This window comes from Pseudarthrobacter quantipunctorum, assembly GCF_045291495.1.
Taxonomy (GTDB): domain Bacteria; phylum Actinomycetota; class Actinomycetes; order Actinomycetales; family Micrococcaceae; genus Arthrobacter; species Arthrobacter quantipunctorum.
In genome coordinates this window covers 1711732-1767181 of the sequence record NZ_CP148033.1, presented here as the reverse complement: position 1 = coordinate 1767181, position 55450 = coordinate 1711732, and the positions used below count along the sequence as shown (strand labels likewise).

At 65.9% G+C, this 55450-nt stretch carries 60 protein-coding genes (1 of these 60 cut by a window edge); 30 read left to right on the top strand and 30 right to left on the bottom strand.

Annotated features, from left to right (window positions below; all coding sequences use genetic code 11):
* Nucleotides 1-3: 3 nt before the first annotated feature.
* The gene (locus WHH00_RS08165) at nt 4-1989 is read right to left on the bottom strand and encodes a heavy metal translocating P-type ATPase (RefSeq protein WP_406637953.1); all 1986 of its coding nucleotides are present in this window, start codon (nt 1987-1989) and stop codon (nt 4-6) included.
* The gene (locus tag WHH00_RS08160) at nt 1961-2443 is read right to left on the bottom strand and encodes a pyridoxamine 5'-phosphate oxidase family protein (protein ID WP_406637951.1); all 483 of its coding nucleotides are present in this window, start codon (nt 2441-2443) and stop codon (nt 1961-1963) included. Before WHH00_RS08160 ends, WHH00_RS08165 begins: the two co-directional genes overlap by 29 nt.
* 143 nt (nt 2444-2586) lie before the next feature.
* Here WHH00_RS08160 and WHH00_RS08155 point away from each other — a divergent pair, with 143 nt between their 5' ends.
* The 8 genes from WHH00_RS08155 (at nt 2587) to WHH00_RS08120 (ending at nt 8332) form a co-directional block, all read left to right on the top strand.
* Nucleotides 2587-3057: a pyridoxamine 5'-phosphate oxidase family protein gene (locus tag WHH00_RS08155; RefSeq protein WP_406637949.1), complete on the top strand. Its 471-nt coding sequence runs from the start codon at nt 2587-2589 to the stop codon at nt 3055-3057.
* Between the two features lie 14 nt (nt 3058-3071).
* A complete protein-coding gene (locus tag WHH00_RS08150; protein ID WP_406637947.1) occupies nt 3072-3443 on the top strand; it encodes a DUF5655 domain-containing protein in 372 nt (123 codons plus the stop codon).
* Between the two features lie 90 nt (nt 3444-3533).
* Complete coding sequence (locus tag WHH00_RS08145) at nt 3534-4004, top strand: GyrI-like domain-containing protein (RefSeq protein ID WP_406637945.1); 471 nt, start codon at nt 3534-3536, stop codon at nt 4002-4004.
* Nucleotides 4001-4588, top strand: a complete 588-nt coding sequence (locus tag WHH00_RS08140) for a flavodoxin domain-containing protein (RefSeq protein ID WP_406637943.1) — start codon at nt 4001-4003, stop codon at nt 4586-4588. The genes WHH00_RS08145 and WHH00_RS08140 overlap by 4 nt, the downstream gene beginning before the upstream one ends.
* 156 nt (nt 4589-4744) lie before the next feature.
* Entirely contained in the window at nt 4745-5017 is a 273-nt protein-coding gene (locus tag WHH00_RS08135; protein ID WP_406637941.1) for a YegP family protein, read from the top strand.
* 15 nt (nt 5018-5032) lie between these two features.
* Nucleotides 5033-5995 (top strand): ABC transporter ATP-binding protein, encoded by a 963-nt coding sequence (locus WHH00_RS08130; RefSeq protein ID WP_406637939.1) that lies wholly within the window; start codon nt 5033-5035, stop codon nt 5993-5995.
* 19 nt (nt 5996-6014) lie between these two features.
* Nucleotides 6015-7169 (top strand): ABC transporter permease, encoded by a 1155-nt coding sequence (locus WHH00_RS08125; RefSeq protein WP_406637937.1) that lies wholly within the window; start codon nt 6015-6017, stop codon nt 7167-7169.
* A complete protein-coding gene (locus tag WHH00_RS08120) occupies nt 7166-8332 on the top strand; it encodes an ABC transporter permease (protein ID WP_406637935.1) in 1167 nt (388 codons plus the stop codon). Before WHH00_RS08125 ends, WHH00_RS08120 begins: the two co-directional genes overlap by 4 nt.
* Nucleotides 8333-8380: 48 nt before the next feature.
* Here WHH00_RS08120 and WHH00_RS08115 read toward each other — a convergent pair whose 3' ends face one another.
* Nucleotides 8381-9850 (bottom strand): DUF5129 domain-containing protein, encoded by a 1470-nt coding sequence (locus WHH00_RS08115; protein ID WP_406637933.1) that lies wholly within the window; start codon nt 9848-9850, stop codon nt 8381-8383.
* Between the two features lie 225 nt (nt 9851-10075).
* Between WHH00_RS08115 and WHH00_RS08110 the strand changes: the two genes are divergently transcribed.
* The 6 genes from WHH00_RS08110 (at nt 10076) to WHH00_RS08085 (ending at nt 14360) form a co-directional block, all read left to right on the top strand.
* Nucleotides 10076-10948, top strand: a complete 873-nt coding sequence (locus WHH00_RS08110) for a universal stress protein (RefSeq protein WP_406637931.1) — start codon at nt 10076-10078, stop codon at nt 10946-10948.
* A gap of 41 nt (nt 10949-10989) precedes the next feature.
* The gene (locus WHH00_RS08105; protein WP_406637929.1) at nt 10990-11427 is read left to right on the top strand and encodes a VOC family protein; all 438 of its coding nucleotides are present in this window, start codon (nt 10990-10992) and stop codon (nt 11425-11427) included.
* A 127-nt stretch (nt 11428-11554) separates the two neighbouring features.
* Nucleotides 11555-12610, top strand: a complete 1056-nt coding sequence (locus WHH00_RS08100) for a zinc-dependent alcohol dehydrogenase family protein (protein WP_406637927.1) — start codon at nt 11555-11557, stop codon at nt 12608-12610.
* Between the two features lie 84 nt (nt 12611-12694).
* The gene (locus WHH00_RS08095; protein WP_231454057.1) at nt 12695-13225 is read left to right on the top strand and encodes a hypothetical protein; all 531 of its coding nucleotides are present in this window, start codon (nt 12695-12697) and stop codon (nt 13223-13225) included.
* Nucleotides 13222-13416 (top strand): hypothetical protein, encoded by a 195-nt coding sequence (locus WHH00_RS08090; protein WP_188729425.1) that lies wholly within the window; start codon nt 13222-13224, stop codon nt 13414-13416. The genes WHH00_RS08095 and WHH00_RS08090 overlap by 4 nt, the downstream gene beginning before the upstream one ends.
* 56 nt (nt 13417-13472) lie before the next feature.
* Complete coding sequence (locus tag WHH00_RS08085) at nt 13473-14360, top strand: restriction endonuclease (protein WP_406637925.1); 888 nt, start codon at nt 13473-13475, stop codon at nt 14358-14360.
* On the opposite strand, the gene WHH00_RS08080 is transcribed toward WHH00_RS08085, so the two are convergent.
* Both WHH00_RS08080 and WHH00_RS08075 read right to left on the bottom strand, forming a co-directional pair.
* Nucleotides 14357-15079 (bottom strand): Pr6Pr family membrane protein, encoded by a 723-nt coding sequence (locus WHH00_RS08080; protein WP_406637923.1) that lies wholly within the window; start codon nt 15077-15079, stop codon nt 14357-14359. The genes WHH00_RS08085 and WHH00_RS08080 overlap by 4 nt on opposite strands.
* A gap of 54 nt (nt 15080-15133) precedes the next feature.
* Nucleotides 15134-15637 (bottom strand): hypothetical protein, encoded by a 504-nt coding sequence (locus tag WHH00_RS08075; RefSeq protein WP_406637921.1) that lies wholly within the window; start codon nt 15635-15637, stop codon nt 15134-15136.
* 238 nt (nt 15638-15875) lie between these two features.
* Here WHH00_RS08075 and WHH00_RS08070 point away from each other — a divergent pair, with 238 nt between their 5' ends.
* The 5 genes from WHH00_RS08070 to WHH00_RS08050 all read left to right on the top strand — a co-directional run bounded on the left by WHH00_RS08070 (nt 15876) and on the right by WHH00_RS08050 (nt 21820).
* The gene (locus WHH00_RS08070) at nt 15876-16898 is read left to right on the top strand and encodes a LacI family DNA-binding transcriptional regulator (protein WP_231454061.1); all 1023 of its coding nucleotides are present in this window, start codon (nt 15876-15878) and stop codon (nt 16896-16898) included.
* Between the two features lie 136 nt (nt 16899-17034).
* Nucleotides 17035-18327, top strand: a complete 1293-nt coding sequence (locus WHH00_RS08065) for an ABC transporter substrate-binding protein (protein WP_406637918.1) — start codon at nt 17035-17037, stop codon at nt 18325-18327.
* Between the two features lie 73 nt (nt 18328-18400).
* Nucleotides 18401-19378, top strand: a complete 978-nt coding sequence (locus tag WHH00_RS08060) for a carbohydrate ABC transporter permease (protein WP_231454063.1) — start codon at nt 18401-18403, stop codon at nt 19376-19378.
* A gap of 1 nt (nt 19379) precedes the next feature.
* Nucleotides 19380-20258 carry a carbohydrate ABC transporter permease gene (locus WHH00_RS08055; protein ID WP_066276517.1) on the top strand — a complete coding sequence of 293 codons (879 nt, stop codon included), beginning with the start codon at nt 19380-19382 and terminating at the stop codon, nt 20256-20258.
* A 2-nt stretch (nt 20259-20260) separates the two neighbouring features.
* Nucleotides 20261-21820, top strand: a complete 1560-nt coding sequence (locus tag WHH00_RS08050) for a glycoside hydrolase family 32 protein (protein ID WP_406637916.1) — start codon at nt 20261-20263, stop codon at nt 21818-21820.
* Nucleotides 21821-21858: 38 nt separating this feature from the next.
* On the opposite strand, the gene WHH00_RS08045 is transcribed toward WHH00_RS08050, so the two are convergent.
* The 5 genes from WHH00_RS08045 to WHH00_RS08025 all read right to left on the bottom strand — a co-directional run bounded on the left by WHH00_RS08045 (nt 21859) and on the right by WHH00_RS08025 (nt 25840).
* On the bottom strand, nt 21859-23022 hold the full coding sequence (locus tag WHH00_RS08045) for an alpha/beta hydrolase family protein (RefSeq protein ID WP_406637914.1): 1164 nt from the start codon (nt 23020-23022) through the stop codon (nt 21859-21861).
* A complete protein-coding gene (locus WHH00_RS08040) occupies nt 23022-23294 on the bottom strand; it encodes a hypothetical protein (RefSeq protein WP_066276524.1) in 273 nt (90 codons plus the stop codon). Before WHH00_RS08040 ends, WHH00_RS08045 begins: the two co-directional genes overlap by 1 nt.
* Before the next feature lie 69 nt (nt 23295-23363).
* Complete coding sequence (locus WHH00_RS08035) at nt 23364-23978, bottom strand: hypothetical protein (protein WP_406637912.1); 615 nt, start codon at nt 23976-23978, stop codon at nt 23364-23366.
* Between the two features lie 57 nt (nt 23979-24035).
* Entirely contained in the window at nt 24036-24857 is an 822-nt protein-coding gene (locus tag WHH00_RS08030) for a nuclease-related domain-containing protein (protein WP_406637910.1), read from the bottom strand.
* 179 nt (nt 24858-25036) lie between these two features.
* Nucleotides 25037-25840, bottom strand: coding sequence for a hypothetical protein (locus tag WHH00_RS08025; protein WP_406637908.1), 804 nt, complete (start codon nt 25838-25840; stop codon nt 25037-25039).
* 606 nt (nt 25841-26446) lie between these two features.
* Here WHH00_RS08025 and WHH00_RS08020 point away from each other — a divergent pair.
* Nucleotides 26447-27019: a hypothetical protein gene (locus WHH00_RS08020; protein WP_406637906.1), complete on the top strand. Its 573-nt coding sequence runs from the start codon at nt 26447-26449 to the stop codon at nt 27017-27019.
* Here the strand turns inward: WHH00_RS08020 and WHH00_RS08015 are convergent.
* Both WHH00_RS08015 and WHH00_RS08010 read right to left on the bottom strand, forming a co-directional pair.
* Nucleotides 27012-27878: a hypothetical protein gene (locus tag WHH00_RS08015; RefSeq protein WP_406637904.1), complete on the bottom strand. Its 867-nt coding sequence runs from the start codon at nt 27876-27878 to the stop codon at nt 27012-27014. The two genes, WHH00_RS08020 and WHH00_RS08015, sit on opposite strands and share 8 nt — an antisense overlap.
* Nucleotides 27862-29628: an FAD-dependent oxidoreductase gene (locus tag WHH00_RS08010; RefSeq protein WP_406637902.1), complete on the bottom strand. Its 1767-nt coding sequence runs from the start codon at nt 29626-29628 to the stop codon at nt 27862-27864. The genes WHH00_RS08015 and WHH00_RS08010 overlap by 17 nt, the downstream gene beginning before the upstream one ends.
* A gap of 226 nt (nt 29629-29854) precedes the next feature.
* Here WHH00_RS08010 and WHH00_RS08005 point away from each other — a divergent pair, with 226 nt between their 5' ends.
* The 3 genes from WHH00_RS08005 (at nt 29855) to WHH00_RS07995 (ending at nt 32156) form a co-directional block, all read left to right on the top strand.
* A complete protein-coding gene (locus tag WHH00_RS08005; protein ID WP_406637900.1) occupies nt 29855-30235 on the top strand; it encodes a UBP-type zinc finger domain-containing protein in 381 nt (126 codons plus the stop codon).
* Between the two features lie 142 nt (nt 30236-30377).
* A complete protein-coding gene (locus WHH00_RS08000) occupies nt 30378-31544 on the top strand; it encodes a cytochrome P450 (RefSeq protein WP_406637898.1) in 1167 nt (388 codons plus the stop codon).
* Between the two features lie 141 nt (nt 31545-31685).
* On the top strand, nt 31686-32156 hold the full coding sequence (locus WHH00_RS07995) for a hypothetical protein (protein ID WP_406637896.1): 471 nt from the start codon (nt 31686-31688) through the stop codon (nt 32154-32156).
* Between the two features lie 11 nt (nt 32157-32167).
* Here the strand turns inward: WHH00_RS07995 and WHH00_RS07990 are convergent, their stop codons facing one another.
* The gene (locus WHH00_RS07990) at nt 32168-32329 is read right to left on the bottom strand and encodes a hypothetical protein (RefSeq protein ID WP_350002470.1); all 162 of its coding nucleotides are present in this window, start codon (nt 32327-32329) and stop codon (nt 32168-32170) included.
* Nucleotides 32330-32615: 286 nt separating this feature from the next.
* Between WHH00_RS07990 and WHH00_RS07985 the strand changes: the two genes are divergently transcribed.
* The 4 genes from WHH00_RS07985 (at nt 32616) to WHH00_RS07970 (ending at nt 35251) form a co-directional block, all read left to right on the top strand.
* Nucleotides 32616-33140 (top strand): hypothetical protein, encoded by a 525-nt coding sequence (locus WHH00_RS07985; RefSeq protein ID WP_406637894.1) that lies wholly within the window; start codon nt 32616-32618, stop codon nt 33138-33140.
* Nucleotides 33141-33212: 72 nt separating this feature from the next.
* Nucleotides 33213-33905 (top strand): histidine phosphatase family protein, encoded by a 693-nt coding sequence (locus WHH00_RS07980; RefSeq protein WP_406637892.1) that lies wholly within the window; start codon nt 33213-33215, stop codon nt 33903-33905.
* Between the two features lie 24 nt (nt 33906-33929).
* Nucleotides 33930-34484: a DUF3090 domain-containing protein gene (locus WHH00_RS07975; protein ID WP_406637890.1), complete on the top strand. Its 555-nt coding sequence runs from the start codon at nt 33930-33932 to the stop codon at nt 34482-34484.
* Nucleotides 34484-35251, top strand: coding sequence for an SCO1664 family protein (locus WHH00_RS07970; RefSeq protein WP_406637888.1), 768 nt, complete (start codon nt 34484-34486; stop codon nt 35249-35251). Before WHH00_RS07975 ends, WHH00_RS07970 begins: the two co-directional genes overlap by 1 nt.
* A 108-nt stretch (nt 35252-35359) precedes the next feature.
* Here WHH00_RS07970 and nrdF read toward each other — a convergent pair whose 3' ends face one another.
* The 7 genes from nrdF to WHH00_RS07935 all read right to left on the bottom strand — a co-directional run bounded on the left by nrdF (nt 35360) and on the right by WHH00_RS07935 (nt 43242).
* Nucleotides 35360-36334, bottom strand: coding sequence for a class 1b ribonucleoside-diphosphate reductase subunit beta (nrdF, locus tag WHH00_RS07965; protein ID WP_066276547.1), 975 nt, complete (start codon nt 36332-36334; stop codon nt 35360-35362).
* Nucleotides 36335-36426: 92 nt separating this feature from the next.
* Nucleotides 36427-38547, bottom strand: coding sequence for a class 1b ribonucleoside-diphosphate reductase subunit alpha (nrdE, locus tag WHH00_RS07960; RefSeq protein WP_188808735.1), 2121 nt, complete (start codon nt 38545-38547; stop codon nt 36427-36429).
* Between the two features lie 20 nt (nt 38548-38567).
* The gene (gene nrdI, locus WHH00_RS07955) at nt 38568-39038 is read right to left on the bottom strand and encodes a class Ib ribonucleoside-diphosphate reductase assembly flavoprotein NrdI (protein ID WP_406638534.1); all 471 of its coding nucleotides are present in this window, start codon (nt 39036-39038) and stop codon (nt 38568-38570) included.
* A 76-nt stretch (nt 39039-39114) separates the two neighbouring features.
* Complete coding sequence (nrdH, locus tag WHH00_RS07950; RefSeq protein ID WP_066276552.1) at nt 39115-39360, bottom strand: glutaredoxin-like protein NrdH; 246 nt, start codon at nt 39358-39360, stop codon at nt 39115-39117.
* Nucleotides 39361-39731: 371 nt separating this feature from the next.
* A complete protein-coding gene (locus WHH00_RS07945; RefSeq protein ID WP_188808734.1) occupies nt 39732-41117 on the bottom strand; it encodes a class I SAM-dependent methyltransferase in 1386 nt (461 codons plus the stop codon).
* Nucleotides 41114-41845: a DUF1365 domain-containing protein gene (locus WHH00_RS07940; RefSeq protein ID WP_406637885.1), complete on the bottom strand. Its 732-nt coding sequence runs from the start codon at nt 41843-41845 to the stop codon at nt 41114-41116. Before WHH00_RS07940 ends, WHH00_RS07945 begins: the two co-directional genes overlap by 4 nt.
* Nucleotides 41842-43242, bottom strand: a complete 1401-nt coding sequence (locus WHH00_RS07935; RefSeq protein WP_406637883.1) for an NAD(P)/FAD-dependent oxidoreductase — start codon at nt 43240-43242, stop codon at nt 41842-41844. The genes WHH00_RS07940 and WHH00_RS07935 overlap by 4 nt, the downstream gene beginning before the upstream one ends.
* A 120-nt stretch (nt 43243-43362) precedes the next feature.
* Between WHH00_RS07935 and WHH00_RS07930 the strand changes: the two genes are divergently transcribed.
* Nucleotides 43363-44280, top strand: coding sequence for a LysR family transcriptional regulator (locus tag WHH00_RS07930; protein ID WP_231456798.1), 918 nt, complete (start codon nt 43363-43365; stop codon nt 44278-44280).
* Nucleotides 44281-44325: 45 nt separating this feature from the next.
* A complete protein-coding gene (locus WHH00_RS07925) occupies nt 44326-44832 on the top strand; it encodes a DUF2004 domain-containing protein (protein ID WP_406637881.1) in 507 nt (168 codons plus the stop codon).
* A gap of 131 nt (nt 44833-44963) precedes the next feature.
* Here WHH00_RS07925 and metE read toward each other — a convergent pair whose 3' ends face one another.
* From metE to WHH00_RS07885, 8 genes are all read right to left on the bottom strand, one after another.
* The gene (gene metE / locus WHH00_RS07920; protein WP_406637879.1) at nt 44964-47309 is read right to left on the bottom strand and encodes a 5-methyltetrahydropteroyltriglutamate--homocysteine S-methyltransferase; all 2346 of its coding nucleotides are present in this window, start codon (nt 47307-47309) and stop codon (nt 44964-44966) included.
* Nucleotides 47310-47385: 76 nt separating this feature from the next.
* Nucleotides 47386-48348, bottom strand: a complete 963-nt coding sequence (locus tag WHH00_RS07915) for a methylenetetrahydrofolate reductase (protein WP_231455922.1) — start codon at nt 48346-48348, stop codon at nt 47386-47388.
* 322 nt (nt 48349-48670) lie between these two features.
* Nucleotides 48671-49432, bottom strand: coding sequence for a hypothetical protein (locus WHH00_RS07910; protein ID WP_406637877.1), 762 nt, complete (start codon nt 49430-49432; stop codon nt 48671-48673).
* Complete coding sequence (locus WHH00_RS07905; RefSeq protein WP_406637875.1) at nt 49429-50592, bottom strand: VWA domain-containing protein; 1164 nt, start codon at nt 50590-50592, stop codon at nt 49429-49431. Before WHH00_RS07905 ends, WHH00_RS07910 begins: the two co-directional genes overlap by 4 nt.
* Nucleotides 50589-51674, bottom strand: coding sequence for a VWA domain-containing protein (locus WHH00_RS07900; RefSeq protein ID WP_350002484.1), 1086 nt, complete (start codon nt 51672-51674; stop codon nt 50589-50591). The genes WHH00_RS07905 and WHH00_RS07900 overlap by 4 nt, the downstream gene beginning before the upstream one ends.
* Nucleotides 51665-52135, bottom strand: coding sequence for a hypothetical protein (locus tag WHH00_RS07895; protein ID WP_406637873.1), 471 nt, complete (start codon nt 52133-52135; stop codon nt 51665-51667). Before WHH00_RS07895 ends, WHH00_RS07900 begins: the two co-directional genes overlap by 10 nt.
* Nucleotides 52125-53024: a DUF58 domain-containing protein gene (locus WHH00_RS07890; protein WP_406637871.1), complete on the bottom strand. Its 900-nt coding sequence runs from the start codon at nt 53022-53024 to the stop codon at nt 52125-52127. Before WHH00_RS07890 ends, WHH00_RS07895 begins: the two co-directional genes overlap by 11 nt.
* Before the next feature lie 7 nt (nt 53025-53031).
* On the bottom strand, nt 53032-54039 hold the full coding sequence (locus WHH00_RS07885; protein WP_406637869.1) for an AAA family ATPase: 1008 nt from the start codon (nt 54037-54039) through the stop codon (nt 53032-53034).
* Between the two features lie 139 nt (nt 54040-54178).
* Here WHH00_RS07885 and WHH00_RS07880 point away from each other — a divergent pair, with 139 nt between their 5' ends.
* Entirely contained in the window at nt 54179-54382 is a 204-nt protein-coding gene (locus WHH00_RS07880) for a hypothetical protein (protein ID WP_066276588.1), read from the top strand.
* Between the two features lie 36 nt (nt 54383-54418).
* On the opposite strand, the gene WHH00_RS07875 is transcribed toward WHH00_RS07880, so the two are convergent.
* The gene (locus WHH00_RS07875) at nt 54419-55273 is read right to left on the bottom strand and encodes a carbohydrate ABC transporter permease (RefSeq protein WP_406638532.1); all 855 of its coding nucleotides are present in this window, start codon (nt 55271-55273) and stop codon (nt 54419-54421) included.
* 17 nt (nt 55274-55290) lie between these two features.
* Nucleotides 55291-55450: the 3' portion of a carbohydrate ABC transporter permease gene (locus tag WHH00_RS07870; protein ID WP_406637866.1), read on the bottom strand. 722 nt of this gene lie beyond the right edge of the window; 160 of the gene's 882 nt are visible here — the last part of the coding sequence; its start codon lies off the right edge, out of view; it ends in the stop codon at nt 55291-55293.

Genomic DNA, 55450 nt, shown 5'->3' with positions numbered 1-55450 from the left:
GGCTCAGCCCCGGCCCGTGGGTTTCCCCCGCCGGACCGGGCGCAGCGCCCTCAGACCGTTAAGGATCGTGGCAAGGTCCACGAGTTCCTGCAGGAGGGCGCCAGTGACCGCTGGAATGTAACCTGTCATAGCCACGGCCATCAGGCCGATGCTCAGGCCTATTCCTGTCCAGATGCTCACCAGGGCCACCGCCACGGTGCGCTTGCCGATTTCGACCGCCACGGCCACCCTGGACAGATCGTCGAGCATGATCACAACATCCGCCGACTCGCTCGCGGCGGTGGCGCCTTTTGCCCCCATGGCGATGCCCACGTCCGCGGCGGCCAGGACGGGGGCGTCATTGACGCCGTCGCCCACCATGATGACAGGCCGTTCCTTCACGGCTGCCACGGCATTCACCTTGTCCTCCGGCAGGCAGTCTGCCCGGACATGCCGGATGCCCGCTTCCTCGGCGATGTGGGCCGCAGTCCCATGGGCATCGCCGGTCAGCAGCATAGTGTGCCGGACTCCCAGCCGGTGCAGCCGGGCCAGGGTGTCACCGGCATCGCCGCGCAGCGGGTCCTTCATGATCAGGGCTCCGGCGTATCTGCCGTTGACGGCCACGTAGATGGCCAGCTGGCCGCTGTGGAGGGCAGCTTCCAGGAAGCCCTCCGACGCGTTCCGGACCAGCCCGGCCTTGCCCACCACCACGGTGTCCCCGCCGCAGACGGCTTCCACGCCCTGGGTGGCATGTTCCGTGGCCCGGGTGACGGGCAGGAGCTCAAGGTTGCCCTGGGCAGCGGCTTCGATGACCGAGGCCGCCAGGACGTGCGAGGAGTACTGCTCGGCTGAGGCGGCGAGCTGCAGGATCCGCTCCGCGCGCATCGCGGCACCGGCGGCTGGTCCCTGGTCCTGTGCAACCTGGACCGTGTCCAGGACGGGCCGCCCTGAGGTCAGCGTTCCGGTCTTGTCAAAGACGGCTGTCCTGGCTTTGGCCAGCTGCTCCAGGGTCCCGGTGTTCTTGATGATGATGCCCCGGTGGGCTGCCTGGCTGGTGCCGGCGAGGAACGCCACCGGCGCCGCGATCAGGAGCGGGCAGGGGGTTGCCACCACCAGGACCTGGGCGATGCGCACAGGATCCCCTGAAAGGGCCCAGGCCGTTCCGGCCATGAGGATCGCCAGCGCGGTAAAGGGGACGGCGTACCGGTCCGCCAGGCGGACCACCGGGGCCCGGCTGGACGCCGCTTCCTCCACCAGGGCGATGATGCGGCTGTACTGTGAATCCCTGGCCGTGGCGGCCGCCCGCATCCTGATGGCCGTCTCGCCGTTGACGGAGCCGCTGAGCAGGAGTTCCCCCCGGGTCCGTTCAACGGGCAGGCTCTCCCCCGTCAACGAGGATTCATCCATGCTTGCGGCGTCGGACAGGAGCTCACCGTCAACCGGGACCAGCTCGGAGGGGCGCACCACCAGCACGTCGCCGGGAACCACCTCGCCCACGGGTGTTTCTTCCAGGACTGATCCGGCGGCTTCCCGGTGGGCGAAGCGGGGCGCCCTTGCCAGCAGGGACTCCAGTTCGCGTGCTGCCCGTCCCTGGGCGAAGGTTTCGAGCGCTTCCCCGCCGGAGAGCATGAGGATCACCACGAGGGCAGCGAGGTACTCGCCCACCCAGACGGTGCTGGCAATGGCCATCAGCGCCAGGACGTCGATGCCCCAGCGGCCCTCGCGGAGCGAGCGGAACATCGCTGCGGCACGGATGACGGCGACGACGGCGGCATAGGCGGACGCGCCGAGCCTGGCGGGCTGTTCCAGTCCGGACTGCAGCAGCATTCCGGTGACGGCGAGCACCAGGCACGTCAGCGCCACCAGGGGGTACTGACGGATCAGCGCCGAGGCCCGGCCCGGGAGCGACTGGCCGGGCTCCTCCTCGGGGCTGGCCGCCTGCGGCGGTACGGGGGTGCCGGGCGGGGCGGCCGGCTTTCCCTCAGGCAAGGCCCGCCCGCGCCGGATCATCCAGGTGGCTCCACCAGGTCAGGGGGGAGGTCACGGTGAACCGCCTGCCGCTTACCGTCGTCGGAACAATCCGCACAAAGTGGTCCTTGTGGCCTGCCTGCCAGGGAAAGAGGGTGAGGCCAACGCCAGTCATCAGCTCCGGTGAGGGCTCCAGGACCTCGGCATGGCCCTTCACGTGGACGCTCCATGCGGTCCGTTTGTCCTGGTCAGTGCCGTCGGCTTCGAGTGCGACGGCGGTGGGCCGGGCCGCGGCGTGAAACTTCGTCCCTTCTCCGGTGCGGAAGACCACCGACCCGTGATCCACCTTGTAGTTCACGGGGAAGATTTCCGGATGGCCGTCCACCAGAACGGCCAGGTGGCCGACCGACACCCCGCGCAGGAGGTCCCAGCAGGCATTCGCATCCAGGACTTCCACTGCGGATGAGGCTTCCCGGCCCGGTCTGTTGTTGCGCATACAGCTGAAAGTACTGCTGGCCGGCCGGAACCGCTAGGGCATTTAGGCCCGGGCCGGCCACTGGCGAAGGGGTGGGGTCAGGCCGGCAGGACAAAGGTCTTTGGGCCCTGTCAGGGATGTGGCCCGCGCCTTAGGATCTGGGCATGACCGACAAGAAAATCGCTCCTGAAGCAGAAATCCTCGACTCCGACGAGTGCTGGAGACTGCTGGAACAAACGAGTATTGGACGGCTTGGCGTCGTCGTCGACGGACAGCCCGACGTGTTCCCGGTGAGTTTCAAGCGTGACGGCGAGGGCCTGGTCTTCCGGACGGGCAGCGGAACAAAGCTGCAGGCTATTGAGGCGAACTCAATGGTCGCCCTGGAAGCGGACAGCGTGAGTGCCGAATTCGGCCTGGCCTGGAGTGTTGTGGTCAAGGGTACGGCTGTCGAGGATGACGCCGCCTCACCCGTCCTGAATGAGACACGGCGGGGGCTTTTTCCCTGGCAGGGCGTTGGGCAGGACCACCTCATCCGGATCATTCCGCAGTCGGTGACGGGCCGGAGGTTCGCGCTGACAGCCACCGGCACCTGGCAGACCCCGTTGAACGAAGCCACCCGCGCAGGCCTCGAGTAGCCACAGCCGTCCCGGTGGAAGGCGCCGAGCCCTGGACTGTTGACCGTTTTTTTGAAGGTTCCGGCGCTGCCCGTGCCATCTACGGGGCGGCGGAACGCATGGCGTCCGGCATGGGCCCCATGACCGTCCGCGTGTCAAAGAGCCAGGTTTCGTTCCGCCGCCGGCGGGGCTTTGCGTTCGTTTGGCGGCCGGGCATGTACATCAAGTCAGGTGTTCCTGTTGTGCTGTCGCTGGCGCTTCCCCACGCGATCCCCTCGCCCCGGTTCAAGGAAACAGCGCACCCTGCCCCGGGGATCTGGATGCATCACCTTGAGCTTTTGGACAGCAGCCAGCTGGACGGCGAGGTGGAGCAATGGATGCGCCAGGCCTATGAGGCTGCCGGCTGAATCCCGCCGTCCGAACCGGCCTGCGGGACGGCACGGTTTAGAGTCCTAAGGCCCTGTCAGGCCCGGTGCCGGCAGGCGCAGGCTGGAGCCATGAGTGACTCCGGCCCGCACCCCAGGAAAGTCCATCTCGCTAAGCAGCCGGTCGCCGTCGTCCGTGAACGGGTCCGGATGGACGCGCTGACGGAGTTCTTTGGTCGGGCCTTCGGGACCGTGATGGCAGAAGCGCAGAAGCAGGGCGCGGCCCCTGCCGGGCCTCCCTTTGCGCTGTACCGCGGCATCCCCGGTGAGACCGTTGACGTGGAAGCCGGCTTTCCCATGGCCGGCAGCTTCAGGGATGCTGATGGAGTGGCCGCCGGAACCCTGCCGGAAACTGATGCCCTCGAAGCCCTGCACATCGGCCCTTACGACACCCTGGAAAACACGTACAACGCGGTCCTCGGGCAGATGCAGGCGGAAGGCCTCACACCGGCGGACATCATGTGGGAGTACTACCTGAGCGACCCCGAAACGGAGCCCGACCCCGAAAAGTGGCAGACGCGGGTCATCTGGCCCTTCGTGTGAATGCCCTGACCCCAGGAGATCCTGTAAGAATCCTCGTTGCCTATGCAACCCGCCATGGTGCGACGGCCGGCATCGCCGAACGCATCGCCTCCCGCCTTGCCGCGGACGGTATCCCGGCCGAGGCCCACCCGGTAGCAGACGTGGACGACGTGGGCTTGTACGACGCCGTGGTGCTTGGCGGCGCCGCCTACATGGGGCATTGGTTGAAGGACGCCACATCATTCGCCAAGCGGCACCAGTGGGAGCTGCAGGCCCGGAAAGTCTGGCTCTTCAGCAGCGGCCCGCTCGGAAACGACGTTGTGGATCAAGACGGCGGGGATGTCCTGCACAGTGCGCGGCCCAAGGAATTCGCGGAACTGCAGGCGCTGCTCCAGCCCAGGGGTGAAGAAGTGTTTTTCGGGTCGTGGAACCCGGAGTCTCCTCCCATCGGCATCGGCGAGCGCCTGGTCCGGCTCGCTCCGGCGGCCAAGGACGCATTGCCGGCAGGTGACCTCCGTGATTGGGATGCCATCGACGCCTGGACGGACCGCATAGCAGCCGACGTAAAAACGGGCAGCGGACCAGGGCCTGCCCAGGCGGACTGAATGGGTACAACTAGCTCCCGCCGTTGTCCCCCTGGCCCGCCGGCACGGTAGGCCCGGGCAGACACCCATAACGGGACCTTGGCCCCTAATGGATTGGCCCGTCCTCTGGCACGGTGGACGGAGGCCGGATGCACAACCATCGAGGAGAGCACATTTATGGCGGGAACGTTCGAGCTGTTTGCCGATGAGGATTCGCGGATCAGGTTCAGGCTTGTTGCGCCGGATGGAACCGTGCTGGCGGTGTCCGGACAGTACCGGGACAAGGACCAGGCTGCCGCCGCCATCAAGGATGTCCGCGAGTGCGCCGGCACGGGCTTGATCCGTGACCTCGCTCCTGCGCCCGGCCCGGCGAAGGCCAGGGCTTCCAGGCGCCCGCACCAGGTCCGACCTTTCATGCCAAACAAGGAAAAGTCGCTCGGTGCCGCGTAGAAGTCCGTGGAGCCCGTGACGGCTGACGTCCAGACGCACCGTGCCCAGGTCCTGGGCGTCAAAGGCCTGGTCAAGCGCTATGGCGCCCACACCGTCGTCGACGACGTCTCCTTCCACATCGGGGCCGGTGAAACGTACGGGCTGCTGGGCCCCAACGGCGCGGGCAAGACCACCATCATTTCCATGGTGGCCGGGCTGATTCCGGCAGCCTCGGGTTCCATCGAGCTGGCAGGCTCGGCGATGACGCCGGGGAGTACGCGGGTCAAGGGGCACATTGGCCTGGTCCCGCAGGAACTTGCCATCTACCCGGACCTGACGGCGAAGGAAAACCTTCGGTTCTTCGGCCGGCTCCAGGGCCTTCACGGCCAGGAGCTGAAGCGCCGGACCGGGGAGGTCCTGGACCTCATCGGTCTTGCGGACCGGGCGGGCGAGCAGACCAAGAAGTTCTCCGGCGGGATGAAACGCCGGCTCAATATCGGCATCGGGCTGCTGCACCGGCCAACCCTGCTGATCCTGGATGAACCAACCGTGGGGGTGGACCCCCAGTCCCGGAACTCCATTCTGGAATCGGTTGAAGGGCTCGCAACGGAGGGGATGGCCGTCCTCTACACCACCCATTACATGGAAGAAGCGGAACGGCTGTGCGACCGGATCGCCATCATCGACGAAGGACGGATCCAGGCAGAGGGCACCAGGAGCGAACTGGTGGAGCTGACCGGCGGAGTTGACCGCATCGACCTGCACGGCAGCGGAAATACCGGTGCCGCTGCCACGGCACTGCGGCGGCTTGCAGGGGTGCAGCACGTCGACGGCGGTGCGGCGGGTTTGACGCTGACGGTGCACAACGGCCCCGGCCTTCTCGCCCCCATTGTCGCTGAGGCGGGCGGAGCCGGCATGGCGCTGACGTCCGTGGAGATCGTCCGGCCGGACCTTGAATCCGTCTTCCTGCACCTGACCGGCAAAGCACTGCGGGACTGACGTGCGCGGACTCTGGACAATGGTCGCCAACGACCTCCGGCAGCGTATCCGCGACAAGTCCGTCCTGATCTTCTCCCTCCTTGTTCCCTTGGCACTCATGGGAGTCCTGAATCTGTCATTCGGCGGCTTCGACAGCGGGAGCGCCACCCTGAAGCCCGCCGTCGTCATTGCAAACTCGGAAGACAGCGGGCCGCTTGGCAGCGCACTACTGGAAGCGGTGGACTCGCTGCCCACCATGGACGTGACCGTCCGACGGGCCGCGGCCGGAGACGTCAGGCAGGAAACAAAGGACACGGGGGCCGACCTGGGCATTATCCTGCCGGCGGACTTCACGACGGCCCTGTCCACCGGACGGGCGTTCTCGGTCCAGATCATCGAAGGGGATGCGGCGGGCCTGGAAACCGGTGTCCTGGTCTCCGTGGTGGACGGGCTCCTGCAGCAGTTCTCGGCGGGCACCGTGACAGCCACGGCCGGGGAAATCGCCGGACTCCCCCACGGGGTCCTCGGCGGGCTTGCACAGCAGGCCGCAGCAGGCACGCCCGCCCTGACTTTGTCAGAAGGCCAGGCGTCGGCTGAGCAGCTCTCACTCAAGGGAACGCTCGTGGCAGGCCAGACCGGGCTCTTCCTGCTCTTCACGGTCGGGTTCGGGGTACTGGGGCTGCTGGCCGAGCGGGAGGAGGGCACGCTCGCCAGGCTGCAGTCAACCCCGGTGGCCGCCGGGACAATCATCTCGGCCAAAGCCCTGGTGGGATTCATCCTCGGCGTGGCGGCAACAACCGTCCTGCTCACTGCGGGCAGTGTGCTGTTCGGCGTCTCGTTCGGCTCACCGGCGGTGGTGGCGCTCCTGGTCCTGGCTGTGGCCGCGGCCGGCACGAGCCTGACGTTCATCGTGGCCCGCCTTGTCCGCAGCGCCGAACAGGCCAACATTGCCCAGTCCATCGTTGCCATGCTCCTGGGAATCGCCGGCGGCGCGTTCTTCCCCGTCGAAGCCTCGGGCTTCCTGGCCACGCTCATGGACCTCAACCCCATCGCGGCCTTCATTCGCGGCCTGGGCATCACCGCGGGAGGAGGCGGAGTGCCGGACATCGCCACCCCCCTCGCCATCATGCTGGGCTTCGCCGCCGTGGCCACCCTGGCGTCCCGGCTGCTTCCGGACAGGGGTGTCCGGGCATGAGGAGCATCCTCGGAATAGCCGTGGTGGAGGTCCGGCTCTTCCTGCGGGACAGGTCCAACATTTTCTTTGTTTTTGTTTTCCCCCTCCTGCTGATCCTGCTGCTGGGCTCGCAGTTCGGCGCCAACAGCGCCCAGCCACGCGTGGCACTGTCCGGCGCGCCGGGGACGGAGCTTGCGGAAGCCCTGTCCGGGCAGCTGGAAGAGGACGGCCTTGAGGTGTCCCCAGCCGGAGCCGCATCAGCACGGGACCAGCTGAGCCGCGGAAGGACCGACGTCGGGATCTTCATCAGCGACGACGACGCCGCGGCCTTCGCAGCCGGCCGGCCGGCGGACATCGAAGTGGTGACAGCTTCGCAGTCAGCCGCGCAGGCTGTGCTCCAGGAGGTGCGCGCCTCCATCCAGGCCGTCAGCACGGAACGGCGGCAACAGTCCCTGCTCGAATCAGCAGGAGTGGGCTCGCCGGAGGCGGCTGCGGCGCTGAAGCAGGCGAAGGAATCGGTGCAACAGCCCCGGGTGGAGCTGGTGGACACCAACGACGTCACGCAGGTCTTCCAGGGACTGGGCCGGTTCGACCTTGGGGCCACCCAGCAGCTTCTCCTGTTCGTCTTCCTGAGTTCCCTCACCGGTGCCGCCACCCTGATCAAGGCCCGGCGGCTGGGGGTCATAGCCCGCGTCATGGCGGCGCCCGTTTCAAGCTGGCAGGCGCTCGCGGGCCAGGCGCTGGGCCGGTTCGGCATCGCGGCGGTCCAGGGCGGGTACATCATGGCTGGAACGGCGCTGCTGTTCGGCGTCGACTGGGGGGATCCCCTGCTGGCGGGGTTGGTTCTGGCATTCTTCTGCGCAGTCTCGGCCGCGGCAGCAATGGTGGTTGGCGCGCTGATGGATAACGACGCCGCCGCGGCCGGTGTGGGGGTGGGCCTGGGCTTGGTGCTGGCAGGGTTGGGCGGTTCCATGGTGCCGGCGGAATTCTTCTCCGAGGCGCTGCAGGCAGTGTCCCGGGCGACGCCGCACCGCTGGGCGTATGACGCTTTTGCGGAGATCCAGCGGCATGACGGCACCCTGGTGGACATCCTTCCGCAGCTAGGCGTCCTGGCCGCCATGGCACTGGCGCTGCTGGCGCTGGGGTCATTCCTGCTGCGCCGGAGCCTCAGCCGGGCGCTGTAGTTGCAGTTTGACCGGCCCTGCCCGCCACTCCTGCCGCCGGGCCGGGATTTAGAAACTGGATGAGCTGCCGGAACCGGAGAAGCTCCCGCCGCTGCTTCCATATCCGGTGGTGCTGCCGCCTCCGCCCCGGGCGGAACTGACGCTGCTGACTCCCGTGTTCAGCCCGGAATTGAAGGTGGCCACGGAAAAGAAATGGTAGGACGGGTATACGGTGCCCAGGATGCTGGGCTCGTAGCTGCGCCGGCGCTTGTGGTTGAGTCCGTCCTGGGCTGCCTCCATCTCCTTGCGCATCAGCTGCGCTTCGCGTTCGTTCTTCGCGAATCCCCCAATGACTGTCTGGGCATGGTTTTCCAGGAGCACGGCGAGCCTGGACCGGGCATCGTAGAGGCGGTCGAGCGCCTTTTCCGGACTGATTTTTTCCTCGGCGAGCTCCGCCGTCCACCGTTCGATTTCACGCAGGCTCTGGTCGCGGAAGGACCGCAGCGCCGCCGCCGTTGCCGAATCCCCCTGCCCGTGGCGCTTGGTGAGGAGTTGCTCCAGGCCCGCGAGGTCCTTGCGGAAGGGGGCGAGCTGACGGTCCCACGCGGTAGGCCACGTGCCGGCCTTGTTGAGGAGGGCGTTGGTGTCGGCGATGACATCGTCCAGCGCGTCGAGCTCGGATGCCGCATCCGCGTACTCCCGGGCGAGCTTCAGGTGCCTGCGGCGGCCCAGGTCCCGGCTGGACAGCGCATGCACCCTGTTTGAGAGCTGGCTGGCGGTGTTGTACCGGTTCAGGAAAGTGCGGTGCTTCTCCAGGACGTGGCCTCCGTACCGCGACGATTCCGGAATGGTGCCCGCGTTCAGTTCTGTCACCTCAAGGTCCATGCTGACGTTGGCGTAGCTTTGGTCACCGCGCTCGATCTCCTTCCGGCTGGAGGACCTGGTCACGGCCCGCACGATGAGCCAGGCGGCGGCGCCCAGTGCCGCTGTTCCTGCCGTCACCCAGGCCGTGACCAGGAAAGCGGCGGACCGGTACCACGGCTGGTTGATGAGCCCGGCGGCGCGGCGTACCCCGGCGATGGTTCCGTCCGTCCACTGCGCGTCACGGAGGAGATCCTTGGCCGCGTCCTGGATGTCGTTCCGCTGCTCCAGGGACACTTTGCGGTCCTCGCCCATGTACGTTCCAACGTGGCGGCCCACCGGATCAAGGGCGAAGATGAAGAGCCCGTCGGCCCACTTCTGCCCGTCGGCGCTGATCCATTCCGGGTGCTCGCTCCGGGCATACCTCAGGACCTCTTCATTGAGGTTATCCTCGGCGCTGCCGTTGTAGGTGTAGACGGCAACCCGCGTGGGCGCGTAGAAGTCAATGCCCTCCAGGGCCGGAACCAGCTTGTTCCGGTCCAGGACGCCGGCAGTGTCCTCCACCCATACAGAAACCGGCGGATCAGCGAAGGCAACGGCTGCTCCGCCCGGCAGCAGCGCTGCCAGGACCAGCAGCACGCCCACAAGCCTGTGCACTGCTGTGTTTATCTGCGCCACCCGGCTGCTCCCCTGCGCGCGGCCTGGCCCTCGAACCGGCCCGGCGTGATGTTTTCCTGCCACGCAGCCATGCGGTGCTCCTCAATCCTCAGCACGTGTTGCTTCCCGCTGCTGTGTGGTGCTCTGCTTGGATCAGCGGTTACACAGGAACCCCCGCCATCATCATGGAGCCTCAGGAGAAACCACCACAGGGCCGAAGGTCCCCCGACCAGGAGCGCAGGAGCTATGCAGGATTCGAAATCTATCGTTGCCGGCTATGACGGTTCGGCTGAAGCTGCAGCGGCCATCCAGTGGGCGGCGGAACAGGCGCGCCTGCGCAGCCGCCCCCTACTTGTGGTGCACTGCTCCATCTGGCCGCTGCTGACCAGGAACCTGGGCCCGGTTCCGGGAGTTGCGGACAGCGGGCTGGAGCGGGCAGCGCAGGAAATTCTTGAGGAGGGCATCAGCCGTGCCCAAGCGGCGGCACCCGGGCTGAAGGTTGAAGGCACCCTGCTGCACGGACTGCCGGCGTCGTACCTCGCCGAAATTTCTTCCGGCGAGGAGATGATCGTCGTCGGCAGCCGGGGTTTGGGCGGGTTCCTGGGCCTGCTGGTGGGATCCGTGAGCCTGGAACTGGCGGCCACCGCAGCATGTCCGGTAGCCGTGATCAGGCCTGATCTTCACCCTGGCGGGCCCGTCGTCGTCGCGGTGGACGGACTGGGGTCCCCCACCGCGCTGGAAGACGCCTGTGAACTCGCCTCGGCCTGGGAGACGGGCCTCACCCTCGTCCATGTCCGCCACACGCCGCCGGGATACGGGCACCGGGAAATGCCCGACGCCGACGCTGCCGCCGGGGAGGTCCTCAGTTCTGCCCTGGGCCGTGCCCGCACCCTGGCCCCAGCGGTTCCCGTCGAGGGAAAGGTGCTCACTGACACATCGGTGGCCCATGCCATCCTCAGGGCCTCGGAAGGTGCACGGATCCTGGTTGTGGGAACCAAGGGCCAGGGGTTCCTCCGGGAGACAATAGGTTCCACAGCCCACGCTGTGCTGCACCATGCCCGCGGTCCGGTCCTCATCTCCCGCCGCGGCACGGCCGCCCGTATCAGGGGAGAACAATAAGGCCACTGGAGCTAATGGTTCCGCCTTGGTAGCTTCAACGCATGGCCATCAAATTCGAGAACGTCGGTATCGCCGTTCGGGACCTCGAAGCAACCATCGCCTTCTTTACCGACCTCGGGCTCACGGTCGTCGGCCGCGATACGGTCAGCGGCGAATGGACGGATACTGCCGTTGGACTGGATGGCAACCACGCCAGGATTGCGATGCTCCAGACCCCGGACGGCCATGGTCAACTTGAGCTCTTCGAGTACATCCACCCGGAAGCGAACGAGACGGGCCCAACCCGCCCCAACGACATCGGCATGCACCGCGTGGCCTTCTCGGTGGACAACCTGGACACAGCCCTTGAGATAGCGGCGAAGCACGGATGCCATCCTCTACGCGGTGTGGCGACCTACGGCGACGCCTATAAGCTCACGTACCTCCGCGGTCCCAGCGGGATCCTTGTGATGCTCGCCGAGAAACTGCAGGAAGGCTGACACCCGCGGGCGGCACAATCCCGGCCCCGGGACCTAGGACCCTTACCGATCCTGGGCCCCTCCTCCATCCTTGAGGTTGACGCAGCATCCAGGAACAACCGGATCGGGCCACCAGCAAGGAGCAGCCATGAAAGCCATTGTCTACGGCGGGCCCGGGAAGAAATCCTGGACCGAGGTGCCGGACCCGTCGATCATCAATCCCAGCGATGCGATCGTCAAGGTGGACACCACCACCATCTGCGGAACGGACCTGCACATCCTCAAAGGCGATGTGCCGGCAGTGCAGGAGGGACGGATCCTGGGCCACGAGGGCGTGGGAACCATCACGGAAGTGGGGTCCTCCGTGACCACCCTGAAACCAGGCGACAGGGTCATCATTTCCTGCATCAAATCCTGCGGCCACTGCGCCAACTGCAAGACCGGGCTCTATTCCCATTGCCTGGGGGACGAAGGCGCATCGGGAATCGGCTGGGTCTTCGGCCACCTCATCGACGGCACCCAGGCCGAGTATGTCCGTGTCCCCTACGCGGAGAACTCCCTTCACCTCCTCCCGGAGGGAGTCACCGACGAACAGGCGGTCATGCTCTCGGACATCCTCCCCACCGGCTTCGAAATCGGCGTCCAGTACGGCCGCGTCAAGCCCGGGGACACGGTGGCGGTGGTGGGAGCCGGCCCGGTGGGACTGGCTGCGATTGCAACGGCGGGGCTCTACGGGGCGGCCACCATCATCGCCATAGACCTTGACCGGAACCGCCTGGAGCAATCCCGCGCGTTCGGGGCCACCCACGTTGTGCTGTCCGGTGATTCCGACTGGAAGGAGCAGGTGCTGTCCCGGACGGACGGGCAGGGCGTGGACGTTGCCATTGAGGCCGTGGGCATTCCGGCTACCTTTGGCATGTGCACCGAGATCGTCCGGCCCGGTGGCACGGTTGCCAACGTTGGCGTGCACGGCAAACCGGTGGAACTGCACCTGGAGAACCTCTGGATCCAGAACATCAACATCAGCATGGGACTGGTTAACGCCAACACCACGCCGATGCTCCTGAAACTCGTTGCGCAGAATAAGCTGCCCGCAGAAAAGTTCGCCACCCACCATTTCCGCTTTGAGCAGTTCATGGACGCGTACGACACCTTCGCCCGGGCCGCCGAGACCAACGCACTGAAGGTCGTCATCACCGCCTGACGGGCGCTTCCTGACGTGCGCTTCCTGATGGGCACGGCGCGGGCGTCCCCGGCTGGCAGCCAGACTGAGGCCTATGCTGGTCCAGTGACCGCTGCCCCCTCCCCAAGCCCGCTCGACGTCGTCGTCCATTCCGGACCGGCTGACTGGTGGGTCATCCTTGCCGGGCTCGGTCCCCTGGCCGTCCTCATCGCTGCCCTGCTGGCGTTCTACATCAACTGGCGAACGCTCAAGCAGCGCACTGCTGCCGATGCCACTGCGCTGGAGCAGAAGCGGGAAGCGGACGCCCATGCCCTGCTGCAAAAAACCGAGGCGGACAGCCGCGCGGAATGGTGGCGCCGGACGCAGTGGGCCCTGGACCGGGCACTGGACCAGGACGAAGGGACAAAGGCCCTGGGACTGGCAACCCTGGAGGTCCTGGCGCGCAGCGAACTGGCCCGCAACGAAGAGCTTGAGTTGTTCGACATAGCCTGGAAGAGCGTGTGGGGCGATGAGAACGCGGACGACGACGGGCAGGGCACCGGGGCGGACCAGGAGACGGCGTTCGTGGACGCCGGTGGCAACTTAGGCGAGAATGGAACCACGGGTGAAGACAATACCAAGGAGGTTGGACCATGAGCGCGGCATCGTCTGAACACCGGTTCGTCCATACTCCGCGGAGCGCCGCCGCCAAGCCGGCCCCGAAGAAAGCCACCCCCGCCGAGCATCGGGTCCAGGTGGCTGCTGCCAGGCTGCGCGTCACGCTCGACCAGCGGCTCGGCCGCGAAACCCCCGCCAGGACCAAGGCGCTGGCCAAGGAACCCATCTAGGTTCCGTTCTGCAGGCTGTTAAGGCCAACGCACGTCTGTGCTGGATTGGGTGAGTAGTGGCTGCAGTAATTCTTGGATGGAACCCCACCGGACCCGCACGCTGGGACTACCGTGCCGCCGTCGACCTCCTGGCGGAGTCCGGAAGGTATCTGCAGCGCTGGAGCGGTGACCAGCCACTCAACGTCACCGCAGGAACTGAAGCCTGGCTGTTCGTCCAGGGAAGCAGCGACGCCGGCACCGGGCTGATCGGCCATGGGGTGGCCATGTCCGAGCCGTACCAGACGCTGCCCGGAGACAGCCCCGCAGAGTGGCACGTCAGCATCCTGTTCGACGCGCTGCTCCCCCTCGGTGAGCAGGTTCGCCAGGATGCCCTCCGCGCAGCAGCCCCCGGGATTCCCTGGGGTGCGGCGATGAACCGCCCAGGCGTTGCCGTTCCTGGCCATGCGGAGCCGGGCCTTCGCCGTTTGTGGCGGGACCTCGGGCCTGCGGCGACCGGTTTTCCGCATGTTGTTTCGGGGACCTGCCCGCCGGAGACTGTCAGCACGCTCGACGTGAACCGCTATGAGCGGAACCCTGACGCCCGCCGGGTGTGCCTGGCGTTCCATGGCACCTCCTGCGCTGCCTGCGGGTTTTCCTTCGAGGCCTTTTATGGCGACGCCGGCTCCGGGTCGATTGATGTACACCACGTGGTGCCGCCGGAGCTGCTTGGGAGCGGGTACCAGCTGGATCCTGTTGCCGACCTCGTGCCGCTGTGCCCCAACTGCCACTCCCTGGCACACTGCAGTGCCGGCCCGCCGCGCACCGTGTCTGAGCTCCGGCACATCATTTCCGCCTCCGGCCACCTGAGGGGCCAGGTGGTCAGCGACCTTGCCCTCCAAGCCCAGGACGATGCGCGGAGGATTCTTGAAGGACCGCCGGTTCACCGGCAGGAGCCCCGGGGTTAGGTTGCCGGGCGTTCGCGCCGCAGGCGTCCACGGGCGAGAGCGGCGCGCGCGTTGCCGGCAAGATGAACCAGGGACGCGATCACCAGGAAGGCAACCAGGACCCGTGCTACGGACGCCAGGGCAGCACGCCAGCCGCCCTCAAGCGTGGGATCCAGGAAGTCGTAGACGTACCAGCCGTCCACGGAACCCCGCACCCAGGAAAAAATGAGGAAGGCCACCGGGTAGGCAAGCCACGCCAGGGGCCGCCACCAAGGACCGCGCACCGTCCTCGTGACCAGGAGCCAATCGAGGAGAACATACAGCGGAGCCAGGCGGTGGTGGGCCATCTGCGGCCAGTACAGGTCCCAGCTCCACCAGGGTTCACCCGGGGGCGCCACGAGGACAATGTAGATGAGTCCCGTCATCACCAGGTACAGGACAAACGCGCCGAAGAGGTGGTCCCACCAACGCGGAAGCCTGGCCGCCGGCCACGCCGCCGATGCGATCAGCAGGAGCCCGAGGCCGAGGTTCGCCTGGACGGTGAATTCCGAATACAGCTGAAAGATGTCGACGTCGTTGCCCGGCAGGGTTGCATCGTAGGTCTTCTGCACGAGGGCAGCGAGCACGAACCCGCCTACCAGCGGCCGGACCACCCTGACCCACGGGCTGTCCGGGTGCAGGGCCCTGCCCGGGTCACGGTGATACGCCTCCAGGGGAACCAACTTGCGTGGGCTGCTCATCCGCAAAGTGTTGCACGCCAGGTACGTCCCTGCGCAGGGCACAAAGACCGTCTGTCAGCGGCGTTCAACTGCTTTAGCCGTCATGTCCCGCATTCCGCTGTAGGCCGTGGCGGCCCCCGCCAGGAATATGAGGACGGCAAGGTAGACCGGGCCGAGGTGTCCCAGTGTTGCCAGGCCCCACGGGTAGTGCGCCGGGAGGGACACCGCGAGGCTGACGGCCGTGACGGTGACGGTTGCGGCGAAGGCCCACCGTTCCCCCCGCCGCACCCCGAACCAGGACAACGCTGCGATAGCCAGCCCGGTGGCAGCGATGAAGCCGCTGAGCGCAATGTGCAGGTGGCTGATGTAGTGGGACAGCTGGGGGCTGAACGCCTGGACCTCCGCCCTGCCCTTGTCCACCTGTTCGGGGCCGATGCCCAGCTCCAGGAAGGCGCCCGAGAAGTTGAGTGCCAGGAAGACTGCGGCGTACCCCACGAAGGCCAGCCCGGCGAGTGCCATCAGGGCGGCTCCGGCCCGGAGCCGTGACTGCTTTGCGGAAGTAGTTTGGATGGCCGGCACGGCCGCCACCCCCTCTCTGATCCACGTCCTTCTTTGATGAGAGTCCCCTGTTCCACGCCTGTCAAGGGGAGTTTTCCGGGAAGAGGCGGGCTGGCTTACCCCGGGGAAATAGGCCTTTAGTCCCCGTCTGCGCGAAGTAACCGGCAGCGGAATCCGCCCCAAAGCTTGACGGCTGCAAAACGTTTTGCATATAGTGATGCAAGCAACATACAAAACGTTTTGCAAAGGAACGAAGTCAATGGCGACAAAGGTAAACATCCGGGACGTGGCGAAAGCCGCAGGCGTCTCCGTGACCACTGTGTCGCACGCCCTGAGTGAAGCGCACAGCTCCCGGGTCAACGCCCGGACCGTGGAGCATATCAAGGCCGTGGCCGGCGATCTCGGCTACGCCCCGAACCGGCTGGCAAGCGGGCTGCGCAACCAGCGCTCCCAGATCCTTGGCCTTGTCAGCGACGAAATCACCACCACCCCTTTTGCCGGTGCCATGATCCAGGGGGCGCAGGACGCCGCCTCCGAACACGGGCACCTGCTGATGGTGGTCAACTCCGGCCTGGACAACGAACTCGAGCGCCAGGAGATCCGGGCACTGCAGCAGCACCAGGTGGACGGCATCATCTTCGCGCGCATGTTCAACCAGCAGGTATCCGTCCCGGAGGAGCTCCGGGCAGTGCCCACCATCGTGCTGGATGCCACCTCGGACAACCCCGGGCTGTCCTCCGTGGTGCCGGACGAGTTCGGCGCCGGCGACTCCGCCGCCGAGCTGCTGGTCGCGGCGGGGCACCGCAGGATCGCCATGATCAACAACGAGGACGATATTCCGGCCGCCCACGGGCGGCTCGCAGGCTTCCGGGCAGGCCTGGACCGCCACGGGCTCCGGCTGCCCGCGGAGTTCCTGGTTGCGGGCCATCCCAGCACAGCGGGCGGGCGGGAAGCGGCGCTGGACCTGCTGTCAAGGACGGAGCGTCCCACCGCGCTGTTCTGCTTCAACGACCAGATGGCCATGGGCGCGTACCAGGCCGCCGGCCACCTCGGCCTTCGCGTCCCGGACGATATTTCCGTGGTCGGCGTGGACAACCTTGAACTCATCGCCGATGGGCTCTGGCCGGGCCTGTCCACCATGGCACTCCCCCACTACGAGATGGGCCGGTGGGCTGTCCTGAAGCTCCTCAACGAACTCGAAAACCCCGAAGCGCCCCGGACCCACGAAAAAATCCCCTGCCCTCTGGTTGAGCGGCAGTCCGTCGCTCCGCCCAAGGGCTGACCGGCAGCCGGCCCAGCTACAGGCCTGGCCACACTCCACCTCCCCCACAAAAACGGGAACGCAGCCGTTGCAGCGGCCGCGTTCCCTGCAGGACCCAATCAATCCCTCCACCCTGTCCAAGCAGAAAGACCGACCCATGAACAAGAAGCTCACCAGGATCCTGGCGACCAGCATAGCCGCTGCCGCCCTCACCGCCACCCTCGCCGGCTGCGGCAAAGGCAGCGCCTCCTCTTCCACGGAAGGATCCGGCGAAATTGCCCTGTGGACCCACAACGCCGGGAATCCGGAGGAGCTGGCCGCGGTGCAGGGAATCGTCGATTCCTACAACAGCAGCCAGGACAAAGTGAAGATCAAGGTCCAGGCCTTCCCCCAGGACTCCTACAACGACTCCGTGGTCTCCGCGGCCGCCGCCGGCAACCTCCCCTGCATTGTGGACATCGACGGCCCGAACGTGCCCAACTGGGCGTGGGCCGGGTACCTGGAGCCCCTCGAACTGGGCACGGACCTGTCCAAGCACCTGCCCAGCACAGTGGCTGAATGGGATGGAAAGCCCTACGCCGTGGGCTACTACGACGTCGCCCTGGCCATGATGGCCCGCGCTTCAGACCTGGAGGCGGCGGGTGTCCGGGTTGCCACGGTTGAACAGCCCTGGACCAAGGAAGAGTTCCAGGACGCCCTCACCAAGCTCAAGGCCCTGGGCAAGTGGGAGCACCCGCTGGACCTCGGCACGGCCGGCACCGGTGAATGGCTCCCCTACGCCTACTCCCCCTTCCTGCAGTCTTTCGGCGGCGACCTGGTTAACCGCGACGGCTTCCAGAGTGCCGAGGGTGAACTGAACGGTGACGAAGCAGTGCAGTGGGCCAACTGGTTCCGCGGGCTTGCCGACGAAGGTTTCATGGCCAAGAAGAGCGGCAAGGATTCCACCCAGGACTTCCTGAACAACAAGAGCGGCATCGTGTACACCGGCTCATGGGCTGCGGACAAGGCCAAGGAGGCCCTCGGCGATGACCTGGTGGTCATGCCGCCGGTTGACCTCGGCCAGGGCCCGAAGATCGGCGGCGCATCCTGGCAGTGGGGCGTCACCAGCGGCTGCACCGATACCGGCGCTGCCATGGACTACCTGACGTACTCGCTGAAGCCGGAAAACATCGCCGCGGTGGCCAAAGCCACCGGCGCCATCCCGGCCAGCGAAGAGGCTGCCGCCTTGATTCCCAGCTTTGCCGAGGGCGGTGCCAACCGGATCTTCATGGACTTCTCCCGGGAATACGCCGTCATGCGTCCTGAAACACCCGCCTACCCCTTCATCGCCACCGAATTCGGCAAGGCCACCCAGGACATCCTGAACGGGGCCGACCCCAAGTCCACGCTGGACAGCGCCGTGAAGGCGATCGACGCCAACATCAAGTCCAACGGCGGCTACAAGAACTAGCCGGAGCACGCCGGATGGCTGCGGCGCCGCAACGCGCCGCAGCCATCCGGCAGCCCGACCTACGGAGACCCCCATGGCAACTGCTTCCCTTCCCACACGCCCAAGTCCAGCCACCCCTGAAACTGCCCTGCCGCCGTCGAACGCGAAAGGCAAGGCCCCCAAGGCCCACAGCCGCCCCGGCTTCCGCCGCGAGCAGCTGAGCGGGTGGGGCATGATCGCCCCGGCGGCAGTGCTGCTGCTGGCCTTCATCTTCATCCCGGCCATCCTCGGCTTCGGCCTGGCCTTCACCAACGCACGGCTCATCTCGCCCCGTCCGGTCGAGTTCGTGGGCGTGGACAACTTCGCCCGCCTCTTCTCGGACCCCACGTTCTACCGGGCCCTGCTCAACGTCGCCTACTTCACGGTGGTGATTGTGCCGGTGCAGTCCGGCCTGGCCCTGGTGATGGCGCTGTTGATCAACAAGAAGTTCCGTGGCGTCAATTTCTTCCGCACCGTGTACTTCCTGCCCGTGGTCACCTCCATGGTGGTGGTGTCGCTGCTGTGGCTGTTCATGTACCGCAAGGACGGCCTGATCAACGAGATCCTCTCCGCGGTCAGCTTCGGCCTGATCGACGGCCCGGACTGGCTCGGCGACCCGAACACGGCAATGCCGGCCATCATCATCCTGTCCATCTGGCAGGCGGCCGGCTTCCACATGATCATCTGGCTGGCCGGGCTCCAGGGCATCTCCGGCGAACTGTACGAGGCCTCGCAGCTGGACGGCACCAGCCGCTGGCAGCAGTTCCGCTACGTCACCTGGCCCGGACTGTTCCACACCCGCAGCCTGGTCCTGGTGACCATCACCATCCAGGCCCTGGGCCTCTTCGACCAGATCAGCGTGATGACCCAGGGCGGCCCGATGGACTCGACCACCACCATCATTTACGAGGCTGTCCAGTCCGGCTACCGGCAGCAGGAAACCTCCTACGCCTCCGCGATCTCGCTGGTGTTCTTCGTCCTTGTGCTGATCGTCTCCGCGGTGCAGCGCCACCTCACGCGGGAGAAAGACTGACATGAAAAACCAATTGTTCCTGAAAGACGCGGGCACCATGCTGGTGCGCATCCTCTTCGCCGTCGTCGCCGCGTTCCCCATCGTCTTTATGCTGGTGTCCTCGCTGAAGCCGGACCAGCAGATCTTCGGCGACATGTCCTCCCTGGCCGCGTTCCTGCCGGTGGGCAACATTTCCTTCGACAACTACGCAGCCGTGTTCGACCGCGTCCCGGCCGCACGCTTCCTGCTCAACTCCGTGGGCGTCTCCGCCGTCACGGTCATCCTGGGCATCTTCGTCAACAGCCTTTGCGCCTTCGCCCTGTCCCGTATGCAGGTCCGCGGCAAGAAGATTGTGTTCACAGCGATCCTGGCCACGCTGATTGTTCCCTTCCAGACCCTGGCCCTGCCGCTGGTGTGGTGGGTCAACCAGCTCCCCTACTTCGAGCTGAACGGCTTCAGCCTTGAATTCTCCAAGGGCTGGCTGGACACCTACCAGGTCCAGATCATCCCGTTCATCGCCAACGCCTTCTCGATCTACCTGTTCCACCAGTACTTCGAGTCCATTCCCAAGGAACTGGACGAGGCCGCGCGGATCGACGGCGCTGGCTGGTTCAAGATCTACCGCCAGGTGGTCATGCCGCTGTCCGGTCCGGCCACCGCCACCGTGGCGATCCTGACGTTCCTGCCGGCCTGGAACTCCTACCTCTGGCCGCTGATGGTGGTCCAGTCGGAAGAGCTGCGCCCGGTGATGATCGGCATCCAGTATTTCTTCCAGCTGAACGTCTCATGGGGCGAGGTCATGGCGTACGCGTCGCTCATCACGGTTCCGGTGGTGGTGCTCTTCATCGCCTTCCAGCGTTCCTTCGTCAACAGCATCGCCTCCAGCGGCGTGAAGGGCTGAGCATGAATGTATTGACGACGGCGGCGGGGGCGCCGTCCGCTTCCACCACAGGGAGCGCCGGTCCCGCCGGCCCCGCCGGTCCCGCGGCGGACCCGTTCCGGCCCGAGTGGCACTTCACCTCCGAACGGAACTGGCTGAACGATCCCAACGGGCTGGTGTACCTGAACGGCACCTACCACCTCTTCTACCAGCACAACCCGTTCGGCCCGGAGTGGGGCAACATGTCCTGGGGCCATGCCACCTCCCGGGACCTGCTCCGTTGGGAAGAGCAGCCGGTGGCCATCCCGTGCGACGAGCGTGAGGCAATCTTTTCCGGGTCGGCCGTGTTTGACGAGCACAACACCAGCGGGCTGGGCTCTGCCGGCACTCCTCCGCTGGTGGCCATTTACACCAGCGCCTACAGTGGCGCCTCGCCGCTGGCCGGCCGCCAGGCGCAGTCGCTGGCCTACAGCCTCGACGAGGGCACCACCTGGACCAAGTACTCCGGCAATCCCGTCCTGGACCGCGCGTCCGCTGACTTCCGGGACCCGAAGGTTTTTTGGTACGATGGCGGTGCCGGCAGTTACTGGGTCATGGTCGCCGTTGAGGCGGTGGAGCGCCAGGTGGTCCTGTACAAGTCGGCGGACCTTAAGAACTGGGAGCACCTCAGCACGTTCGGACCTGCCAACGCCACCGGCGGGGTCTGGGAGTGCCCGGACCTGTTCGAGCTGCCCGTGGACGGGAATCCGGCGGACAGCCGGTGGGTCCTTATTGTGAACATCAACCCTGGCGGCATCGCCGGCGGCTCGGCGGGGCAGTACTTCCTGGGAGCGTTCGACGGCGTGGAGTTCCGTTCCGAATCCACCGTCACCGAGGGCCTCCAACAGGACGGCAGTCTCATGCGGGAGTATGGCTGGCTGGACTGGGGCCGCGACTACTACGCTGCGGTCTCTTTCAGCGGGATCGCTGACGGCCGGCGGATCATGATCGGCTGGATGAACAACTGGGACTACGCCGGCTCCATTCCCACCGGCAGCTGGCGCAGTGCGATGTCGCTGCCGCGGGAGGTCTCGCTGGCACGGATTGACGGGAAAGTGGTGCTTCGGCAAACGGCCATTGACCCGTTTGCCGGACAGGACTCCCCGAGCTTCAGTCTGGGTCCGCAGGCCCTGGCACCTGGCGTCCAGGAGCTGCCGGTTGCGGCCGCTGTGGCCCGTATTGACGTCGAATTCGAGCCGGGCACAGCAAACAGTGTGGGGCTACTGGTCCGGGCCGGCGGAGCCGAACGCACCGTCATCAGCTACGACGTTGCGGACTGCATCCTTCGCCTGGACCGGCGGGAGTCGGGACAGGCAGATTTCCATGCGGCTTTCCCTTCCGTTGAAGCCGTCGCGGTGCCGCTGCAGGATGGCCGCCTCCGCCTGGGGATCCATCTGGACCGCTGCTCCGTGGAGGTCTTCGCCCAGGACGGGCTCGCCACCATCACGGACCTTGTGTTCCCTGTAGAGGCAAGCACGGCCCTGGCGGTCTTCGCGGAAGGTGGGGGCGCGCACCTCGTGGCGCTCGACGTCGTCGGACGCTGAAACGGGGAGGTGGTCCCGGCGCTCAGGACCACCTGTCCTCAGGCTGGGGACGTTTCGGTCGAGCTCGTGTCAACGGCCTGCAGCCAGGTGGTCAGAACCCCGCAGGCGAGCTCGAGGTTTCCCATCTGGCAGTGCTGGTCGGCGTGCTCGGCCCGGGTGAAGGTGCGCGTGGTGACGCTTCGGGCAGCCACCAGCGCCTTTGCCTGCGCCCGGGCCAGCGCCGGCGGCTGGAAGGCGTCATGTTCGCCGCACATCAGCAGCACGTCCTGGCTCACCCGGCCGCTGCCCAAGTGCTCCTTGTTCATTCCCAGGAACCACTCGGCGACGTCCGCCGGATCGTCGCTGTCCAGCATGTACAGCACCTGGTCCACCACTGCACGGAGGGTGGGAACCAGCCGGGCACGGGTGCGTACGCTCCACCGCATGAAGCCGCGGTGCCGCACCATGGCACGGATCGGGCCGCGCGCCACGCTCGGCACCCTGTAAAGCCAGTCATATACCGGCGGCCAGGCCACCACACGCTGGATCCGAGGCTCGCGTCCTGCGGCACGCAATGCCCAGTACCCGCCCATCGAGATGCCCACCAGGGCAGCCTGGCCGAGCCGGAAGTGGTCCAAAACCGCCCCCACCGGCTTTTCCCAGTCGTGGTCGAAGGTGAGCCCGTTCAGTACCCGGGCACCGCCTTGGCCCAGCCCTTCGAAGGCAATCACGTGGAATCCGGCGGCCGCAATCCGCTGGCAGATGGGGAAGAATTCCTCGATCAGGGAGTCGAACCCGCCGCGCAGCAGCACCGTGCCGCCGTTTGGTGGGCCGGACGCCGGAAGCGCATAGGCCGGCAGCGACGCCCCGCCGTAGGGGATGTTGTGGCGTGTCAGGCCGGCGCCGGCGAATGCGGTGTCGAGGAGCTGACGGTAGCGGCGGTAGCGGTCCGTTTTCTCCGCTGACCTTGGCGGGGTGAAGAACTCCGCGATCCTCGCGTAACCCGCCGCCTGCCGGTGCCGGTCCTCGGCTGCGGCCCGGTTGGACAAGTCCTCGAACACGGCGGCACAGTCATCCATCCCCCGTATGTGTGTGGCGGCACCGAACAGCTCATCCCGGTCGGCAAAGCCCAGGGCATGTGCGCGGTTGAGTTGGTAGTTGATGAAGTCCCGCCGGTGGAACCGTTCGAATCCCACCGGCAGGGCAACAAGCGCTCGGCTCATCACTGCCCAGCTTGTGTGGTTCCAAACATCAGGGTCCGCCGCCGCACATCGTAGTAGACGGTGTCTGACCGTTTCAGGAGGCCATGGAGAACCTCGGCATCTTCGGCGTCCAGAGTGAGCACTTCTTCCCAGGCCCCTTGGTCGAGGACCAGCTGAAGGGTCCACGTACCAGGCTTTCCTGCGTCTCCGGCCACCCAGCTGAACTGGTAATGGTTGACCTGCCGGACTTGGATGCTGTCATCTGTGATCGGTTGTTTTGGCGTGGGGCTCATGGTCCCCTCCTCGTTTCGCTGTGGCGGGCCCGCTGCATAAGCCAAGCACTAATCTAGACCTGGTGTACCTCATGATCCAGAGCCGATTGATTCAGCCCGGCTGCGCAGGTTCAGCAGCATTTTGCGCATCATCCAGAAGTCGCCGAACTCAAGCAAGAGGGAGAAAGCGATGCTGGGCGAGAGCCACCGGTACCGTGAACGCACCCGGCTGATCAACCGCGTTGAGCCGTCCGAAATGGGATCAAGCTGCCATGTCCAGGTGGTGTCACCGGGCGTACCCCAGACCATGGACCTTGGAGCTTCGATGACCTGGACTGGCATGCCGTGCTTGCCGTCGGGACTCATCGGCACGATGTCGCCCACGGCGAGCTTCTGAAGTTCGGGAATGATGCGGCGCGCGCTTGGACGGCCCAGGTTGTCGAGGAGGTCGTAGCTGTACCAACCGGCCCGGGTAAGTCCGGCCTGGACCAGCCACGGCCAGATCTGCTCCGGTGGCGCGCCGACCGTGATGGCCCGCGTGGCGTTGAACGTTGGCCTCAGCACGAGGTCATCTCCGGGCAAAGCTCGCGAGACTTCTTCCGGCGTCGCACCCCAGTGGAGCTGCCAGGGACGCACAAACCGGGCGTAAGCGGCGATCGCCGCAGCGGATATGAGCACAACGCTCCAACGCAGGTGGGCTTGCATCACCCCAGTCTGTGCGGCACTCCCCTGCCGCATCCAGAGGCCAACGTCCCGGCTGGTTCAGGGCCCGCCGAGGACCTGGAGGATTGCGGCGCCCCACTGTGCGCTGTTAGCCAGCATCACTAACCCGATGGCCGGAACGCTTAACGCCCAGGCTGCCTGCCGCCGTCGTGCCTGGTCCACAAGCAGCCGGAGGGCAGTGAAGCTGCGCTGAAGGGCCGGCAGATCGGTGGTGGCAGGAGGCTGCCGGCACCAGGTCCCCGGCCGGACGGCCGCCTCCGCGATCTGTGCCACCTGCTCCGTGCCCAGCACGGGCTGCAACTGGCGCAGCCAGGCAAGGAGCCGCGCCTCCCTCACCACAGCCACGCGCTCGGGCCGCGATTTGATGGTTAGCTTCTTCGGGTTGACGATGACGACGACGCCGGTCACCTCGACAGGGAAGCCAGCCGCCGTGCTCAGAAGCTTTGCTGCCCGGGCGGCTTCGTGCGCAGAGCAATGAAGGTGCCGGGTCCTCTTTCCCGCAACCAGGAGGGCCCGCCCGGCCACCCACACGGGCTGGCCGGAGTGGTTCTTGGTGTTCAAGGTGAACACTCCCGCCGGCCCTACCAGCACGTGGTCTATATCCGCGGAGCCTGTGCCCACCGGCACTGCATGCAGGACCAGCCACTCGGGACCGAGTCCCTCAAGGATCTGCCCGACGGCGATCTCGCCGAGCGCTCCTTTGTACCACGTGATGGTTTCCGGTCTGAGCGGGCTGGCACCAAAGACCCGCTGCAGCCAGTTGCGGGGCGGAACGCGGCTTTGGAGCGCCATCAGCTCTTCGAGCACTGCCTGCCCGGGAACGCGTTCGCCCAACAGCAGTGGTGTGGCATCAGCGCCCATGGCCGTCTCCCAAAGTTTCGGATGCTGGACAGCGTAGATCCGGAAGGGTTTGAAAAACAGCGGCTGACGGCCCGGTTCCTGAATGCTTCCGGAATATTGACAGGACGTTGAGCACTTCTTGCGGAAGCATGAAATGTGGTGCCCTATCCAACGCTTCGCAGCCTCCCGCCCCGTCCCTTCTAGGGCAGCCCGTCCGACGCGCCGAGCCCACGCCGGGCCACAACGTACCCCCACAGCAACAGCGCGTGTGGACGCGTTCCCCGCCAGCTCAAGGGGACAGAAAAGCCGTCCCGCTCCACAACAGTGGCCGACCAACGGCGGCGTACCAGCCCGGGACGGCGGAGCCGGAGATGGCTGAGGTAGGCGTACGGGATCCACCGCCCTGCGTGCTGCTTTGCAAGCCTGACGGCACGCGCCGGCGTCACGGTGGCGCGCTGGAAGCGGGGATTCTCGCCCCGGTCCAACGGACCGTGCGGGATGGTTCCAGCGGGCAGGATAAGGATGCCGTTCATGTTGACCCACACTTGAACCCGCCGGCCACCGCTGGCGGCATCCCCGCAAACCAGCCGGCACAGGTCATCATCCTCTTCAGGTTCCACCGGCTGCTCCGGATCGGACGTGGATGCTGAAACGTCCAGGGTGACGCCGCCTCCGGGCGGGACATCCGGCTGCTCCGCGGCAGAGGGATCATGCGCCCTGGCGTTGGCAGCTGCGACAGCCTGCATCACGGCTGCGCGCAGTCCATCGGCGCACAACCGGGGCGCGTCAACGGCGAACACCTCCCGATCGAGCTGGACAACCGAGCGGACGCCGGCCTGCCCGCCCAGGAGTTCGGCCAGATCGTCGTGGTCGGGGCGGACAAGCAGGCCAACTTCATCGCCCAGTCCCACCTGCCAGGTGTGACCGGCAATCTCGGGTTCGGCCTCGAGCTCCACATCGATCCAGTCCGCCAGCTCCGCCGCACCAACCGGTCTGAGATCCACCCCTGCAATGCACGGCACGAGGAGTCCAAGACGGTGCAGAACATCAGCGGTGTGGACAGTACAGTCATGCTTGTTCGGTCGGTGCTGCACCATCAGGCTCCCCCAGGATTAGTGCGGGCCAGGACCTGGACCGCCCCAACGGCTGGTGTCCCGGTTCGCTTCCTGGGTCCGCATCGAGATGTCATCGAATAAGCCGGTTTCGACGTGAGTTCGATAGTAAGTCATCTCACCTGGGACGATGCGGGTCCCGGACCAAAAGTTTTAATCCGGCACGTGGGGATGTTGCCGTGCTGCATCTGCACCGCTGGCAGCCGTGTCAGTTCCAAAGGGACCTTGGGCTCTGGGTGCCGAGCCGGCAGGGCCGTAGTGTCAGGACATCCAGGATTTCCGTGGCGGTGTGCACAGGTTCCGTAGGATGCCCGGACACTTACCTCAGGAGACAGGAAGATGCTTTCACTTCGAACCGCGGACCACCGCAGAACGGCCCGCCTTCCGGGACGTTGGGTGCCAGGAACCATCGGGACCGCAGTGGCTGTCGGTGTCCTTACTCACCTCGTGCTGCCCCGTCTTTTAGGTAGGTGGGGTGCTGCCGGGTCAGAAGTAGGTATGCCGCTTCCGGGCGATCACCTGATCCCTGAACCCGGCTCCGTGCAGACGATGGCCGTGACCATCGCCGCGCCGCCCGAGCAGGTCTGGCCGTGGCTGGTGCAGATGGGCGTTGACCGGGCCGGACTGTACTCGTACACGTGGGTTGAGAACGGGCTGCTGCATTTGGGCGTGACCAACGCAGATCGGATCCACCCGGAGTGGCAGGACCTCGCAGTAGGCGACATCATGGCCTTCACGCCCGCCCGTTACCCCGGAGGGCGTATGGGGCCCCGGGTGGTGGAGTTGGAGAGGGACCGGCACCTCGTTCTCGACGCAAGCCCGGGCGCCCCGGCAGGCACGGTAACCGGCACGTGGCAGTTTATTCTCCGCGATGCCGACGACGGCGGGACGCGGCTGCTCCTGCGCACACGCAGCGGTCCGGACCGGCCCGCAGTGCTGCACTTCCTGGATTTCCTGCTTCAGCCGGCCTACCTGGTCATGGACCGCGCGATGCTGTTGGGCATCAAGCAGCGCGCTGAGCGGGGGACGCAAAAGAAGGAGCAAGCCGGGGCGGGAAGCCTGCTCACCTAACTCCTGCCCGGACCCGCGGCGAACGGGACAGAGCGAGTGCCCATCCACCGGCCACCCCAATGGCAAGCAGTACCGCGACAAAGCCGATCGCCTGCGCGCTCGTCCATGCCAGGGCACCTCCATACCGCAGCAGGGCAAGCGCCTGCAGAATGACGAAGGCAACCGAGGTCAGTGCCACGGGGCGGACAGTGCGGAGGTCGCCGCTGAGCTGGCCCTGCGCGGCGGACCACCCAAGGCCGACCAGCCACGCTCCAACCGCCCTCGCTGTGAGCTCGGACAGTGTCCACGGCCACCACGCCGCAGCATAGGCGGGTACTGCCAGGAGCGCCACGCCATAGATCAGCAGAACCCCGGCAATTGCCACCATGAGCAGGCGGAGCGCAGGGGGCAGTACCGGCCGCCCCGCCCTCACGGACCCTGGGGCGCTACGCAGGGCCCGGATCTGAATCCAGCTGATCACCAGCATGGCCACGGGCACGATTGCATAGATTGCCAGCCACGCCCAGGTGGCTACCTGCGCAAGGGGACCACTATCCGGCGACAGGTGGAAGCGGTCAAGGTGCAGCAGGGTGACTCCGAGAGTAAGCGTGGTAAAGACGAACACGGGCCACACTGCCAGCCTCGCTGAGTCCCAACTCGCGGACCGGGCACCCGTCACCTCCAGGCCGGCGGCGGACCAGTACGCCGCCCCCAGGAAGACTGCGGTCATAGGCGGATTGACTGTCCAGGCGAACCATTCCGCCGTCCGCAGTGGAAACACGAACAGCACCAGTCCGGCAAGAAACACCAGGAATGCGGCGGCGTAGAGCAGCCGCCGCATTGCCGGAATCAACGGTGTGGCCTCAGTTGAAGCGGACATCACCGGGCAACTCCTCGCGTACGGCTTCCCCAGCAGGAGCAGCCGGCGAAACGGGAAGGGGGTGCTCGGCCAGATAGGTGTGGAGCATCGAGACCACGGTGGCGCCATCTCCCACGGCGGTGGCTACCCTTTTGATCGAACCGGCCCGCACGTCCCCGATCGCGAAGATGCCGGGCATGCTGGTTTCCAGCGCCAGCGGAGGCCTGTCCGGCCTGACGGACCCGGTGCCACTGGCATCCCGGTTGGTCCCCGTGCGCAGAAAACCGGCCGGGTCGCGCTCCACTGTGTCGGGCAGCCAGGAGGTCCGCGGCACCGATCCGATGAGAACGAACAAGCCGCCCGCTTCGATCTCCTCGCCCGGGATTGCCTCGGGGGCTCCCGCTGCCGCGACCTTGACGGCGGCAAGGAATCCGTCCCGGTCGCGGGCCCCCACGATCACGGCCCCATAGCGGATCGCCACGTTCCGGGTGGCCTCAAGTTGGGAGATGAGGTAATCCGACATACTGACCGACAGCGTGGGTCCGCGCACCAGCAGCGTCACCTTCTTCGCGAACTTGGCAAGGTGCAGCACCGCCTGTCCGGCCGAGTTGCCGCCACCTACAACGCAGACCTGTTTGCCGGCCATCGACGGCGCCTCCGACACCGTGGCCCCGTAGAAGACGCCCCTGCCCACCAGATCCTCGAGCTGGGGTATGCCGAGACGGCGGTAGTCCACGCCGGTGGCCACCACCACTGTGCGGCACCGCACCACGCTGCCGTCGGAAATGGACACGGCGTAGAGTGCTCCGTCCGCACGAAGCCCTTCCACCTTCCGCATGAACAGGAAGTCCGTTCCCAACGTCCAGGCCTGGTGGAACGAGCGGTAGGCCAGGTGGGCGCCGCTCACACCTCGGGAGAAGCCAGGGTAGTTGCGGATCAACGAGCTGGTGCCTGCCTGGCCTCCCACGGCTTCGCCCTCCACAACCATGGTGGCGAGGCCCTCCGAGGAGGCATACACGGCGGTGGCAAGACCGGAAGGGCCGGCCCCCACAACCACCACATCGAAGATCTTGTCCGCCGGTGGCGGTCGTGTCACGCCAATCGCTTCGGCGATCTCCACGTCGCTGGGGTTCTGGAGGACAATGGGGGACGCGGTGAACTGCAGCACCAGGACCGGCAGCACGGGGTCGCGCAGGCCCAGGCCCTCCAGTGTCCGTTCGGCAGTCTCGGACCCGGCAGGGTGGAAGCCCACGGGGATGTGGTTTCGGCTCAGCGAGTCGCGCAGCGCATGGGTCCTTTCGTCGCCTATCCCCCCGATCAGCCGGACCGCCTCGAACCCCACCCCCTGGGCCAGGTGCCAGTCGTCGAGGGCGTCGGTGATCGCACCGTGGAATTCTTCGTCGCGCGGGCGTTCAGGCCGGATGATCAGCAGTTCGGCATACCCCTGCCCGATTGCCCGGAATACGGTGGGGGCGCTGGCGAAGTCACCCCAGGTCACCACAACCGCGCGCTTGGCGGCCGGATGAAAGCCATAAGCACGACGCAGGAAATCGAGGCCGCCGCGGTCGGCGGGTCCGTAGCACCCGAGTATGAGGGCCACCGGCCGGTTCCAGCGCCGAAGCCCCTCGAGCACAGCCCGCCCGTGGGCGTGGCCGGCGCAGGCCACCACCTCGTAGTCGGCACCGTAGCGCCGGCGTAATTCATCTCCAAGAATGCGCCGGGAATCCGGGTCTGTGGTAGCAATCAGCATGATCGGAACCGAGTCATCCATGGCCGCCGTCTTTCCGGTTCAATGGTTCGGTGGCGCTCACGATACTCGCGGCAGGACACACGCGACAAGGGGTCCTGCACACCTCCGCAAAGGTCCTTCCTTACCGGGGCCGAGGCTGCATTAAGCCCGCCGGCGGCCGGGATTCTGTCATTCCAAAGATGCGGAGATTCTGCCAGAATGGCTCCCGACGACGGGCCGGCAGCATGACCTGGACAGGACCGGAGCGATGGAAGTGGAGGAGCCCATGGAGGACCGCCTTATCCCGGGAATCAGCCTTACCGCCACACCCAGCGGAACGGGGTGCCTGGAGTGCCTCAGCGGCGACGGCCCAGGATGGTGGCTGCATCTTCGCCGCTGCGCCCAATGTGGCCACATCGGATGCTGCGACTCCTCACCCTCACAGCACGCCAGTGCCCACGCGCGCACCGCCGGTCACCCCGTGATGAGGTCCTTTGAACCTGGGGAGGCCTGGTTCTACGAACACACCACAAAGAAGTTCTTCCGCGGACCAAGGCTTCCGGATCCCCAGTCCAGGCCACCGGAGCAGCCGGCACCCGCACCGGCAGACAAGGTACCGGCAGACTGGCGGGAGCGCCTGCACCAGTAGGCAGTGATTTGGAATCAACGGGGCCAACGCCGGCTAATGACCCGGGAGCTGGCAGTGGCTAAAATCAGGGTTCCACGCTCCAACCGGCTGAGGCACGGCGTCCGTGGAGCCGAAGAGTCCCAGGCGAGCAGAGAGGCCAGCCATGGATTTCAGCACGTCCCCTGAATATCAGCTCGACCCTTTCCCCTACTACGAACACATGCGGGAAACCGCCCCCGTCTATTACGACGAACAGTCGGGGAGTTGGCACGTCTTCCGGTACGACGACGTTCAGCGGACATTGTCCGAATATGCAACGTTCTCCTCGCACATGGGCGGTGACGATGCTTCGGGGACGGGCCAACTGTTCGCCTCCAGCCTGATCGCCACAGATCCCCCAAGGCACAGGCAGCTGCGTTCCCTGGTCACCCAGGCGTTCACTCCCAAAGCGGTGGACGCACTGGCGCCCCGCATTGCCGGGCTCACGGACGAGCTTCTGGGGGGAATCGCGGCCCGGGGCAGCGCCGACCTGATTAAAGAGTTGGCCTACCCGTTGCCTGTCATAGTGATTTCCGAACTCATGGGCATCCCCGCCCAGGACCGTGAGCGCTTCAAACAGTGGTCCGATGTGATTGTCAGCCAAACGCGGAGCGGGTCGGCCAGCGAGAACCACATTGCCGCAAACATGGAGATGACCCAGTACTTCCTGGCCCTGATCGACGAACGCAGGAGCCGGCCGGGACATGACCTGATCAGCACCCTGCTGGGAGCGGAGATTGACGGCCAGAAACTGACGGTGCCGGAACTGCTCGGTTTTTGCGCTTTGCTGCTTGTCGCAGGCAATGAGACCACCACCAACCTGATCGGCAACGCCGTTTTGTGCCTTACTGAGAACCCCGGCACCATGGACCGCCTGCTGAGGGAACCCGCCCTGCTGCCCCAGACCATCGAAGAGGTGCTGCGTTTTCGATCGCCGGTCCAGTCCATGTATCGGATGACTGTCGCGGAGACTGCCTTGGGAGACGAAGTCGTTCCCGCCGGCGCACCGGTCGTGGCTTGGATAGGCTCGGCCAACCGCGACGAGCGGCAGTTCCAGCGGCCTGCCGAGTTCGACATAGACCGCGGCCAGAACCGGCATCTGGCATTCGGCCACGGCGTTCACTTTTGCCTCGGCGCGCCCCTTGCCCGGCTCGAAGCCAGGATCGCGCTGGAGGCCCTGCTGTCCCGTTTGCCCGGGCTTTCCCTGGATCAGGGAGCGGGCCTCGAACGAATGGAGAGCACGATCGTCTACGGACTGAAGGCACTCCCGGTGAGTTGGCAGCCGGCCTGACCGGCAGGACTTGGTACGACCATGGAAGCGAGGGGCACGCGACATCTGGTTGCGCTTGCCGCGTGCTCGCTGATCACTCTGGCGGGGTGCTCTTATGACTACCCTGAGCCGGGGTATCCGCCACCAGGTGGCACTGATTCATTGAACAAGCCAACCACTGCCCCTGATGCGTCGGCTGCGTCCCCGCCGGTTTATGTCGACCCGCTGGTCCTGGAGCGGGAGGTCAAGAACTATGGTGAGCTGGACCGGCTGCTCAAGGCTGTGCCGGGACCCGCCATCCTTTTTGAGGAGGGGCCACTGGATGGGCCGGTCAGGGGCTTTGGAACAATGGAGAAGGTGCCGGCGGCCGGGAAGTACACCGTCACCGCTGCCTGTGTTGGTGCAACAGGCGCCAAGGTTTCCGTCGGCCAGGAGCACCCTGGAGCGCCCTTCCAGCCTCTGGAGCTCACGCTGGATTGTGCTGGGGCCACTTCGAAAGTCATTGAACTCGAGCAGGGCTACGTTTTCGCGCACCTGGTCCTTCCCGGGCCCGGTGATACTCCGTGGACGGGGGCAGTTGGCGGGGTGCGTGTGACAGGCCCCGTCCCGGCAGCAGATGAAGGCGGACGGTAACGTCCCACTGCTCACTCCGGCTGGTCCTCAAGGGAGGCGATGATACTGCCGCAGCCCTGGAAGAACATTCGCCGGCCAAGACCGCCATCAGCCCAAATCCAGACAATTGAGTAGTCGCCCGTCATGGCATCCACGACGCCCGTGCCGGAAAGGCCGGCGTCCAGAAAGCTCACCCTCTCCCCTATTGTGAACCGGGGATGCCGGATCCTCTTCCGGCGCAGCCTTGAGTGGGAGGTTCCGGCTACCACGGGAAGACGCCTGTTGGCCGGGAGGTGAACACGTTCATGAAAGTCCTTGGGTCGCGGGCGGTTCTGCCAGCTCATTACAACCCTGCCCGCTGCTCCCAGGTCACGCATACACGTGGTGAAATCACCATAACCGCATTGGTGGGACGCTGCACCGGGAACGCTTGTTTTTCGAATGTGACCGGCGAACACCTTCCAGACATAGACTGCATCCATGAAAACGGGTTGGGGGATCCTGGGCGTCGCCGCGCTGATCGCGGTCACGCTGCCGGCTGCGGGCTGCAGTACGGCGTGTCCCGCCATTGGCTACGTCAGCACCCTCGAAGTGACCGTTCAAGGCGGTGCGGAGGCTGTCGACGACGTCCAGCTATGCACGGACGAGGGGTGCTCGGCGCCGGAACCCACTGCGGCCCCAGCCCCTTCCATTGCGGTCACCGACCACTGGATAGAGCTGCCCGGGGGAGGATTCTCCCCCGCGCCCGGCCCAAGTGTCCCGCCGCCCGCCTACCCCGACACCCGTTACATCGGCAGCAGGCAGGGCGGGGACACCTGGCGGTTCACCTTCATCCTTGGTCCGGTACCAAGCCATATCACCCTGCGCGCCCTCGCTGAGGACGGCTCGGTGCTTGCCGAGCAGGTGAACGATCTGGAGTGGACCAGGGAAGACCCCTTCAGTCCTTGCCCCGGCCCGGTCACTACTCCCCCGGTGGTCTTCTTGGTGGGTGAACTATCACCGTGAGTGGCCTGTGACCGGCAGATTTTGATGGGTCCGGGTGGGCGCTGCCATCGAGCGGGTGGATAGGCTGGGTCAATGGCGACAGTAATCCTCGTGCGGCACGGCCGCACCACAGCCAATGCCACTGGACTGCTGGCCGGCCGGGCTGCCGGTGTCAGCCTTGACCAGACTGGCCGCGAGCAGGCGGCTCTTACCGGAGACCGGCTCGCGGCAGTGCCCTTGGCAGGGGTGGTATCGAGCCCCCTCGAGCGTTGTCAGCAAACCGCCCAGCTCATCCTCGACCGCCAGGCCGGCACTCCTTACGCACCGTTGGAACCCGATCTTACCGAGTGCGATTACGGCCAGTGGCAGGGCCGCACGCTCACTGATCTCGCAACCGAAGATCTGTGGGCTGCTGTGCAATCGCAGCCGTCCGCCGTCATCTTTCCCGGCGGTGAGTCCATGGCCGGGATGCAGGCTCGGGCGGTGGCAGCCATTCGACGCCACGATGCAGCCTTCGAAGCCGAGTACGGGCCAGCAGCCGTATGGGTCGCGGTCAGTCACGGTGACGTCATCAAATCAATCCTTGCCGACGCGCTGGGCATGCACCTCGACCTGTTCCAGCGCATCAACGTGAGCCCTGCCTCCGTATCGATCGTGCGCTACAGCGGCACCCGGCCAAGCGTTTACGCAACCAACACCGAGGCCGGGGACCTGTCGTGGCTGTCGAACAGCATCCTTTCTGCCGACGCGCCGGTGGGCGGCGGTGCAGGGCAACAGGCGCCATGAGGCGCCTGTGCCTAAAATGCTCTTATGCCTACACGTGTTCATGAGTTCGACTGGCCTGATCGGGTCGTCGTCGGCACCATTGGCCTTCCGGGGGCACGGACGTTCTACCTGCAGGTGCGGGCAGGGAACCAGATCGTCAGTATCGCCATGGAGAAGCAGCAGGCGGCCCTGCTCGCGGAGAAGATCGACGAAATCCTCGACCAGCTTCTCACCGTCGAGGGCAACCCTCACAGCGTTCCCACCAGCACTCCCATTGAACTGGTTGACAATGACGGGCTTGAGGCCGTTGAGGAGCAGTTTCGGACCGGCGCCATGGGCTTAGGGTGGGACCCGACGACGGCGCAGGTCGTGATCGAGGCCTACCCGATCACCGATGTCGACGCTGATAGTGACGACGAATCGCCAGATGAGGATGACGCCGAAGTGCCCGAAATGCTGCTGGTGCGGATGCCAGTTGGCACCGCCCGCGCATTTGCTAAGCGCACGCGGGAGGTTGTGGGCGCCGGGCGTCCCGCGTGCCCGCTCTGCGGTTACCCCGTGGACGCCGAGGGGCACGTCTGCACTTTGCCCGAGGCCTGATGCCGGCGCCGGACCTGGTGGCGGCCGAGCTGACGCTCACCGGGCGCATTACGACGGCGTCGAACGCCACCTTCGTGGGCAGCATTGGCGATACCACGGTTGTCTATAAGCCGATAGCCGGGGAAAAACCGCTGTGGGATTTTCCTGACGGCGTCCTTGCCCACCGGGAGGTTGCCTCCTACCTGGTCTCGGAGGTCCTCGGCTGGAACGTGGTGCCCCGCACCTGGCTGCGGGATGGTCCGTTGGGCGAAGGGATGGTGCAGCTCTGGCAGGAGAGAGACCCCGACCAGAACGCGGTGGACCTCGTCGCGTCGGACGACGTACCGGAGGCCGGTTGGAAACACGTCCTCGAGGGTCAGGATGAGACCGGACGGATGGTCGCCCTCATACACGAGGACTCTCCGGCGCTCCGACGTATGGCGGTGTTCGACGTCGTGGTGAACAACGCCGACCGCAAAGGCGACCACATCCTTGCCATGTCAGGAGGGCACCGGCACGGTGTGGACCACGGGCTTACCTTTCACCGCGACCATAAGCTGCGCACGGTGCTGTGGGGCTGGCTGGGAGACGCCCTGACGGTCGAGGAACTTGAGGGCATCGACCGTGTCAGGGCAGGACTGGACGGTGAGCTGGGCCGAAACCTGGCAGACCTGCTCACCGCCGAAGAGATTGCGTCGCTCGCTGCGCGCTGCGCCCGGTTGCGCCTTGCTGGCCGGTTCCCCGCTCCAAGCGGTCAGATGTCGGCGGTGCCCTGGCCGCTGTTCTGAGCAGGAACCGCAGCTTCTGCAAAACAAGGCACAAAAGAGGCCCGAACCCGCGAATCACGCGGGTCCGGGCCTTGACCAGCCCTTCGGGCGGGCCTCAGACGGAAACTCTTAGAAGTCCCAGTCCTCATCTTCGGTGTTGACAGCCTTGCCGATCACGTAGGAAGAACCTGACCCGCTAAAGAAGTCGTGGTTCTCGTCCGCGTTCGGGGACAGTGCCGAGAGGATGGCCGGGTTCACGTCGGTGACGGAAGCCGGGAACATGGCCTCGTAGCCCAGGTTCATCAGGGCCTTGTTGGCGTTGTAGTGCAGGAACTTCTTGACGTCTTCGGCCAGGCCAACGCCGTCGTAGAGATCGTGGGTGTACTGGACTTCGTTTTCGTACAGCTCGAACAGCAGCTCGAACGTGTAGTCCTTGATCTCCTGGCGGCGCTCCGGGGAAACGGCCTCGAGGCCACGCTGGAACTTGTAGCCGATGTAGTAGCCGTGCACTGCCTCGTCGCGGATGATCAGGCGGATCAGGTCAGCGGTGTTCGTGAGCTTGGCGCGTGAGGACCAGTACATGGGCAGGTAGAAGCCCGAGTAGAACAGGAAGCTCTCCAGCAGGGTGGAGGCCACCTTCCGCTTCAGGGGGTCGTCGCCCTGGTAGTAGTCCATGACGATCTGGGCCTTCTTCTGAAGGTTCTCATTCTCGGTGGACCAGCGGAATGCCTCGTCGATCTCCTTGGTGGAGGCCAGCGTGGAGAAGATGGAGGAGTAGCTCTTGGCGTGCACTGACTCCATGAACGCGATGTTCGTGTAGACGGCTTCCTCGTGCGGGGTGAGCGCATCCGGAATCAGGGAGACGGCGCCGACAGTTGCCTGCACAGTGTCCAGCAGGGTGAGGCCCGTGAACACGCGCATGGTGAGCTGCTGCTCCGCCGGCGTCAGCGTATTCCACGACTGGACGTCATTGGACAGCGGCACCTTCTCCGGCAGCCAGAAGTTGTTGACCAGTCGGTTCCAGACGTCCACGTCCTTGTCGTCCTGGATCCGGTTCCAGTTGATGGCCTCGACGTGGCTAAGCAGCTTGACCTTCTCGGTCATGTCATCCCCTAAGCGTTGGGTGGGTTTCTCTAAGTTAAAGCGTACGACGGCGGGCGGGCACCCGCCGTCGTACTGGCACATTTAGTTGAAAATTAAAGCATGCAGGAAACGCAGCCCTCAACCTCAGTCCCTTCCAGCGCGAGCTGGCGGAGACGGATGTAGTAGATGGTCTTGATGCCCTTCTTCCAGGCGTAGATCTGGGCCTTGTTGATGTCCCGCGTGGTGGCCGTGTCCTTGAAGAACAGCGTCAGGGACAGGCCCTGGTCCACGTGCTGGGTGGCAGCGGCGTAGGTGTCGATGACCTTCTCGTAGCCGATCTCGTACGCGTCCTGGTAGTACTCCAGGTTGTCGTTGGTGAGGTACGGCGCCGGGTAGTACACGCGGCCCAGCTTACCTTCCTTGCGGATCTCGATCTTGGACGCCACCGGGTGGATCGAGGAGGTGGAGTTGTTGATGTAGGAGATCGAGCCCGTGGGCGGAACAGCCTGCAGGTTCTGGTTGTAGATGCCGTGCTCCATGACCGAAGCCTTCAGCGCCAGCCAGTCAGCCTGCGTGGGGATGTGCACGTTCTTGAACAGCTCCGCAACCTTCTCGGTCTGCGGAACCCATTCCTGCTCCGTGTACTTGTCGAAGAACTCGCCGGAGGCGTACTTGGACTTCTCGAAGCCGCCGAAGGTCTGGCCGGTCTCGATGGCCAGCAGGTTGGAGGCGCGGACCGCGTGGTACACCACGGAGTAGAAGTAGATGTTGGTGAAGTCCAGGCCCTCTTCGGAACCGTAGTGGACCCGCTCACGCGCCAGGTAGCCGTGCAGGTTCATCTGGCCCAGGCCGATGGCGTGGCTCTGGTCGTTGCCCTTGGCAATGGACGGCACCGAGGTGATGTTGGACATGTCGGACACTGCCGAGAGCGAGCGGATGGCCGTCTCGATGGTCAGGCCGAAGTCCGGCGAGTCCATGGTCTTGGCGATGTTCAGCGAGCCCAGGTTGCAGGAGATGTCCTTGCCGGTGTCGTCGTAGGACAGGTCATCGTTGTACGTGGTGGGCTGGGAGACCTGGAGGATCTCGGAGCACAGGTTGGACATGATGATCTTGCCGTCAATCGGGTTGGCCCGGTTCACGGTGTCCTCGAACATGATGTACGGGTAGCCGGACTCGAACTGGATCTCGGCGAGGGTCTGGAAGAACTCGCGCGCCTTGATCTTGGTCTTCTTGATCCGGGAATCGTCCACCATCTCGTAGTACTTCTCGGTGACCGAGACGTCGGAGAACGGCATGCCGTAGACGCGTTCGACGTCGTACGGGGAGAACAGGTACATGTCCTCGTCACGCTTGGCCAGCTCGAACGTGATGTCCGGGATCACGACGCCCAGCGAGAGGGTCTTGATGCGGATCTTCTCGTCCGCGTTCTCGCGCTTGGTGTCCAGGAACCGGTAGATGTCCGGGTGGTGCGCGTGCAGGTACACGGCGCCGGCACCCTGGCGGGCACCAAGCTGGTTGGCGTAGGAGAAGCTGTCTTCGAGGAGCTTCATCACGGGGATGACGCCGGAGGACTGGTTCTCGATCTGCTTGATGGGCGCGCCCACCTCGCGGATGTTGGTCAGCGCGAAAGCCACGCCGCCGCCGCGCTTGGACAGCTGCAGGGCGGAGTTGATGGAGCGGCCGATCGACTCCATGTTGTCTTCGATGCGGAGCAGGAAGCAGGAGACGAGCTCCCCGCGCTGCTTCTTGCCGGCGTTCAGGAACGTGGGGGTGGCCGGCTGGAAGCGGCCTTCGATGATCTCGTCCACCATCTGCAGGGCAAGCTGCTCGTTGCCGCGTGCCAGGTGCAGGGCAACCATGCAGACGCGGTCCTCATAGCGCTCCAGGAAACGCTTGCCGTCGAACGTCTTCAGCGTGTAGGACGTGTAGAACTTGAACGCGCCCAGGAAGGTCTCGAAACGGAACTTCTTCTTGTAGGCGCGGTTGAACAGCTCACGGATGAAGTTCATCGTGTACTGATCCAGGGTTTCGCGCTCGTAGTAGTCGTTCTTGACCAGGTACTCGAGCTTCTCTTCCAGGTCGTGGAAGAACACGGTGTTGTTGTTGACGTGCTGCAGAAAGTACTGGTGCGCAGCCTCACGGTCGGCTTCGAACTGGATCTCGCCGTTGGGGCCGTACAGGTTCAGCATCGCGTTGAGCTCGTGGTAGCCCAGGCCCTTGTACGCTGCGGGCATCTCGGGCTTCTCGGCCCTGGTTACTTCTGTGTCTGCGACAGTCGTGTCCAAAACGTGTCCAATCCATTGTTTACGCGGGCCACGTCTTCTGGCGTGCCCATTAATTCGAAGCGGTAGAGGTGCGGCACTCCGCACTTGGCGGCGATGATGTCCCCCGCCATGCAGTAGTTGTCCCCAAAGTTAGTGTTGCCGGCCCCAATAACACCGCGCAGAAGCTCCCTGTTCTGCGGGTTGTTCAGGAACCGGATGACCTGCTTGGGCACGGAACCTTCTCCCCCGGTGCCGCCATAGGTGGGCACCACCAGCACGAACGGCCGGGTGGCGAGGAGGGGTGCGTCCTTGGCCAGCAGCGGGATCCGGGCCGCCTCACGGCCAAGCTTCGAGACAAAGCGGCTGGTGTTCTCGGATGCCGAGGAAAAGTAGATGAGCCTGCTGCCTGTGACCACCGGCGGTGCCGGCACTGAAAGATCCACACGCTGAGCCGCGTGGATGTCCTGGACTGCTGGTGCTGCCGTTGAAGTCACCTCGGCTGGTTGCTGGCTGCCGGAAGCCGCCAGGGAAAGGGTCTTATGCCACAGAGGAAACGGCTGAGAGGGCCAGTTCCTCGATCTTGTCCGGGCGGAAACCGGACCAGTGGTCCTGGTCCGTGACCACAACGGGGGCCTGCATGTAGCCCAGGGACTTCAGGCGCTCGAGGGCCTCGGCGTCCTGGGAAATGTCAACGCTCTGGTAGGTGATGCCCTTTTTGTCGAGCGCCCGGTAGGTGGCGTTGCACTGAACACAAGCAGGCTTTGTGTAAACCGTTACGGTCATGGTTCCTGTCCCCTTTTTTGGAAAACTTGCTGGTCCGGTGTCCCCGCCCAAGCTGTACCTAGATACTACATCTAGTGCAGACGCCTCTTTGGAACCCCAAGATGATGTATTACAAGTATGTCATTTAATGCACTTTTAATCCACAGGCAGGTACCCCCAAAATGTCCGGAATCCCGCTGATTTTGTGGACGAAGTCCACACCCTGTGGAGTACTTAGCCACATTTTTCGCCCAGCGTGTCGGGGAAAAGACGGCGTGTCGGATGGTGCCGGCTCCCGCCGCACAGGGCACCAAAAAGGGGCCCCGACGTGACCTTCGGAACCCCTTATGGTGATCAAACGCACGGCAGCGGCAGCCGCCAGGGTGCAGCAGCTACAGCTGGGCCTCCCGGCGGTCCAGGACAACCTGCTGCACATCCAGGTAGCCGGACTGGAAACCTGCCCGCGAGTAGCACAGGTAGAACAGCCACATCCGCTGGAACACCGCGTCGAAGCCCAGCTCGCCCACCTCGCGGGAGCGCTCCAGGAACCGTTCCTCCCACAGCCGCAGCGTGGCGGCGTAGTGGTCCCCCATGCCCATCCGTTCGCGCACCCGCAGCGTGGTGTGCTGCTGGGTGATGCTCTCGATGGCGCGGACGGAGGGCAGGAAGCCGCCGGGGAAAATGTACTTGTGCACCCAGGTGTAGGCGTTCCGGGTGGCGAGCATCCGGCCGTGCGGCATGGTGATCGCCTGGATGGCAACCTTGCCGCCGGGCGCCAGCACCCGGTCGATGGTCTGGAAGTAGATGGGCCAGTACTCGTAGCCCACGGCCTCGATCATCTCCACGGAAACAACGGCGTCGTACTCCCCCTCAACAGCCCGGTAGTCCTGGAGGGCCACGGTTACCTTGTCCGCATAACCGGCAGCCGCGATGCGTTCCTGCGCGAGGGCCTGCTGTTCACTGGACAGGGTGACGCTGTAGACAGTGGCGCCGCGGGCCGCTGCCCGGAGGGCCAGCTCGCCCCATCCGGTGCCGATTTCCAGGAGCCGGGTGCCGGCTCCGACGCCGGCTTTGTCCAGCAGCCTGTCGATCTTCGCCTGCTGCGCTTCCGCCAGCGCCTCCCAGCCAACAGAAGCCAGGGGTCCCGCGGCGAGCGGAAACAGCGCCGACGAGTAGCTCATGGTGGAGTCGAGGAAGTTGGAGAAGAGCTCGTTGGACAGGTCGTAGTGCCGCGAGATGTTGCTCCGGGTGTTCTGCTCTGCGTTCCGCTCCTGCCGGGGCGTGCGTGGCAGGTACAGCGCGCGCAGCTTTTGCAGCGGCGTGGGAATGAGCGTGTCCACCGAGGCCGCGAAGACCTCCAGGACTCCCGCGAGGTCGCTGGCTTCCCAGTCCCCCGCCATGAAAGACTCGCCCAGCCCGATCAGCCCGTTGTCGCCGATCCGGGCTTCAAACGCGTCCGGCCGGACCATGGTCATCACCGGCGCCTCCGGTCCACCCGTGCCCAGCACGGTGCCATCGGGGTACTGCACGCGGAGGGGCAGCCGCTTCACGGCCCCCTTGAAGAGGAGGCCTGCAGCTTTTCCGGCCACCGCCGCTTTGGCTCCCGACGGCGGCTGCGCAACTTCCGGCCACAGATCCGGATCGATGGTGGCGGGCGACGCCGGCACCCCGGTTGCGGTCCATGTTGCGGCATACGGAGTGGCAGCATCCTCCAGCGTCTTGCGCTGCGCCTTGCCTCCGGTGGATGCAGTTGCCTGGTTGTCGTCCGTCATTGTCATTGAACTGCCTCCTGTGAGGGGTGGTGGGGTCGGGCGACGACCGGCAGGCGTCTTGCCCAGAGTGTAATGCCCTGCACCCGGATGAGTGCGGAAACCAGCAGTGGCGCGGCAGGCACGGCAACCGCCGCCGCCAGGATGTTCCGGACTGTGGCGGGCCGGCGGACTCCATCCATGGATGCCACGAATGGCCGGTGGCCCTCGCGCTCCAGCACGATGGACACCCCCAGCCGCTCTCCCGGCGCGGGCAGCTTCATGCGGTACTGCCCGTCCACCTCGTTGAACGGCGAAACGTAGAACGCCTTCGGCACCGAGGCGCGGCCCGCCGCGTCCGTATGCAGCAGGTAACAGTGGCGCTCCCCGTACGTGTTGTGGACTTCGGCCACCACGCACTCAAGTTCGCCGTTGGTCCGGTAGCACCAGAACAGCGTCAGCGGGTTGAAGACGTAGCCGAAGACCCTGGCGCTGGTCAGCATGTGGATCGCGCCGCCGTCGGGCTCTATGCCCTGGGTGCGCAGGAACCGCTCCACGTTGCTCCGGATGCTGGCGCCGGGATCCCCCAGGTGGTCGCCGGAGCGGAACACGGCCAGCGGGCGGAGCAGGAACGGAAGGCGTGGCAGCCGGTCCACGTCAACAAACCAGGAGTAGCTGCGGTAGGTGAAGGCGTTCTTAAGCGGCGTGCGGCGCACATGCGAGATGGCTGTGCGGTAGATCGCTGCCTCGATGGTCATGCGGGCTCAGCCGCGGAAAGCAGCTCCCGTTCCCCGCCGTCCCGCGAATCCACAGGATCAGCAGCCCCGGCCACCGGCCACGTGCGGCCCAGCGCCTCGGCGGCCCGCACGCCGGAGAGTGCACCGTCCTCATGGAAGCCCCAGCCCAGGTAGGCACCGGCGTAGGCGATCCTGCTGTCGCTCAGCCCGGTGATTGCCTGCTGGGCGCGCAGTGATTCGGGCGTGTACTGCGGGTGCTCGTACACCATCCGTTCCAGGACCCGGTCGTCGGCGATCAGCTCCGACTCCCCCAGGCTCACCAGGTATGGCCTGCCGTCCGCCGGGCTGAGCCGCTGCAGCCGGGTGAGGTCGTAACTGACAAGGACTTTGTCCGGCCGGGCTTCGCAGGAGGGAAGGCGGTAGTTCCAGGACGCCCTGGCGTTGTCCGCGGAGGGCAGGACGGCCGGGTCCTGGTGGAAAACAGTGTGGTTGACCGAGTACGGCATCCCGCCCAGCGCCTCCTTCTCCTCAGGAGTGGCGTCGGCAAGGAACCCCAGTGCCTGGGCGGGGTGGGTGGCAATGACGACGGCGGCGAAGTCTTCCGTCCCGCGTTCAGTGGTGACCTCCACGCCGTCGGGATGGCGCCGGATGGCGGTCACAGGCGTTTTCAGCCGGACGTCCGCCAGCGTGGCAGCAAGCTTCTCGACGTACCTGGCTGAACCGCCGCTGACGGTCCGCCACTGCGGGGATCCCTTCACGCCCAGCAGGCCGTGGTGGCCAAGGAAGGTGAAGAGGTAGCGGGCCGGGTAGGCCAGGGCCGTGGTGGGGTCGCAGGACCACACGGCGCTGACCACGGGGGTCATGAAGTGCGAAACGAAGTAGGGGCTGAACTTCTCGCGCTCCAGGAACTCGCCCAGGGTGGGCTCAGGAACGTCCAGGTCCGGGTTGACCGAGGAAACCGGTGCCGTCGCCAGGAGCGCCCGCGCCTTGCGGTAGAAGCGGGTTACCTCCAGCAGCATCAGCAGGTAGCGGCCGCGCAGCAGGCTTGAGGGCCGGGCGATGATGCCGCGTCCGCCCTTGCGGGCCCCTGCGTACTCCAGCCCGCAGCCGTCACACCGGATGGACATGCTCATCTCGGAATCCTGCGTCTCCACCCCGAGCTCCGCGAAGAGCCGCAGCAGCGTGGGATAGGTCCGCGTGTTGTGCACAATGAAGCCGGTATCAACGCCGATGGTGGAGCCGTCCGCCTGCGGCATGTCATGCGTGTGGGCGTGCCCTCCCAGCCGGGAATCCGCTTCGAACAGCGTCACGTCGTCCTGCCTGTTGAGGACGTAGGCCGCGGTCAGGCCGGCCACGCCGCTGCCGATGACGGCCACCCGCCGCCGCCCGCCTCCGGTTACTGCTGGGTCAGGTGACAATGCATGCTCCTCTGCTGGACATTTGCCAATGCTAGAGGGCAATTCGGCACCGTCGCGCCAGCGGATGGGTGCGGCGCCGGGCAACTTCTTCAGCGCCGGGCGGCGGAGTACTGTGGGCAGGTGGTAAACCCGGTACACCTGAAGACCCTCCTGGAGGTCACGCGGCTCGGCTCCTTTGCGGCGGCGGCCGCCACGTTGGGCTATACGGCCTCAGCCGTCTCCCAGCAGATGACCGCCCTGGAACGGGACACCGGCGTCGTCCTGTTCCAGCGCTCGGCACGCAGCGTGGTGCCCACGGAAGCCGCCGTCGTCATGACCCGGCACGCCGCCAAAGTGCTTACGGACATTGAAGCCCTCATGGCAGCCGCCTCCAGGACCCAGGACTCGGCCAACCAGGAACTGCGGCTGGGGATCTTCCCCAGCCTGGCCACGTACGTCCTGCCGCGGATCCTGAAGAACCCGGCATGGAAGAAGCTGGGCATCGACCTCCAGGTGTCCGTGGCTGAACCCGGGCAGACCATCCAGGGGCTGCGCACCGGCGGCGAACTGGACCTCGCCGTGGTGTTTCAGGTGGGGCAGACGGGCTTCGCGTGGCCCAACACCATCAACCGGCAATGGATCGGCGACGACGACTTCCGGGTGGTGCTGCCTGCCGGCTGGGGCTTCCGCAGCGACGCAAAAGTCGCCGCCGACCACCTTTCCGGAATGCCCTGGATCATGCACCATCCGGGAACCAGCGACGCCATGGTGATCGAGCGCCTCTTCGCCGGCTGCAACCTGCACCCGCGCGTGGTGGCCCACAGCGACGACTTCCACGCCAGCCTTGAGATGGCGGCGGCAGGCCTGGGGGCGGCCCTGGTTCCGGAACTGGCGCTGCGGAACAAGCCCGCCGGTGTTGTGGTGCTGGACGTTCCGGAGATCCGGCTGGCCAGGAACGTCTTTGCCCTCATCATCAACGACAGGAAAACGGCACGGGTCCAGCTCTTCGTGGACCTCCTGGCCGAGACTCTCGCCGGAATGCGCACGGCCGTGAATTAGGCCTGAATGCTGGAATGCGCCGCTGTTCGGGTCTATGTTGAAACTATGAGCAAGGTAGCGAGCCGGCACTTCGGAGAGATCGAACTCAACCACGGCAAAGATCACTTAGTGGCCGCGAAGCACGAACTTCGCGGGCATCCGCTGGAACTCGACCTCAACATCACGGCGCACGACCACTTCGATGAAGCCGCTATCCGGAAAGTGGACTACCGCCTGCGGTTCCTGCCCGAGCTCGTGGACGAGGTCCGCGACATAATCGCCGAGGAGCTGGAGCAGGAAGGCACCAGCCCCCAGGAGTACCTGCATTTCCACTGCAACGCCCTTAAGGACGAGCACCTGCAAAAGGTCTTCGGCGTCACCGACCGCAGCCAGCTCACCAACGAAGTCTTCCTCAAAGCCCTGAAACTGGGACACGTGGGCATCTATCCCGGCCAGCCCGAGCGCTACTTCGTCCTGGACTTCACCCTGGGCGAGCACTTCACCGATGAGGTGCTGGTGGCCTCGGCCGACGAGGACGGCGTGGTGGACGACGAGATCGTCTGGGAGTCCTGAATCGAGTGCTCCGTACTTGCCGTTTTGAGCGTCCATAACGGCAAGTACGGAGCAATGGATGGTTAGATGCCGACGGCGGCTGCCCACCTAAGGTGAACAGCCGCCGCTTCTGCTTAATGCCTACTTCGCTGCTACTGCTTGGCTGCCTGCAGCAGTCCGGCGCGGACCGCCTGGGTTGCCTTGACCAGGTTCCGCAGGGAATCCTCGGTCTCGGCGTAGCCGCGGGTCTTCAGGCCGCAGTCCGGGTTCACCCAGAGCTGGCGGGACGGAACGTGCTTGACGGCGGTGGCCAGCAGCTCGGTCACCTCAGCCTCGCCCGGCACGCGCGGTGAGTGGATGTCGTAGACGCCCGGGCCAACGCCGCGGCCGAAGCCGTGGGACTCGAGGTCGTGGACAACCTCCATGCGGGACCGTGCGGCCTCGATGGACGTGACGTCCGCATCCAGTCCGTCGATCGCGTCGATGATCACGCCGAACTCGGAGTAGCAGAGGTGGGTGTGGATCTGGGTGGCGTCGGCAGCACCGGCGGTGGCCAGGCGGAAGGAATCCACGGACCACTTCAGGTAGTCGGCGTGGTCTGCCTTGCGCAGCGGAAGGAGTTCGCGCAGTGCGGGTTCGTCCACCTGGATGACCTTGATGCCGGCAGCTTCGAGGTCTGCGATTTCGTCACGGAGCGCCAGGCCAACCTGGTTGGCGGTCTCGGCCAGGGGCTGGTCGTCGCGGACGAAGGACCAGGCCAGGATGGTGACCGGGCCGGTGAGCATGCCCTTCATCGGCTTGCTGGTCAGGGACTGTGCGTACTTGGCCCACTCAACCGTGATCGGAGCACTGCGGGTGACGTCGCCCCACAGGATGGACGGACGGGTGCAGCGTGAGCCGTAGGACTGGACCCAGCCGTGGACCGTGACGTCGAAGCCTTCGAGGTTCTCGGCGAAGTACTGGACCATGTCGTTGCGCTCCGGCTCGCCGTGCACCAGGACGTCGTAGCCGAGTTCCTCCTGGAGCTCAACGACGCGCCTGATCTCGTCCTTCATGAGCTTTTCGTACTGCCCGTCGGTGAGGTCGCCCTTGTTGTTGCGGGCGCGGGCCGACCGGATCTCGGAGGTCTGCGGGAAGGAGCCAATTGTGGTGGTGGGCAGCGGCGGCAGGTGCAGCGCCTCTTCCTGCGCGGCCTCGCGGACTTCGTAGGCTGAGCGCGTGAAGTCAGCAGCGGTCAGCGCTTCGGTACGGGCACGGACGTCGGGGCGGCGCACGCCTTCTGCCGTGGCGCGGGACGCGATCACTGCCGTTGCTTCATCGATGGCCGCCCGGGCAGAAGCGGGATCCGCCAGGTAGGACGCGAGGGTCTTCACCTCCACGGCCTTCTGGTCGGAGAACGCCAGCCAGCTGCGGAGCTGTTCGGAAAGCTGCGTCTCCTCGGCGACGTCATGCGGGACGTGCTGGGTGGAGGTGGAAGTGGAGACTGCAACCTTGCCGGCAGCTGCCTTCAGTGCATCCAGCTTGGCGGCGGACGCTGCGAGGTCGTTGCGCCAGATGTTGTGGCCGTCCACGACGCCGGCAACGAGGGTCTTGCTGCCCAGGCCGGCGAGTGCCGCGGCGGAGGGAACACTGCCCTTGAAGACATCGATGTGGAGGGCGTCGATGTTGGTGGCAGCGAGGGTGCCGAGCTGGCCGTCCAGTGAGCCGTACGGGGTTGAGACAAGGATTTGCGGGCGGTTGGCCGCGGAGGTGAGAACCTCGTAGGCGCGGGCCACGGCGGCCTCGATCTCGCCGGCCGGGGTGTCCTGGTCCACCACCAGGGCAGGCTCGTCGAGCTGGACCCAGCTGGCGCCCGCGGCGGCGAGCTTCTCCAGAAGCTGGACGTAGACGGGCAGGATGTCCTCGAGGCGGGACAGCGGCGCGAAGCCGGCGGGTGCGCCGTCCGAAGCCTTGGACAGGAGCAGGTACGTGACAGGACCCACGATGTAGGGGCGGGTCTCGATGCCGTTGGCCAGTGCGAAGGCGAACTCGTCAACCTTGGCGGTGGAGGCGGGGGTGAACTCGGTCTCCGGGCCGATCTCCGGGACCAGGTAGTGGTAGTTGGTGTCGAACCACTTGGTCATTTCCAGCGGCTGCTGGTCCTTCGTGCCACGGGCCAGGGTGAAGTAGCCGTCGAGGTCCAGCTGGCCTTCGGCGTTGATGAGCTTGCCGAACCGGGCGGGCACGGCGCCCAGGTGGGCGGTGGTATCCAGGACCTGGTCGTAGTAGGAGAAGGTGCCCGGCACTGCGGCCGGTTCGGTGAGCCCGAGTTCCTGCAGGCGGTTGGCGATGGTCAGCTGGATGTCCTTGGCGGCGGCGTCCAGGGCGGCGGCGTCGATCTTTCCCGCCCAGAAGGCTTCGACGGCCTTCTTGAGCTCGCGGCGGCGGCCGATGCGGGGGTAGCCCAGGAGGGACGCGGCGGGGAACGGAGTGCGGTTGGGCGTGTTGTTTTCAGACATGGCAAATCCTAAGAGTTGGGTACAGGTCCGCGGTGGCGCGGAGAAGGCAGTGCAGGAGGAGGCAGGGGTACGAGGTTCAGCTGGCGAGCTGGCGAGCAACTGCGTCCGGGCGGATGCCGGAATGGGTGCGCCGTGGAAGGGCCAGTTTGTCCAGCAGTTCCAGGGCGCTCTGGTGCTCATTGAACGTGTAGATGTGGATGCCGGGCGCACCGGCCTGCAGGGCTGCGTTGGCAAGGTCCACGGTGGCGTCGACACCAATGCGGAGCCGTTCAAGGTCGTTGTCCGCTGATGCCAGGCGCTCCAGCAGCTCAGGAGCGGGCTCCACGCCGGTGAGTTCGCCGAGGCGCCGGACGCGCCGGAGGCTGGTGAGGGGCATGACCCCCGGAATGATCGGGATGGTGACCCCGGCACGGCGCGCCCTGGTGAGGAGGTCCGCGTACTGCTCGGTGTGGAAGAAGACCTGCGTGATGGCGAAGTCGGCGCCGGAACGCTGCTTGGCAAGCAGCACCTCGACGTCGTGCGCCTCGCTGGGCGACTCCGGGTGGCGGGTGGGATACGCCGCCACGCCCACCGCGATCTTTCCTGCGCAGAGCAGTGCCGAGCGGCGCTGTTCAACGCGGCGGATCAGTTCGATCAGGTCCTGGGCGTACCGGAGCGAACCGGCAACCGGCGCCGCGCCGTCCTTGGGAAGGTCGCCGCGGAGCGCCAGGATCCCCCGTACACCTGTGTCCAGCAGCTCACCGATGATGCCCGCCAGTTCCTGGGGCGTGTTGCCCACGCAGGTCAGGTGGGCCAGCGGCCGGAGGGTGGTCTCCAGCAGGAGCCGGTTGATGAGTTCGACGGCGGTGTCCCGGTTTGAGCCGCTGGCACCGTAAGTGACGGAGACGTAGTCCGGAGCGGTGGTTTCCAGTTCCCGGATGGTGGTCCAGAGGGTTTCCGCGGCTGCCGGCGAACGGGGCGGGAACAGCTCGTAGGAGAGCGCCACCGGAGCGGTGTCGGAGAGATTCGGGTGTGTGTCAATAAGGCTTGGTGGAGACATTTGCATCCTTGGCTTTGGGCCATTGGGGGCTGCCGTCGAAAGCGACGGCATTCCGGCAATGAATTTGAGTTTGGGGAACACGGAAGAACTCCACAGGACGCAGCCGCGACTGTTACGCCTGAATTGAAGTTGTCCGTGAGCAAATGTCAGGCCCACATGGGGGCACCCACACCCTCCACAAGGAGGATCGCTGACACGTTACCTCGGTAACTTGTATAAGACTCTATGAGGGGCAGGGAACTGTTTCAAGTTGGCTTCCGAATTAAGACGCACTTTTACGTCCTGGTGGGGTGCCCCACGGAATTTTCTTCGTGCCGCTGCCCTACCACGGCCGGTCCGTGCCGGCAGAGCCACCGGTGTCTTCCAGGTATTGCTCCCTTTCACGTCCGCTGTTGCGTTCACGCTGGGCCTGCCGGGCGCTGTCTTCCAGTTGTTCGAGCTTGCTCTGCCGGGCGGAATCCTGGGTGTCTTCACCCTGGCTTTCCTCCTGCCCGGTTTCCGGGGCGGGCTCCCGGTCCTGTTCCTGGCGGGTGCCCGCGAGCTTGTCCTGCAGCCGTGCTTCCGCTCCGGCCAGCCTGTTCCCCGTTCCTGCCGGAAGCCCGTCGGAAAAACAGCCTTCCGGCGCTGCTGCCACCGCTGCGAGCGCTTCCCCGAACAGGGCGGCGGCCGCGCCTTGGTCTCCCGCACTCAGCTTTTCGTCGCCGAGCCGCTCAATGGCAAGGACCAGGTTCACCCTGATGGCGCAGGCCCCGGCCGATCCGGACTGGCGGGCCGGGACGAGGTGCAGTGCCTCCTCGAACCGGAGCCGCGCGGCGCCATAGTCCCCGGCAAGGACATCGGCGCCGCCGGCCGCGAAGGGCGCCTTGTGCGGTTCGATGAAGTTCGCGACGTGGAGGGCTTCCGCGGCAGAACGGACTGAGGCGGCGTCGTTAGCTTCGTAGGCGCTGGCCGCACGAGCTCCCAGCAGGCCAAGGCTCAGGAGCTTGGCCGCCATGCAAAGCACAAGGATCACCGGGATGGCAGACCACGCCAGGAGGCGGCGCCTTGCTGCCCTGCGGTCCACGCCGTCCTCGGCGGCCCTCACCGGATCACCGCCTTGTTGCCGCTGGATTTCTGGATGCCGGACCGTTTGGCAGCCGCCGAAACGGTGCGGGGAGGAACTGAGCGTGGAGGAGCCGTGTTTGAAGGAGGGCCTGCCGGGATCCTGCGGAGTTCGCGGAACTGGCGAAGGAGCAGGACCAGCTCCCCCAGGCCAAGGACGAAGGCCGCTGCTGCCGGAATCCAGTACAGCTCGGTCCGTGCAGCCAGGGAACCGCCCTGGCCGTCGCCTCCGGGGCCGCCGGCATCCAGCGTGGCTGGGCTTGCGTCCTGCATCATCGGGGCGGCTGGGTCCCCGGCGGACCGGTGCACGTACGGAACGCCCAGCTGCCCTGCGATCTGCTGGAGCCGGCCTTCATCAATCCTGGACAGTGCATATCCCGCGCCGTCACCGCCGCCGTTCCGGAGATAGGGCGCCTCCGCTCCTGTGGAACCGTCGTCGTAATCCTCCCCGGTGTTCTCCCGCATCCTGCCGCCGCCGGCAGTGCCGTAGCCCAGCACGGCTCCCCCGGCCACGAGTCCATCCTCCAGGTCCATGGACTCCGGCGCTTTCGCACTGGTCTGTTCGCCGTCGCCGAAGTAGTACACAAGCCGGGGCCGCCCGGGGTGGCTCTGCCTGGCAAGGGCAAGGCGTTCGGACAACACCTGGCGGACCGCCGTGATGCTGCTTCCCTTTGCATAGGAGGTCACCTGCGGCTCGAGGACGGACGTAATGGTTTCGAGCGCCAGCGTATCGGTGGTCAGCGGCATCCGGACATGGGCGGTTGTGTCGAAGGTGATAACCGAGAAACGTGCACCGGGCAGTTCCTGGGCAATGGCCGCAATGTCCTGCCGGACACCCGCCATCCTTGGTTCCGCGTTGCCGTAGTCCTCGGCCACCATGCTGGTGGTGGTGTCCACCACGAAGAACACGTTGAGGTCGGCTGAAGCTGCCGGCGCCATTCCCCCGGGGAGCCCGGGACGCAGCGCCGCCCCTGCAAGCAGCAGGACCAGCGTGGCATGCCGAAGCCCGGCGCGGCGGCTGGATCCCACGTGCCGCTGCCGGCCTTTCCCCCGCCCGCCGTACAGCTGCCACCCCAGGAAGGCCACGGCAGCGGCGATGAGGGGAAGAAGCAGCCACCAGGGCAGCACCGGTTGGAAGGTCATGGCCGCAACCGCCAGCCGGCGGCCGCGAGGACCAGCCCGGACAGGAGGGCAGCGGTCAGCGGCAGGCCCGGTTCATCGGACACAACTGCCCGGGGGACGCCGCGAAGCGCCGCTTTTTCCGTTTCCTCAACGCCACGCACCACGCCCGGCACGGCTTCGGGGTTATCCAGCGCGTAGTAGGCCCCGCCGGTGGACTCTGCCGCGGCCCGCAGCTGCGCTCCAGGCTGGTCCGGGCCTGCGCCATAATCGAGGTCCCCCGGATTGAGCGCGTAAACGCGAACGGCCCTGTCCCGTGCCAGGGCTGCCGCTTCACCAAGGGTCATGATGGGCTCGCCGGAGAGGAAGTTGTCCGTCGCCAGGACAACAGACCGCGAGCGCGGCACCTGCCCAGGATCCTGGGGAGAGGCAGGATCCTGGGGAGAGGCAGCGTCCTGGGTGGCGCCGGTATCCTGGGTGCCGCCGGGATCGCGGTCCCCTGCCTGGCCGGCGGTGCGCGGGAAACTGTTGAGGCAGGATGCCAGGCCGTCCCCGATCAGGGAGGAGCCGCGGCCGCTCCACGTTCCGTCCAGGAACCCGGAACTGCCGGGCTTGCCGTCGAACGCGTCCCGTGCCAGCTTCAACTGCTCCTGGGCGTAGTGGTAGTCGTCGGTCAGCGGAAAGACCTGGATGGCCGTGCTGTCAAAGATGGTCAGGCCGATCCGCTCGCCGTCGAACTCAGCGGCAAACTTGGAAAACACGTCCACCACCGCGGCGTCAGCGCTGCTCATGGACCCCGAGGTGTCCAGGCACAGCATGATGTCCCGGTTGTGCTGTTCGGGCCGCGTGGTTGCCACCCCAATGGGCCGGGCGGCGGCAACCGCCGTGGAGGCGAGCAGCGCGGCGCAGGCCAGCAGGGCGACGGTAAGCCGGCGGCGGTGCCGCCGCAGTGCCGCCTGGTATTCCGGAAGGAGGGTGAGCCGGTCCGCATGGGCCACCGGGCGCCGTCGTGCATTGGCGTTGCCGTTCGTCCGCCTGGCTGCCCACCAGGCTGCGCATACGGCCACCGCGGCGGGGGCAAGCAGCCACCACCACATCAGCTCCATGCCTGCACCGCCCTTCGGGCTGCTGCGGCCGACGAGGCAACGGAGGGAACGGGTTCGGGACCAAAGGCGGCCGGGTACAGCTCCCCGACGGCGGCCGCGGCCGCTGGAAGGGGATGGCTGGCCAGGTCCGCCTGCGTCATGCGGGGCGCATCCACTCCCGTGGCGTCCCGGACGAACTTCCTCAGCAGGAGGCTGATTTCCTGGTGGGAGTCGCGGGCACCCCGCTTACCGGCGGCTGCGTCCCGTTCCACGTCATCTATCCGCTGCAGGTACGCCGCTTTCAGTGCCGCCAGGTCCGTCAGCTGGGCAGGACGCTGGGCTCCCCGCGCCTCCCGCGGCCGGCGCGTGGCTGCAAGCACGAAGCCGTACCAGGCGGCCACCAAGACCAGCAGCGCCACGGCCGTCCACATCCATACCGGGCCATACTGCAGCGGGCCGTAAAATTCGGGGTCAGCCTGCACGGCGGTGCCTTTCCAGGAGGGCGAACAGTGCGGCCAGAACGTCCTGGCTGCCTGCCACCTCACCCTCCGTGATTCCGGCCTGGCGCAGCATAGCTCTCCGGCTGGCGTCGCGTTCGGCCACGGCTGTGGCATAGGCCGCGGCAATTCCCGGGTCCCGGGCCAGGTACGCAGGAAGCGGGTAGGAGCCGGAGACGCTGTAGGAGTCAGGCTCCTGGACCGGCCGCAGGAAGGGATCGTCCGGGACGAGCCCCGCATCCCGGACAGTGAGCCAGAGGATCTCGTGCTGGGCGCGCAGCCGGCGGAGCAGCTGGCCGGTGTCCGGGCTCGCCGCCACCTCGTCGGCCACGACAAACAGCAGGTTGCGGCCCTTGATGGTCCGCGCCACGTGCTCAAGCTGGTCCTCGATCCTGCTGGGCGCGGCGTCCAGTGTTGCCGCAGAAGCGACCTGCCGGAGGAGCCGTTCCAGGTGAGGCTCGCCGCCCTTGGCGGGCAACGCCGTCGTGCCCCCGGAATCGCCGGCCACCAGTCCCACCACGTCGCCGTGCCGGTGGGCAAGGTACCCCATGACGCCCAGTCCCATCACGGCAATGTCTTTTTTGGTTTCCCCGCTGCGGGACGCCGCGGCCATGTTGCGGCCGGTGTCGGTGACAAGGATGACTGTCTGTCGGCGGACGGCCACGTAACGCCTGATCAGCGGCGAACCGTGCCGTGCGGACGCCTTCCAGTCAATGTCGCGGACCTCATCGCCCGGGATGTAGGCGCGGAGGTCATCGAAGTCCAGGCTGCGGCCGCGGAATACCGAACCGTATTCGCCGTCAAGCATGCCGCGGGCTTTGCGGTGGGCGAAGATGGCCATGTCCGACTTCACCCGCCGGAGGAGGCTGGTCACGCGGGCCTCAGGGGGTCTGGACGGCAGCGACGACGGCGTCGATCACCGTTTCCACCCGCACTTGTTCCGCCACTGCGTCGAAGTTCAGGATCAGGCGGTGGCGCAGTACCCGGTGGGCCAGCGTTTTGACGTCCTCGGGAATGACGTGGTCCCTGCCGTTCAGCAGTGCGACCGCGCGGGCAGCCTGGCTGAAGGCAATACTGGCCCGGGGGCTGGCGCCGAACTCAATGAAGCCCGCCAGCCGGGAATCGATGTACTGGTGGGCGTTCCTGGTGACGAAGACCAGGCCCACAATGTAGTTGATCACCGCGGGATCGATGTACACACGCCGGACCAGTTCCTGGGCGGCGGTGACGGCCTCAAGCGAGGCGGCCGCGGCCGGAACCTGATCCGGTGCGTACACCCCGGCGTCGATGCGCCGGATGATCTCGGCCTCCTCCGCCGGGGAGGGATAGTCCAACACGTCCTTGAGCATGAACCGGTCCATCTGCGCTTCCGGCAGCTGGTACGTGCCCTCCTGTTCAATGGGGTTCTGGGTGGCCAGGACCAGGAAGGGCGAGGGCAGCCGGTACTCCTGGCCGCCGATGGAGGTCTGGCGTTCCTGCATCGCCTCAAGCATGGCGCTCTGCGTTTTGGCGCTGGAACGGTTGATCTCGTCCAGGAGCACAATGTTGGCGTGGACCGGGCCCAACTGTGTGGTGAACGTGCCTTTGGCGGCATCGTAGACCTGGGTTCCCACAATGTCGCTGGGCAGCAGGTCCGGGGTGCACTGGATCCGCCGGAAATCGGCGCTCACGGCCTCGGCAACGGCCTGGGCAGCCGTGGTTTTCGCCAGGCCCGGGACGCTTTCCAGAAGGATGTGCCCGCCGGTCAGCAGTCCCACCAGCAGCGATTCCCGCAGCCGGGACTGCCCCACCACCTTCGTGTCAAAGCTGGCGGCAATGTTCGCCGCCACCTGCTGTGCCCGGGCCAGTTCCGACGGTTCGATTCTCGCGGACGCACTGGTCGAAAGCACTGGATTTCCCCCTGGTGGCTGAACTGGGCGTGGCTGCCGGCCGGCTGCACTCCGCCCGCCATCCTATCCAAGACCGGCCCGGCATTCCGGACAATGGGGACCCCTCCCCATCAGCCATTGCCGGGTCTATCCTTTTGCCATGAGCGAGCTTCCAGCCAGTTACAAGGAGTTTCTCGCCGACAAGAGCGAGATGTTCATCAGCACCGTCAAGCCCGTCCTGCAGCAGTCTGCGGCGGACAGGCTTCACGGCGTTCGGGTGGTTTACAACCCGGGCTCCACCGGCCACCAGGCCCACCTCGACGATTCCATTCCGTTCGGAGTGGTGGTGGAGGACATCGACTGAAACCGTTCCTGCAGCCTTTCCGGCAGCGGTGCCGGCTCAGCCCCGCACCGCTCCGGACAGGGCAAAGGAACCGCCGCCGCCCCTGGCCACGATGACGTAGAGAACCAGCACCGGCAGCGAATACAGAATGGAGAACGCGGCCAGCTGGCCGTAGGCCACTGCACCATGCTGTCCAAAGAAACTGAAGATGGACACCGCCGCGGGTTGCCGTGCCTCCGAGAGGAGCAGCACGAACGGGACAAAGAAGTTTCCCCAGGCCTGGATGAACACAAAGATGAACACCACGCCGAGTCCCTGCTTCATCAGCGGCAGCACGATGGTCCGCAGTGCCGTCATCCGCGACGCGCCGTCCACCCAGGCTGCTTCCTCCAGCGACACCGGCACGCCCTCCATGAAGTTCCGGGTCATCCAGATGGCCATGGGCAAGGTGGTGGTGGCCATAAAGAAAATGGTGGCTGCCATCGAATCGAGCAGTTCAAGCTGGACGAAGAGCCCGTACACGGGGACCATGATGGCCGTGATGGGCAGGCAGGTCCCAAAAAGGACGGCGTACATGAACGGCCGGTTGAACCTGGACCGGTAGCGGGACAGCGGGTACGCCGCCAGGACAGCTGCCACGACGGTGACCGTGGCCGTTCCCCCGGAAAGCAGCACACTGTTCCACAGCGGCCGGAGCAGCAGCTCCGGCGTCAGCACGGTAGCGAAATTATCCAGGCCGGCCCGGTCCGGAAGCTTCAGCTCATGTCCGGCTTCGGCGTCCAGGGAAGCCAGGATGAGCCAGAGCAGGGGCAGCAGGAAGCAGCCGCCAATCAGCAGCAGCACCAGGTCGGCCGGAGTACTGCGGGCGAGGCGCCGCCTGGCAGCCGCAGGCCGGACCGGAAGGGTGCGCAGGGAATTCACGGGGGCGGTCACGGCCTGGGCTCCCGGAGCAGCCGCACGTACGCCAGGCCAAACACGGCGCCAATCAGGATCAGCACCGATGCCACGGCTGTCCCGTACCCGATGTCCCCGAACTTGAAAGCCTCCAGGTACGCAAGGACCGGCAGCGTGGTGCTGGCGTTCGCCGGC

What these genes read in the sequence shown, in the direction of transcription:
- WHH00_RS07975 (WP_406637890.1), top strand. Translation starts at nt 33,930, where the DNA reads ATGCCTACACGTGTTCATGAGTTCGACTGGCCTGATCGGGTCGTCGTC.
- WHH00_RS08135 (WP_406637941.1), top strand. Translation starts at nt 4,745, where the DNA reads ATGGCGGGAACGTTCGAGCTGTTTGCCGATGAGGATTCGCGGATCAGG.
- WHH00_RS08100 (WP_406637927.1), top strand. Translation starts at nt 11,555, where the DNA reads ATGAAAGCCATTGTCTACGGCGGGCCCGGGAAGAAATCCTGGACCGAG.
- WHH00_RS08055 (WP_066276517.1), top strand. Translation starts at nt 19,380, where the DNA reads ATGAAAAACCAATTGTTCCTGAAAGACGCGGGCACCATGCTGGTGCGC.
- WHH00_RS08015 (WP_406637904.1), bottom strand. Translation starts at nt 27,878, where the DNA reads ATGTCCGCTTCAACTGAGGCCACACCGTTGATTCCGGCAATGCGGCGG.
- WHH00_RS08050 (WP_406637916.1), top strand. Translation starts at nt 20,261, where the DNA reads ATGAATGTATTGACGACGGCGGCGGGGGCGCCGTCCGCTTCCACCACA.
- WHH00_RS08035 (WP_406637912.1), bottom strand. Translation starts at nt 23,978, where the DNA reads ATGCAAGCCCACCTGCGTTGGAGCGTTGTGCTCATATCCGCTGCGGCG.
- WHH00_RS07985 (WP_406637894.1), top strand. Translation starts at nt 32,616, where the DNA reads ATGAAAACGGGTTGGGGGATCCTGGGCGTCGCCGCGCTGATCGCGGTC.
- WHH00_RS08010 (WP_406637902.1), bottom strand. Translation starts at nt 29,628, where the DNA reads ATGGATGACTCGGTTCCGATCATGCTGATTGCTACCACAGACCCGGAT.
- WHH00_RS08030 (WP_406637910.1), bottom strand. Translation starts at nt 24,857, where the DNA reads ATGGGCGCTGATGCCACACCACTGCTGTTGGGCGAACGCGTTCCCGGG.
- WHH00_RS08090 (WP_188729425.1), top strand. Translation starts at nt 13,222, where the DNA reads ATGAGCGCGGCATCGTCTGAACACCGGTTCGTCCATACTCCGCGGAGC.
- WHH00_RS08145 (WP_406637945.1), top strand. Translation starts at nt 3,534, where the DNA reads ATGAGTGACTCCGGCCCGCACCCCAGGAAAGTCCATCTCGCTAAGCAG.
- nrdH (WP_066276552.1), bottom strand. Translation starts at nt 39,360, where the DNA reads ATGACCGTAACGGTTTACACAAAGCCTGCTTGTGTTCAGTGCAACGCC.
- WHH00_RS08065 (WP_406637918.1), top strand. Translation starts at nt 17,035, where the DNA reads ATGAACAAGAAGCTCACCAGGATCCTGGCGACCAGCATAGCCGCTGCC.
- WHH00_RS08110 (WP_406637931.1), top strand. Translation starts at nt 10,076, where the DNA reads ATGCAGGATTCGAAATCTATCGTTGCCGGCTATGACGGTTCGGCTGAA.
- WHH00_RS08045 (WP_406637914.1), bottom strand. Translation starts at nt 23,022, where the DNA reads ATGAGCCGAGCGCTTGTTGCCCTGCCGGTGGGATTCGAACGGTTCCAC.
- WHH00_RS07925 (WP_406637881.1), top strand. Translation starts at nt 44,326, where the DNA reads ATGAGCAAGGTAGCGAGCCGGCACTTCGGAGAGATCGAACTCAACCAC.
- WHH00_RS08070 (WP_231454061.1), top strand. Translation starts at nt 15,876, where the DNA reads ATGGCGACAAAGGTAAACATCCGGGACGTGGCGAAAGCCGCAGGCGTC.
- WHH00_RS08155 (WP_406637949.1), top strand. Translation starts at nt 2,587, where the DNA reads ATGACCGACAAGAAAATCGCTCCTGAAGCAGAAATCCTCGACTCCGAC.
- WHH00_RS08160 (WP_406637951.1), bottom strand. Translation starts at nt 2,443, where the DNA reads ATGCGCAACAACAGACCGGGCCGGGAAGCCTCATCCGCAGTGGAAGTC.
- WHH00_RS08105 (WP_406637929.1), top strand. Translation starts at nt 10,990, where the DNA reads ATGGCCATCAAATTCGAGAACGTCGGTATCGCCGTTCGGGACCTCGAA.
- nrdE (WP_188808735.1), bottom strand. Translation starts at nt 38,547, where the DNA reads ATGCCCGCAGCGTACAAGGGCCTGGGCTACCACGAGCTCAACGCGATG.
- WHH00_RS07940 (WP_406637885.1), bottom strand. Translation starts at nt 41,845, where the DNA reads ATGACCATCGAGGCAGCGATCTACCGCACAGCCATCTCGCATGTGCGC.
- WHH00_RS07980 (WP_406637892.1), top strand. Translation starts at nt 33,213, where the DNA reads ATGGCGACAGTAATCCTCGTGCGGCACGGCCGCACCACAGCCAATGCC.
- WHH00_RS08125 (WP_406637937.1), top strand. Translation starts at nt 6,015, where the DNA reads ATGGTCGCCAACGACCTCCGGCAGCGTATCCGCGACAAGTCCGTCCTG.
- WHH00_RS08060 (WP_231454063.1), top strand. Translation starts at nt 18,401, where the DNA reads ATGGCAACTGCTTCCCTTCCCACACGCCCAAGTCCAGCCACCCCTGAA.
- WHH00_RS08000 (WP_406637898.1), top strand. Translation starts at nt 30,378, where the DNA reads ATGGATTTCAGCACGTCCCCTGAATATCAGCTCGACCCTTTCCCCTAC.
- WHH00_RS07905 (WP_406637875.1), bottom strand. Translation starts at nt 50,592, where the DNA reads ATGACCTTCCAACCGGTGCTGCCCTGGTGGCTGCTTCTTCCCCTCATC.
- WHH00_RS08020 (WP_406637906.1), top strand. Translation starts at nt 26,447, where the DNA reads ATGCCGCTTCCGGGCGATCACCTGATCCCTGAACCCGGCTCCGTGCAG.
- WHH00_RS08040 (WP_066276524.1), bottom strand. Translation starts at nt 23,294, where the DNA reads ATGAGCCCCACGCCAAAACAACCGATCACAGATGACAGCATCCAAGTC.
- nrdF (WP_066276547.1), bottom strand. Translation starts at nt 36,334, where the DNA reads ATGACCGAGAAGGTCAAGCTGCTTAGCCACGTCGAGGCCATCAACTGG.
- WHH00_RS07945 (WP_188808734.1), bottom strand. Translation starts at nt 41,117, where the DNA reads ATGACAATGACGGACGACAACCAGGCAACTGCATCCACCGGAGGCAAG.
- WHH00_RS07970 (WP_406637888.1), top strand. Translation starts at nt 34,484, where the DNA reads ATGCCGGCGCCGGACCTGGTGGCGGCCGAGCTGACGCTCACCGGGCGC.
- WHH00_RS07880 (WP_066276588.1), top strand. Translation starts at nt 54,179, where the DNA reads ATGAGCGAGCTTCCAGCCAGTTACAAGGAGTTTCTCGCCGACAAGAGC.
- WHH00_RS08005 (WP_406637900.1), top strand. Translation starts at nt 29,855, where the DNA reads ATGGAAGTGGAGGAGCCCATGGAGGACCGCCTTATCCCGGGAATCAGC.
- WHH00_RS08165 (WP_406637953.1), bottom strand. Translation starts at nt 1,989, where the DNA reads ATGATCCGGCGCGGGCGGGCCTTGCCTGAGGGAAAGCCGGCCGCCCCG.
- WHH00_RS07900 (WP_350002484.1), bottom strand. Translation starts at nt 51,674, where the DNA reads ATGGAGCTGATGTGGTGGTGGCTGCTTGCCCCCGCCGCGGTGGCCGTA.
- metE (WP_406637879.1), bottom strand. Translation starts at nt 47,309, where the DNA reads ATGTCTGAAAACAACACGCCCAACCGCACTCCGTTCCCCGCCGCGTCC.
- WHH00_RS08080 (WP_406637923.1), bottom strand. Translation starts at nt 15,079, where the DNA reads ATGAGCAGCCCACGCAAGTTGGTTCCCCTGGAGGCGTATCACCGTGAC.
- WHH00_RS07915 (WP_231455922.1), bottom strand. Translation starts at nt 48,348, where the DNA reads ATGTCTCCACCAAGCCTTATTGACACACACCCGAATCTCTCCGACACC.
- WHH00_RS08120 (WP_406637935.1), top strand. Translation starts at nt 7,166, where the DNA reads ATGAGGAGCATCCTCGGAATAGCCGTGGTGGAGGTCCGGCTCTTCCTG.